The following is a 57671-nucleotide window of genomic DNA, read 5'->3' as shown; positions in this document are numbered from 1 at the left end:
CCTTTTGTGCTTCAATTTCTTTTGGACCTATATACAATTTATCCCATGCAAAATAACCTGCAATGATCAATAAAATACCACCGCCAATCACCGCAAGGCTTTTTTTGTTATCTTCAATATAACGTTCTGTTTTACTGTAAACTTCCTGAACGTCAACTAATACATCGTCTTTTTCTTGTGCCATTGTTTTTTAAAAATTGAGGTGCAAAATTAATTTTTTTTATCATCTAAGCACTATAATAGTTATACTTTTGCAAAAATTTTTATTTATGCATAACCGTTTTTGGCTAATTATTGTGCTAATGCTAGCAATTGATTTGTATTTTTTTCAATCAATTTCTACTTTACTTCGTAATTCTACACCTTCTCGAAAGGCTACTGTAACCTACATTTACTGGGGATTTACCATTTTTTCGGTATCCTTATTACTAATAAATTTTATTTATCCCTTTCGGGAATGGAACCAATACATTCGCATTTATGTTGTTGCCTTTGTTGTTGGAGCGCTCATTTGCAAGTTTGTGGGCAGTATTTTTCTGTTAACAGACGATGTTATTCGCTTATTTCGATGGTTGGGTACCTATATTTTGCCTTCCACCGCACCTGATCCGGCACATCCGCATTCCATTAGCCGCCTAAAGTTTATGAGTCAAGTTGCAGTTGTTATGGCCGGACTTCCCTATATCAGTTTAATTTATGGAATGATAAAAAGTGGCTACGACATTCGCATAAAAAACATAAAGCTCAATTTAGCCAATTTACCGGATGCTTTTAACGGCTTAAAAATTGCTCAAATTTCAGACATTCATTGCGGAAGTTTTACCACAACGCAGCACTTCGAAAATGCAGTGAAAATAATTAATGCACAAAATCCGGATGTGATATTCTTTACAGGCGATTTAGTGAATGATGTGGCAGAAGAAACCGATAAATTTCTTGAAGTATTTAGTAGCATTAAAGCCCCAATGGGCGTTTATTCAACCTTAGGAAATCACGATTATGGCGATTATGTTCAATGGGACAGTGCCGAAGAAAAAGCAAATAATTTAAACACGCTTAAAGAGAAGCACAAAAAGTTCGGTTGGCGATTGCTTCTAAACGAGCATGTACCGCTTCAAAAAGGCGAAGATAAAATTGCGCTTATTGGTATCGAAAACTGGGGAGCACGCGGTTTTACGAAGTATGGTGATTTGAAAAAGGCACATGCCGGCACTGAAAATTATCCTGTAAAATTATTGCTTTCACACGATCCGTCTCATTGGGAAGCCCAGGTATTAAAGGAGTATCCCGATATTGATGCAGCTTTTGCAGGGCATACTCATGGGATGCAGTTTGGGGTAGAAATACCAGGATTTAAATGGAGTCCGGTGCAGTATTTTTACAAACAATGGGCAGGCTTGTATCAACAAGGAAATCAATATTTATATGTAAATCGCGGACTGGGATTTATTGGATATCCCGGTAGAGTGGGTATTTTGCCTGAGATTACGGTGTTTGAGTTAACGAATAAGGGCTAGTTATAAGATTCAGGTTGAAGCGGAGTGATTTTTTTTAGCTCATAATTAATTTAGGGGGAATAGATTAAATATTGGAGTATGTTCAATAATAGTTCAAATTAATGACACTTTTAATTTTTGCTTTTTTATTTTTAAGTGCAGTTTTAAGCGGTATGGCGGCATTTCTGTTCGACCGTCAAAACAAAACCTTTTTGAAACTGCTTTTGGCGTTTAGCGGAGCTTATCTCTTTGCAATTTGCGTGTTGCACCTCATTCCTGAGATTTATATTTCTGCTAAAAGTTCCATCGGTGTGTTTATTTTGATTGGATTTTTTCTTCAAATTTTATTAGAGTTTTTTAGCGAAGGAATTGAGCACGGGCATGTGCATCTGCACAAATCCAACGAGCATAATTTTCCAATCGCAATTATGCTAAGCCTTTGTGTGCATTCATTTTTAGAAGGAATGCCTTTGGCTAAAATGGATAGTGGAAGCTACAATTCTTTGTTGGTTGGGATTATCCTACACAATATTCCGGTTGCCTTAGCGCTGGCAACAATGATGATTGACTCACATGTAAAAAGAAACAATGTAGTGTTTATGCTCATCCTATTTGCTGCTATGGCACCCATGGGCGCATTCACCAGTTATTTAATAAGCGATAGCCTCTTGGGCGATATTTCTATTTATTTTGATAAAATTATTGCGGTAGTGATTGGTATCTTTCTGCATATTTCTACAACTATCCTATTCGAATCCAGTGAAAACCATCGATTTAATCTGCTCAAGTTCGCCACCATAATTTTAGGAGCTTTTGCAGCGTGGATGTTTAGCTTTTAATACACCCTTTACTTCTTATTTTTTATGAGTTCACAAAATTCCACTTTATCAATCGCCACTTTTTGGAAAGCGATTAAGTTGTCGTTAAACGGTGAAGAGCAAGATTACACCCAAGGAAGCATGCGTAAAGCTGTGTTTTTGCTTGCCATTCCCATGATTTTAGAATTAAGTTTGGAAAGTGTATTTGCCTTGGTAGATATGTTTTTTGTTGGCAAATTGGGCGAAAATGCCATTGCAACGGTTGGTTTAACCGAGGCAGTTATCACTTTAGTTTATTCCATAGCAATAGGTTTAAGCACTGCCGCCACAGCAATTGTGGCAAGGCGCATTGGCGAAAAAAATCCTGAAGCGGCAGCTCATGCCGGGGCTCAAAGTTTAATTGTGGCCATGCTGGTTACCATTTTTACCAGCTTGAGCGGAATCCTCTATGCTGAAGAAATTCTAGGCCTTATGGGGGCCAGTGATGCCGTAATTCGCGAGGGTGCAATTTTTACGCGCATTATGTTCGGCGGCTGTTTATCCATTATTTTGTTGTTTTTAATAAACGGCATTTTCAGAGGAGCCGGCAATGCAGCCATGGCCATGAAAAGTTTGTGGATTGCAAGTCTTATTAATATAATTCTTTGTCCCATATTAATCCATTTTTTTGGATTAAAAGGTGCTGCAATTGCAACGGTAATAGGAAGAACATCGGGCGTTATTTATCAATGTTTTCATTTGTTTAAAGGCAGCGGTGCATTGGTGCTTAAACGAATTCATTTCAATTTTGACACAAAACTAATTCAGTCCATAATCAAAATTGGTTGGCCGGCTACTTTTCAGTTTATCATTGCCAGTGGAAGCTGGATAATAATTGCCCGTTTAGTTGCTGAAACCGGCGGAACGCAAGCTTCGGCGGGGTATCAAATTGCCATTCGCAACGTGGTGTTTTTTATTTTACCTGCTTGGGGATTAAGCAATGCAGCAGCCACTTTGGTGGGACAAAACTTGGGTGCAAATCTTTTGCAAAGAGCCGAACAAAGCGTTATGCTTACAGCAAAATACAATGTAATTTTTATGGCTTTTGTAATGCTTTTGTTTACGTTTTTCTCTTACCCCATAATTCACTTCTTTACAAATGATGAAGTTGTTGCGGGTTACGGAGTTAGGGCATTACAAATTATTGGTTCCGGCTATATTTTTTATGGTATTGGAATGGTGATGACGCAAGCACTAAATGGGGCTGGAGATACAAAAACGCCCACCCTTATTAATTTAGTTTGCTTTTGGTTGGTTCAAATTCCGTTGGCATATTTGCTGGCAAAGGGATTTGATTTAAAATCAACAGGGGCCGTAATCGCCATCCCGGCTGCCGAAATCCTTATTGCAACACTTTCCTGGTATTATTTTAAGAAGGGTAAGTGGAAAAAAATTAAAGTGTAATTCCTTCTGGAATTAATCAAGTCGATAATATATAAAAGCACTTGTGCCCGAGATTGTTTGTTTTGAACTCGCTCTGCTTAAGCCTTTTTCTTTCACACTGTTTCCATCCGATGCCAGTATCCACGTGCCTTCCGGCAATTGAACTTCCTTGTCATTGGAATTACCATTTAAGATCACCAAAATATTTTTCCATGAATCGCCATTGGCATGATTCATTATTTGGTACATCACTAGGGAAGGATCATTGCTTTCAATAAGCTTTAAATTTTTCTGAATCATTTTTGTAGAAGTCATCCGGAAAGCAGGATGCGCTTTTCGTAGTGCAATCATTCCCCGATAATAGTTAAACACATCTTCATGTCTGGATTTTAAGGTCCAATCCAAAGCATTAATCGAATCGGGTAAATTGTATGAATTCGCAATTCCTTGCTTGCTCCTCAAAAACTCAGCACCGGAGTGAATAAACGGAACACCTTGTGAAGTAAGCACTATGGCCTGACTCAGCTTATCCATTTTTATTAATGCTTCCTCTGATGCAGCAGGATTCCCAATCTTAAGTCGGTCGAATAAGGTGTTGTCGTCATGACAGGAAACATAATTTATACACTGATACGGTTCTGCAGCCCAAGGTGCTTTTGAGTAATTAACTGCACTGTAATTAACTTGTGGATGTTGCGTACTTGCTGCAATTCCAAACTTCACACTTTCAGCATAAGTTGTTGCGCCACTCACAAACCCTTTTTCGGTTACCTTATTATAAGGCCCATGCAAAGCATCTCTTAAATCATCGCTGAACGCAGCTATTTTACTCAATTTAAATGTATTTTTTTTAACCGCTCGTTGCTCTTCCGCCAATGGGCTTGCCCCCGCTGTCCAGCCTTCACCATAGATAAAAATACTAGGGTTAATTTTATGCAAAGAATCACTAATGGCATTCATGGTTTCGATGTCGTGTACGCCCATTAAATCAAACCTAAAACCATCCACATGATATTCAGTGGCCCAATAAGCAGCAGACGCTATCATAAACTTACGCATCATAGGTCTTTCAGAAGCGGTTTCGTTACCACATCCGCTTGCATCCGAATAATTTCCATCCGCCTTTTGGCGATAAAAATAATTAGGTGCAAATTGATTAAAAGGACTTTCTCGATTGGCAGTATGGTTATACACCATATCTAAAATAACCCTTATTCCATTGGCATGCAGTGCTTGTACCATTTTTTTAAATTCGAGTATACGCACATTTCCATCCGCAGGATTGCTGGAATAACTTCCTTCGGGAACATTGTAATTCACCGGATCATAGCCCCAATTAAAGGTGTTTAATTCAAGTTTACTTTCATCCACCGAATTAAAATCATAGGTGGGTAACAGGTGAATATGTGTAATTCCTAACTCTTTTAAGTGATCTATCCCGGTGAGTTGTCCTTGTTCATTGCGGGAGCCAGTTTCAGTAAAAGCAAGGTATTTCCCTTTTTGCTTCATTCCCGAATTGGCATGCATCGAAAAATCACGGACGTGCGATTCATAAATTACGATATCAGTAGCGTTCTTTAATTCAGGTTTTACATCCTTTATCCATCCTTCGGGATTTGTTTCGATAAGATTTACCACCATACCTCTTTTCCCATTAACACCAACCGCTTTGGCATATATATCCGGACTTTCCTCCAACCATTTACCATCTTGCATCACCTGAAAGGTGTAATAATTATTTTTTATATCGCCTTTAATTTCGATTTCCCAGGTTCCCTGCATTCCTTTATTTAAAGAATACTCAGCTAATACTTCCCCATCGTAACCGGCCGGATAAAGACGCATTTTTACTGCACTTGCTTTTGGGGCCCAAACTTTACATGTTGTTTTTTCGGGTGCGTATACAACACCTAAATCCTTTCCGCTATAAACGGGGAATTCGCTCACATTTATTTGAGCAAAACAAAAAGTAGGTATAAAAAACAAGCTTATTAATTTCATAGTTACCGATTTAAAAGTGGCGCAAATTAGAAAATATCTTTCGCTTGTTCCGCATACTAATTTTCGATTTAATCCGTTTCCAATTTCTGTCTTCTTTTGTAGCTATAAAAATCAGCATATTTGTTCACCCTAATCTCGTTGATATGAAAATTCCTTCTTTGCAAACCTTGTTTGGAAAAACCCTACATACTTTTTTACGCTTTCCTTTTGCGCTTCTTTTTAGTGTTTGTGCTGCCTCTATAATTATTTATTTCATTCAGGGTAATATTAATCCTGAGGGCAAGTATCATTATCTTTTTAATTTGCTACTCACTTGTTATTTGGGCATGTTGGCGTTTATAGCTTTGCCGGTTTTTGCTGAACGAATGAATTGGAATAAAAGCACAAGAGTGGGATTGTCTTTATTGACGCTTGCTATTTTGGCGCTTTTCTATTTTTATCTTCCCAATTATTTTGCAGCACAAAGTACCTTGCGTTTTGCCTTATACTCAATTGCGCTGCACTTGCTTATTTCGGTGCTGCCTTTTCTAAGAAAAAATGAGATTAACGGATTTTGGCAATACAACAAAAGTATTTTCTTACGCATTTGTTTATCTGTGCTGTATTCAGGTGTGTTGTTTGTTGGATTGTCCTTGGCTATAGTGGCAATTGACCAATTATTTAAAGTTAAAATTGATGGTAAAGCTTATGGATATTTATGGGTTTGTATTGCCTCCATTTTTAATACTTGGTTTTTTCTGAGCGGTTTCCCGGAAGAGGTTGCTAACCTTGAATCAAAACGTGATTATCCCAAAGGCTTAAAAATATTTACCCAATATATTTTATTGCCGCTTATTACGGTTTACCTGATTATTCTTTATTCCTATATGGCTAAAATTTTGGTGCAAAAGCAATGGCCGGATGGTTGGGTTTCTTATTTGGTTTTGTGCTTTTCTATTGCAGGAATTTTATCGCTTTTACTTATTCATCCGGTAAGGGAAGACGAAAAAAACAAATGGATTCCGGTGTATTCACGCTTTTTTTACGTTGCAATTTTTCCCTTAATTCTTTTGCTATTCTTTGCAATTAAGCGTAGAATTAGCGATTATGGCATTACTGAACCCCGCTATTTTGTTTTGCTGCTTGCGCTTTGGCTGCTTTTTATTGCCAGTTATTTTCTTTTTTCAAAAAGTAAAAGCATCAAATTAGTTCCCTTAACTCTCTGCATCATTGCAGTGCTTAGTTCGTTTGGACCTTGGGGCGCCTTTTCGGTTTCTGAAAAAAGTCAGCAGAGACATTTGAAAGAATTGTTGCAAAAAAATCATCGACTAAGGGGCGACAAAGCCATTCGTTCTGAGCAAAAAATCGGGCATGAGGATGCCAAGGAAATTTCATCCGTTGTAAGCTATATGGTTGAAACGCACGGCTATCAATCTATGCAAGACTATACAACTATTTCGCTCGATTCTTTAATGAAAGCTGATTCCTTGCAAGCTTCAAAAAATCATTATGAGCAAACCAAAAAAATTATGGATGTATTGGGGCTTTCTTATGTTTCAAAATACGAGGACATACAGTATGAGCATTTTAACTACTTCGGCGAAAGCGACACTATTATGGATGTTAATGGATATGAATTATTTATTCCCAATTTGGAATACAATGGTGAAGAAGTTTCACGCCAACACGTTCTTCAGAGCGATACCTATACTTTTATTGCATCAAGTGAAAATCTTCGAATTAAATTAAATGCAGCTGTACTTGAATTTAAATTAAAAAGTTTGCTGAAGGATTTAAATACTACTGAAAATAGTAATTCAACTTCTGTACCTGCTGCGAAAATGACCTTGGATAAAACATGCACCGAATTTTCAGCACGAGTGTTTGTAAAGCAATTGAACGGCATCAAAGAAGATTCAAAACTAAAATTGAACAATTATTCGGTATCTATTTTTGTTAAGAAAAATTGAACCGGACAATTTTCAAGACAGGCATTCTTTTCTTCCTTTTAAAAGGGCCTATGACCAAATTCTTTGAATAAAGTCAAGCACATTTTTGTTGCTTATTTTATGCACTTGTTCGGGCGAATACCGCTGAGTTAACTTTTCTAAAATTGACGGATAACAGGCTGCGTCGGCTTGTTCAGGATTAAAAAAGGGTTTTCTACTTTGATCTGGATGACTATCCGTGTAAAAATAATCGGCGCCAAAGCAAATTGTGTGCTCACCGCCTAATTCTAGCCCATGTTGAATGTGATCGTATAGTGCTTGCGGATCCTTGTCATTTAAAAATGCCCTCAAAAAATTCATTCCAATTAAACCTTTTCGTTTAATTATTTCTCTAGCCAAATCATCCGTTAAATTTCGTGCATGTGGAAAAACTTTTCTGAAATTGGAATGGCTTGCTAAGAGGGGGATATCCAAATTATATTTAGAAATATGATTCAACATGTCATCCGCCAGCTTATCGCAAGTATGCGAAAAATCAAGCGCTATTTTTTTATCGTGTAAATAGTCGAGCAACTTTCTGCCATCGTCTTTTAACCCAATATGTGTAGTATTTCCACCGCCAAACCGGTTTTCACCGTGATGGGTAAGTCCAATATAAAGTATCCTTTGCGTAATTTCTATTAATTTTTCCAACTTCTTAAATCCAGCATCCAAGTGCTCTGATTCTTCACAAAAGCCTGAGGCATTTTCGATGGCTGCCACACAAGTTAATTTGTGCGTTTTGGGTAGTTGACGTATTGCTTCCGCTGCTGTTGCCCTGTTTAGTAAAGCAGGATATTTTTCGAATAAATTTTGAAACATCTTTGCTTGCCCCAATGCCAATTGAGTGCTACCCGTTTGAGTTGCAGTGTAAATGGCCATCACCTGAAGTTTTACATTTCCTTCTGCCAAAGCCGGAAAATTACTCCCAATCCCTTCCTTTTTGGTTGGATCCGGATGAGGTGCTTCTTGCAAATAGCTGAGTAAATCACAATGCAAATCGCAACTAAAGGGCAGAGGCTCGTTCATTTTTTTAGCTTTTCTAAAAGTGAATTATTGACAGGATGCGTATAATTTGAATTAAGGTAATGGCTCTAAATTAAGCAAAATTGAGAATTGTTTTGTCTTGTAAATTTTGATGAAATTATCCATTCTTAATCTAAAACTCTAATTTAGCAGCTCAAAACAAAATAATGAGCAATACACATTTATCTCCACATACAAGCTGGATTCCATATTCGGCGGATTGTGATTTTACCATTCATAATATTCCGTTTGGAATTAGCAAATCAAGTACCGGTGCGTATCACGCAAGTTCAATAATTGGGAATTATGTGATCGATTTAGCGGCATTAAATTCACTGGGCTATTTTAGTGAATTAAGAATTGAGCAATCGGTTTTTGTAAATCGTTATTTAAACGATTTTATTTCACTCGGAAAAGAGAAAACAAATCGTATAAGAGCTATTCTAATTGAACTTTTCAGTGATGCTTCATCTAAATTAAAAGCAAATGAAGCGCACCAAATGCAGGTGCTTAAAGACAGTACCCTGGCTGATATGCAACTCCCGATAAAAGTATCCAACTACACCGATTTTTATTCAAGTATTGAGCATGCAACCAATGTGGGGACTATGTTTCGAGATCCAAAGAATGCACTTTTGCCCAATTGGCGACACATTCCTATTGGTTACCATGGAAGGGCTTCCAGCATTTGTGTTTCAGGAACAAATTTTCATCGCCCTAATGGCCAAACCAAAGCAGCTGATGCGGAATTGCCAACTTTTGGTCCAACAAAAATGCTCGATTTTGAGCTCGAAATGGCTTTTGTTGTTGGGAAGGAAACGGCACTCGGAGAAACCATTCCAATGGATAAAACAAATGAGTATATTTTTGGAATGTTGCTTTTTAACGATTGGAGCGCGCGCGATATGCAAACTTGGGAATATGTTCCCTTAGGACCTTTTTTGGCGAAGAACTTTGCAAGTACTGTATCTCCTTGGATTGTTACCATGGAAGCTTTAGAGCCTTTTAGAGTTGCTCAACCTACACAGGAACCGTCTGTATTGCCCTATTTGCAAGGAACAGGTAACAATAATATCGACATTCATTTACAAGTAATTCTTCAACCCGAAAAAGGGGATGAAATGGTAGTAAGTACTTCCAATTTTAAATACATGTATTGGAGTATGAACCAGCAATTGGCGCATCATGCAAGTAACGGATGCAACATGCAAATTGGCGACCTGTATGCCTCCGGAACCATAAGTGGCGCTACGCCCGATTCCTATGGTTCCATGTTGGAACTTACCTGGCGCGGCACTAAGCCAATTACAATGCCCGATGGAACTGAACGCAAATTTATTTTGGACCAGGATACGGTGATCATTAAAGGTTATTGCGAAAAAGATGGAATACGAGTTGGTTTTGGTGAAGCAAAAGCAAAGGTATTAGCGGCTACAAGTTAAACAATACTCGCTTCGGTAATACAACACATAATAATGGCAAGTATGTGAACAACCATCATGCGGTAGTAAAATCCATTTCGATTATATACGGAGATAAGTCCAAAAAATGCAAAGAATAAAGCAATTATGGATTGGATTGTCGAAAAACGAAGTGAATAATGCATAAAGCGCGTCAAATTACTTACTTCATAGGAAGCATTTTTTACATATAATTTACGTTTTAATTCGGCTTGATATTTTGGTTTCCCATAGGTTTTATTTATTACAACTTCCCCGGGAAGCTTTGTTCGATCGCTTTTATCGTTTGCGAGATGATAAACAACGGCTCCTAAAAATGCAACGAACAAAAAAATAAATACACCGGATGGATATATGCCATACTTACGCTTTCGTTTACTAAAACGCAGCATTAGTAAATTAATCAATACCAAAGCCAAAAAAATAAGAAGGTTTTGTATGTTAAATATATCTTCTAACATTTTTATTCGCTAGTAAAAACTTGTTTTTTAGTATGCTGTCAAGTTATTCCTTGAATCACACAATATTTAGTTCCATGCCCAAACAAAAAAGCATGCCAAGGCTATGCAATGCAAGCATTTTAAGATAAAATTCATTTCGTTTAAATACAGCTATCAAACCATAAAGCGAAAGCAGGGTGGCAATTATAGATTGTATCATTGTAATACGAATTATGTATCGAAGATAAAAAATAGAACGAATACTGCTCGTTTTTAATCCCTTTCCAACATATCCATAATTATTCGCTCCTGAATTGTAATTTTTAAAATTACTCAAAACTTGTATTTCACTAAAACGCACATCCTGTACTTTTTTATCGACATAAAAATAGACTACAACTTTGCCTATCCACAGTAATACAAAAAGAAACAAAAACAATTTTGCAGGAAAAAGTCCGTATCGCCTTTTTCTATTGCTAAGCAGTATAACACTCAGATTAATAAGTAGTAAACAAATAAATATGGTAATATTCGCGGTGTTAAAAAGCACTTCGGAGATTGTTAAATCGATAAGGTAGATAGCGCAAATAACTATTTTTTAAACAAAAAAAGCAAATCCGGAGCAATAAAGTACTTATTTTGCCCTCCAATAAATTTGATTTTAGGAATGAAAGTTGGGACTTCTTACGAACTAAATGCTGTGGTGTTAACTAGAGCTAAAGCTGCAGGTGTAAGCGATTTGGTTTTTCACATGATGGATGCACAGCTTGACGAAACAAGCCTCATGGGTTTTAAATTGCATGATACCAGTAAGCTTACTTCGGAGGGAAAAAATTATGCTTGGAATAAAGTAAAAATGCAATTAGATGGCCTCGAACAGCGCAATCCTAAGCTTTTTCAATTTCAATCTTATGATTTAAAGCAAGCCATTTTAAAGGATGTTTATTGGTCTTTAATCATGGATAATTTAATTGAACAAAAATGCCTTGAGATTAGCAATAAATCAACAACCATAATTAAATTGGATGCCAAAAATAATCCGCTGATGGATTATTTTAAATTTTTACTGCATTTGTTTCAACCTGTAAAATGGTGTAAAGGCATTTTGAATGGGGAAGGGCTTAAGGGTAAACTCGCCGTGCGTGTAAATTCAGTTGTGAGTATTGCTTATTTTGGGAAACTCTTTGACGTGCTAGGAACTAGGGCAGTAATCTACCAGTCGGCACTTGCACAGCAGCCGTCAAAAATTTTAGCAAACGAGCAACTGCAAAAAATTAAATGTTCCACATTAAGCTATGAGAATGCCTTTTTTATGGGTGATTCATTCAAGTTTTTGAAAAGTATATTCAACTGTCAGATTCGGTTTTTAAATCTGTTGCTTTTTACCAAGCGCAAACAAATTACCGCAATGAGTGAATTTAAAGCATTAGCACAAAATGGTGTACGTGGATTTTTACTTTGCGCCAGCGAAAATGAAGGTGAGGGTATTGTATCCGGATTAGTAGCGAAAATGCACAAAGTGAAGAGTTATAACTTTATGAATGGTACTAAAACCAAAGATTTGATTAACAGTTTTACCAATTTTGAATATTGGTTTATGCACGATGTTCGTATGCAAAAAATGCTCGCATCCATTTCAAATCAATCTGAACAAAATTTTCCCATAACCGGGCATTTAATGGAGGATATTGCAAGGGAACATGTGTATTCTGGTACTTTAGAGCAATGGAAGGGATTATTAGCGGGAAAAAAAGTAATTGCACTTTTTAGTTCCCCGACCTACTATATGGAGCAAATTGATGTTGAAAATCTTTTGTTGGATTGTTTAACCAAGGATGCTAATTTAATCGTATTGGTGCGGCTTCATCCGGGCGAAAAACATAGCATTCCGTTTAGCCATGAACGCATGATTTTGCTTCCCAATTTTAAGGAAAAATCAGCCCCGGCCTTATTCGATTTGCTGCTTCATTCTAATTTGGCTATTTCTTTTGCCTCAACCGTTTCACTTCAAGCGAGTTGGTTTGGGATACCCTCTGTAACCTTCGAATTTAGTGAAAAATCGTTGCTGGTATATGCTGATCAGGAAAAAATTCATCACATCAATTCCATAAAAAGCTTAGAAAGTTTTATGCTTACTTCGCTTCAAACTACACCCACTCCAATTGTGCATAACAACATGGAAAAATCAGTAGCTCAAAAGATGGCAGAGAAGCTATTTGAATAGGCAACTGTATGCGCATTTTTGTGCATTCAACGAGTGCAGCTTTAAACACTAGTTGTGCGGTTTTCATCACTTGTTTTGGCGATTAATTTTGTTACATTTGCAGCCGCTTAAAAAGAAGGGTAATTCACCCGCTTTTGTGCTATTAAAATTTATGTCGCAACAAACAAACGATACGGAGGAATGGACACTGGTTGTAAAGCCGGATGTGAGTCTATTGGATATACGATTACGTGAATTGTGGCGTTACCGCGATTTAATAGTGCTGTTTGTACGCAGAGATTTTGTGAGTGTTTACAAACAAACAATTCTTGGACCCTTATGGTTTCTCATTCAACCGATATTAACTACCATTACTTTTACGATTATTTTTGGAAGCATCGCAAAAATTTCAACCGACGGTGTACCTCCAATGCTGTTTTACCTTTCGGGACTGGTAGGCTGGAATTATTTTGCCGATTGTTTAAATAAAACATCCAACACATTTATTGGAAATGCCCAGTTATTTGGCAAGGTATACTTTCCGCGATTGGCTGTACCTATATCCATTGTAATATCCTCATTAGTTACTTACCTAATTCAATTTTTACTCTTCCTTGCATTTTACTTTTATTTCAATTTGGATGGGGCTAACTTACACATCAACAATGCAATTTTGTTGTTGCCGGTATTGGTGTTTTTTATGGCTTGTTTAGGATTGGGTTCAGGAATTATTATCTCCTCAATGACCACCAAATACCGTGATTTGCGCTTCTTGGTAGCTTTTGGGGTGCAATTGCTGATGTATGCCACGCCGGTAATTTATCCTATGTCGATATTATCTCCAAAAAAACAATTCGTGTTATCCTTAAATCCAATGAGCTCCATTATCGAAACTTTTCGTTATGCCTTTATGGGAACCGGATCATTAAATTATACCCATTTGGCATATAGTGGAATAGTATCAATCGTTATTCTGATTGTTGGAATAATTTATTTCAATAAAGTGGAAAAGTCATTCATGGATAACGTTTAAATTAAGTATGAGCGCAGTTATAAAGGTCGAAAATTTAGGAAAGCTCTATCGTTTGGGAGGTGTGGGTACCGGCACTATTTCACACGATTTAAATCGTTGGTGGGCAAAAATGCGCGGCAAAGAAGATCCTTTTTTAAAACTCGGACAAGCCAATGACCGCACTACTAAGGGCAGTTCAGAATTTGTTTGGGCATTAAAGGACATCAATTTTGAAGTGCAGCAAGGCGATTTATTGGGTGTTATCGGAAAAAATGGTGCAGGAAAATCAACCTTATTGAAAATCCTGTCACGTACCACCACACCTTCAGTAGGAACATACAAAGCTAAAGGTAGAATAGCCTCATTATTGGAAGTTGGAACCGGTTTTCATCCGGAGTTATCAGGTCGAGAAAACATCTTTTTAAACGGTGCCATTCTCGGAATGACCAAAGCCGAAATCCGTTCCAAGTTTGATGAGATAGTTGATTTTAGTGGAGTTGAACGTTATATCGATACTCCTGTAAAGCGCTATAGCAGCGGAATGTATGTGCGCTTGGCATTTGCTGTAGCAGCGCATTTGGAAAGTGAAATTCTAATTGTGGATGAAGTTCTTGCGGTGGGAGATGCAGAATTTCAAAAAAAGTGCATGGGCAAAATGAGTGATATCAGCAAAGGGCAAGGAAGAACCGTGCTTTTTGTGAGCCACAATATGGCCGCAGTAAAATCGCTTTGTAAAAATGGGATAGTTTTGGAGCACGGTACAACAAAATTCATTGGTAACGCTACTTCTGCTGTTAGTTATTATTTGAAGGGTGATTCCGAAACACAAAATAAAAGAACATTCGGGTTAGATTATCATAAAACTGAATTTACATTAAATGAGATTAGCCTGCGTAACAGTCATCAGACAAACGAAGATCCATTAACAGAAAATTCAGAAATTGAATTATTGACAGACATTAAGATACATGTTAAAAACCCTGATCGATATCATATTACATATCATTTGTTTAACGATATGGGTGAAGCATTATTCTCTTTTTCAAATGCTATGGTTAGCGGATTAAAACCTGGTGATAATAGAATGAAATGTATCTTCCCAAAATCCTTTTTTCAATCAGGGACCTATTACCTCTCAATCTTTATTATTGAAGATAAACGAAGCGCTATTTTTGTTGAAAAGGATATTATGAGTTTTACGGTTGTCGATTCAGGCAGAGCGCTAGGCCAATACATGGGACGTGAACCAGGCAACATTCGACCCTCTTTTAAATGGGAAAATAATACATGATATGATTCCGGTAACTAAAACATTTTTACCTCCCTTAGAGGAGTACACAGCCATTCTGAAAAGAGCTTGGGACAAAAGTTGGCTTACCAACAGAGGGGACTTGTCGCTCGAATTGGAAACAAAGCTCAAGCAATATTTAGGTATATCAAATATTACCTTGACTACAAATGGTACTTTGCCCATTCAGATTGCAATTAAAGCGCTGAATTTAACAGGCGAAATTATTACAACACCCTTTAGTTATGTTGCCACCACGGCTTCTATTGTTTGGGAAAATTGCAAACCGGTTTTTGTAGATATTCATCCCGATTACCTTACGGTGGATGAAACCCTTATTGAGTCAGCAATTACTCCGGCAACTTCCGCTATTTTGGTTACCCATGTATTTGGAAATCCTTGCCATGTAGAAGCGATTGAAAGCATTGCAAAAAAACACAACCTGAAAGTAATTTATGATGCTGCCCACGCTTTTGGTGTAAGCTATCAAGGTAAGTCAGTACTGGATTTTGGCAATGTGAGTACCTGTAGTTTTCATGCCACAAAACTATTTCACTGTGGTGAAGGAGGAGCATTTATATGTAAAGATGCTGAATTGCATGCAAAGTTATTTTACCACCATAATTTTGGCCACAAAAACAACCTCGAATTTTATGGCTTAGGCATCAATGCTAAAATATCAGAATTGCAAGCAGCAATGGGTTTAGCAGTATTTAATCATTTTGATTTTATTTTGGCCGAACGTAAAAAAGTGGTTGATTATTACGAACAAAATTTGCAATTACCCGCGTTAAAGAAATTGAAAATTAGAACCGGTACTGAATGGAATTACAGTTACTATCCGGTGATTTTTGAAAGTGAAGCACAGTTGCTAAAGGTGGAAGCAATACTCATAGAAAATAAAATTGTTCCAAGAAGGTATTTCAATCCATCTCTCAATACAGTTTCATTTAGCTTGGGTAAACAGATGCCGATTTCTGAAAGCATTGCTTCACGGGTAATGTGCTTGCCCTTGTATGTGGGATTAGCAGAGGCTGACTTAGAGAAGATTTGTATCCTCATTAAAACAACTATTTGATGACAAAATTAGCAGTCATGCAACCTTATTTGTTTCCCTACATTGGCTATTTTCAACTCATTGGGGCAGTTGATAAATTTGTGGTGTATGACGATGTTAATTTCATTAAGAAAGGCTGGATTAACAGAAATAATATCCTGATTAACAATCAAGCTAATCTTTTTTCGATTCCTCTAAAGGAAGCCAGCCAGAATAAACTGATTAATGAAATTTATATATCTGAAGATGAAAAATGGCGCAGTACTTTTTTAAAAACTATTGCACAAGCTTATAAAAAGGCGCCCTATTTTGAACCAGTATATGCACTAATTGAAGAGATTATTACGGCAGAGGTAAGTAAAATTTCAGACTTAATTGTTGCGAGCTTAAGCAGGCTGAATACATATATGGGCATTACGACTATACTCGTTGAATCGGCTGTTATATATGAAGCAGCGCACTTAAAAGGGCAAGAAAGAATTCTGGAAATTTGTAAGAAAGAAAAAGCAGCACAATACATAAATCCAATTGGTGGGCAAGAACTCTACTCCAAGGACTTGTTTAAAGAAAATGGTATAGCATTAAATTTCATAAAAACACAACCCATTCAATATGCACAGTTTGGTAAAGAATTTATACCTTGGCTTTCCATTATTGATGTGCTGATGTTTAATAATAAAGAGCAAATTAAAGTAATGTTGAATCAATACGAATTGATTTGATAAATAATCCGCGTTAATCCGCTCAAACAGTGTTTACCGCGTTCAATAAAAACAAAAAATGAAACTGAATACAATTTTAAAAGAGTCTTTCAATGCAAAGGAATCTGAAATGATGGACGAAACACGCTTGATGAGTTTTTCGGAGTGGGACTCCATGGCACACATGTTTTTTATTACCCGTTTGGAAGAGGACTATGCCATAGAACTAACAGGTGATGAAATAGCCGCCATGCAAACGGTTGGGGACATAAAAAAAGTAATTATTTCAAAAGGGAAAGAAGTATAATGAATTTGTCGGATGCACGTATTATCGTTACAGGCGGAGCGCGAGGGATTGGAAATTTTTTAGCCACTCATCTGGCAACACAGGTTGCACATGTTTTCATAATAGATAACAATAAAGAATTGTTGGATGCTTTGTCTCCTGTGCCAAACATCACTGCCCTACATTGTGATATCACCAATCCGGAAACAGTGCAAGTCACCCTGCAAAAAATTTTTAAAGAGCAAGGTGGTGCAAATGTATGCATCAACAATGCCGGCATTATACACAGTGAACCCTTGATTAATTTATTATCGAGGCCTGATAAAAAGCACAATTTAGTTAACTGGCAAAGAGTTATCGATGTAAATTTAAATGCGGTGTTTTACATGGGCGTAAATTTTGCCGATCAATTAATTTCTTCTAAAGGAAAAGGCCTTATTATCAATATTAGTTCAATTGCAGCTCAAGGAAATGTGGGACAATCCGCTTACTCCGCTTCGAAAGCAGCGGTTGAGGCTTTAACCAAAACATGGAGCAAAGAGTTGGGTATGTTCAAAATCCGCTGTGCATGTATTGCTCCCGGATTTTTTGATACTCCATCAACCCGCGAAAGTGTGAATGAACACATGTTGGATAAATGGAAAAAAAATGTGCCTTTAGCAAAGTTGGGTGACTTGACTGAATTGTTATCGGCGGCAAAATTTATTATTGAAAATGAGTATTTTAATGGTAAAATTTTAGCCTTGGATGGTGGATTAACGATTTAAGTTATGGATACGCTGGCATATAAATATAACCTGGGTTTGCAGTTTTATGCAGTTGCCGAAAAAAATGCTGAACGAACAGCATTGCGATTTCCGGACGGGAAGGAGCTGAGTTATTCCGAATTAAATTCCCTTTCAAATCAGCTGGCTCGATTACTTTTGAGCTATGGAGTAAAGCAAGGAGATGTACTGGCCATTTTTAATGATAAATCGGAATACGGTTATGCCTTGATTTTAGCCTGTTTGAAAACCGGAATTATTTATACCAACCTTGATTATACCAGCCCTTGGGCAAGAATTGATAAAATACTTACAACTTGTCAACCAAGTTTTATTTGTTTTGATGACTGCGGATTGCATTTTGAAGCGGAACTAAAAAAGGCACATCCTGCTGTAAAATCGCTAAACATCAGAGAAGAGAAAACTCGCAAAGACATCAGCAATTTTTCGAAGGAAAATTTAAACGAGTCCTTCTCGGTGCATGGCGCCAATCCTGCTTACTTAATGTTTACCTCCGGTTCCACCGGTTTCCCTAAGGGAGCAGTTATGAGCCATAGCAATGTGTTAAATTTTATTCAATGGGGCAAGCAAACTTTTGAAGTAACTGAAGCTGACGTTTTCACGAATGTAAATCCAATTTATTTCGATAATTCGGTTTTTGATTTTTATACATCTATTTACAATGGAGCAGCATTGGTTCCGATTAGTCACACTGTTGCAAAAGATGCGCGGGCATTGGTAAAGGCAATTAATGATTCGAGGTGTACGATATGGTTTTCGGTTCCTAGCTTGTTGGTTTATTTACTAACTAACCGAGCTTTAACAGCAGCAGATTTTTCTTCGGTGAAGCGCATTTCCTTTGGCGGTGAGGGTTTTCCTAAAAATAAATTGAAGCAATTGTTTACTTTATTCGGTGAACGAATTACCTTATTCAATGTTTACGGACCTACTGAATGTACTTGCATTTGTTCATCCTATATTATTTCGGAAAGTGATTTTGAAAATATGAACGAACTGGCTCCATTGGGTTTTATGGCGCCAAATTTTGGATATGAGATTTTACCTTTACAGGATTCCAATCCTAATTTAGGCGAGCTTGCACTTACCGGACCATGTGTGGGATTAGGCTACTACAATGATGAGGAACGTTCCCAAAAATCATTTGTTCAAAATCCTACAAAAAAGTATGCACAACGCATGTATAAAACGGGCGATGTAGTGGAGCGGTCAGAAAATGGTTACCTTCACTTTAAGGGAAGGGTGGACAACCAAATAAAACACATGGGTTATCGCATCGAACTGGAAGAAGTGGAAGCAGCTTTTAGTTCCTTACCATACATTAACGAAGTGGGTGTAGTATACGAAAGGTTGTCACCGGAATTGGGTTTTATTAAAGCCTATGTGAGCATCAATACCGCCATTGAAACAGCTGTAATTATGCAAGATGTGAAAATGATTTTGCCGCTTTATATGCTCCCCAAAACCATCACCATATTAGATGTTTTACCCAAAAACAGCAACGGTAAAATCGATAGAAACAAAATTAAAGAACTTGTAAAGTAAATGTGCGAAACAAATCACGAGCACGTTTTTATAATCTGAAAGAATATGAGTAAAAAGGAAATAGTGATTTTTGGCACCGGCAAAATAGCCGAAGTAATATACTACTATGCCGTGGAAGAGTGTGGATATAAAGTTGCTGCATTTACTACCGATTCAAAATACATAAGCCAAACTAATTTTTTGGGATTACCGGTCGTACCCTTCGAAACAATTGAAAAATCCCATGCTCCGGCATCTTATGATATGTTTGTAGCCATTGGGTATCACGATATGAATCGCCTGCGTGAAACCAAATGCAATGAAGCATTGGCAAAAGGATATCAACTTGTTTCAATTATTAGTCCGATGGCAAATGTTCCAAAAAATACAAAATACGGGTACAATTGTTTTATTATGTCACCTGCCATCATTCACCCTTGTGTGGAACTTGGTAACGATGTGTTTGTTTGGTCAGGTGCGATGATTGGACATCATTCACAAGTTGCAGATCACATTTGGTTTACATCCTGTGCAAGCATTGGAGGAAATGTTAATATCGAAAACAATTGCTTTTTTGCTATGAATGCAACAGTGGGTCATAGCGTAAAGATTGGTAAAGAATGTTTTTTAGGAGCAAATACTTTGGTAACCAAAGATCTTTTAGATGGACAAGTAGTTATTTCGGAGTCTTCTAAAGCAATAAAGTTAACTAGTAAGCAATTCTTACGCATCTCAAGTTTTTCATCCTTATAGCAGCGAAATGTTGAATTTTACGCTCCATTCAGATCGCCTTACATTGCGGACGCCCTCCAAGGCTGATGCTTCGGCATTATTTGATTTGATGTCGGATGAACGATTAACTACTTTTTTAACATGGGAGGCTCACACAAGAATTGAAACAACTGAAACCTTAATAGAGAATTTACTTTCCGCTCAACAAAACGATAAAGGATATCATTGGTGTGTATGTGTGGATACACAAATTATTGGATTTGTTTCTTTAATAGATATTAAAAGAACCATTCGTACTTGGATACTAAATAGAGCTGAGCTTTCATATTGGATTAGCCCTGCCTATCAAGGAAAAGGATACGCGACAGAAGCGAGTAAGTTGGTTCTGAATTTTGGTTTTACACAGTTGAATTTGCACAAGATAATTATTGCACATGCTTCCAATAATTTGGAATCAAGTAGCATTTGCAAGAAATTGGGTTTTAAAAAATATGGAGAAGAGCACGATGCTTTTCAAAAAAATAATAAATGGCACGATTTATTTTGGTACGAATTAATTAAAGAGAAAATATGAAAATAGAAAATATAGTTAACTATAGATGTCCGGCAACCTATCAGAAGCTTCGCCTTTCTGGGGAATCTGAGATCATAGACGGTATGGTAAAAGAAGGTTTTCTCTTATCAGAGTCAGCATCAACTAAATATGAAATTAAGGACGGAATACCCGACTTTACAATTTATAGCGAAAGTGAAAAAAACATTTATGCAGTAAATCTTTTTAAAAATAAAGCTAAAGAATACGATAAATTTCAACACCTTTCATTTGAAACATTTTATCAAGATGAGACCATAGTGCGAAATTCCATGATTGATAAGTTGAATTTGAAGCAGGATTCAAATGTGCTTGAAGTCAATGCAGGAACCGGTCGCGACTCAATTTTGATTGCAAAAAGATTATCAAAAAAAGGAATGTTGCAGGTTCAAGATATTTCACGTGATATGCTTTTGGTGTGTCAAGAAAAATTATCAGAGATTAATTTGCCAATTGAAGTGCATCAAGGCAATGCAAGCAAGCTGCCTTATTCAGATAATACTTTTGATGCTGTTTATAGTTTTGGTGGAGTAGGTATGAACACTTATTCTAATAACAAAGAAGCGATTGCTGAGATGGTAAGGGTTACAAAAACCGGCGGTAAAATTGTTTTTGGTGGATTGAGTTTATCCCCTTGGCTCCGAAATACAAATTTTGCAAAAATTCTTATCAATCATAATTCTCATTACGCAAACGAAATTTTGCTTAATGATTTACCAGTGCAAGCAAGAAATTTAAATTTAAATTGGATTTTGGAAGGTGCAGGGTTTGTATGTGACTTTACTGTCGGTGAAGGCGAACCTCGAGCTAATTTTGATTATGAAATTCCTGGCCCACGTGGTGGAACTTTGCGAACACGTTATTTAGGGAATCTGGAAGGAGTAAGTGTTGAAACGAAAGAGCTTGCAATAAAAGCACGCGAAATTTTGGGCATTTCGATGCATAAATGGCTTGATACCATGATAAAACAAGAGGCAGAAAAAATTATAACCAATCACAAATCTTAATCATTCATTATGATAACAAAAAAAATATGGAATAAAAAGGGGCAAATCTTTAGTCTAAAGGATTATTCTGAATGGGGAAATACGCATGGGCAAGTGCCTTATTTTATTGAGATTGGGGATAAAAAGAAAATATTTTTCACTTCAAGACCCAAAAAAAATGAGGATGGTACTTATGTGAGTCACATTCATTCAATGGATGTGGAATACAATAGTAAAGGCTTTGAAATATTAAAGATTCAAAAGCAGCCATTACTAAAACTTGGAGAAATTGGCCATTTTGATGAATTTGGAACAATGCCTTGCAGTGTTGTTAATCACCCCGAAAAAAATGAAGTATGGATGTATTATGTTGGATGGTCTCGAAAGTTTTCAACGCCATATGAATGTGCTATCGGCTTAGCAATTAGCAGAGATGGAGGGGAAACATTTTCTAAAAGCACCGTTGGTCCAATCGTTTCGGCGAATCAATTCGACCCTTTTGTATTAGGCTGCCCTCGTGTGGTAATCCTGAACAATAATTGGTTCATGTTTTACCTTACTGGAATAAAATGGCTCGATTTTAATGGCAGGAAAGAGTGTTTTTATAAGCTTAAAATGGCCACCTCAATAGATGGGATTGAATGGCAAAGGGATGATAAATTTATTGTTCCGGAGCGCTATCAGGATGAATGTCAAACATGTGCATCTGTTTATTTTGCTGATGGTATGTATCAAATGTATTTCACCTATCGACATTCAATTGACTTTAGGAATCCTGAACGGGGTTATAGAATTGGTTATGCTTACTCAAAGGATTTAATTACATGGGAGAGAAATGATGAAGCAGGCAATTTTACGGTATCAGAAAGCGGTTGGGACAGTGAAATGGTATGTTATCCAAATGTAAATCTTATAAACGGGAAGCAAATAATGTTATATTGCGGAAATAGTTTCGGCCTTGACGGATTTGGCTTCGCAGAATTAGAATAATTATGGAAAATGTTAAAAATAAATACACTGAATTTCACCTAAAGAAGGCTTCGCATCATCTATATCCAACTGAATGGGTAATACGAACGATGTTGGGAACTTATCCCAATTTGAAACTGGATAAAACGCATTACAATGGTGGCAAAATTCTTGACTTGGGATTTGGTGACGGGCGTAATTTGCAATTGCTAAGAAATTGTGGATTGAAAGTATACGGTGTTGAAATAACACCTGAAACAATAGCGCTTGGCAAACAAAATATTGAATATTTGAATGTGGAAGCGGAGTTAAGAGTTGGCTCCAATTCAAATATCCCTTTTGAGGATAGTTTTTTTGACTATATACTTGCTTCCAGCTCCTGTTATTATTTGGATAATAATTCTTCATTTGATGATAATTTAAATGAAATTTCAAGAGTGATGAAAAAGGGTGCAACCTTGATTGCCAATTTTCCTGCTTTTATTGATATTCAAGAGGTTCCTGTTAGTTTTATTTTAAAAGATTCCATTGCATTAGCGGATGACCATGTTATTATTAAAGGTGATATATATGGCTTAAGAAATGGATATAAATTTAAAACCTTCAGCTCTGAACAAAGTATTCATAATTATTTTAGTAGGGCATTTGAAAACATCAGTGTAGGGGTTTGTATGGATAATTACTATGGAGTTCAAATAAATCATTTTATAGTGACAGCGCAAAAAAAGTAATGAATTATTTGGTTGATATATTAATGCCGGTTTATAACCATGAACAATTTTTGGAACAAGCCTTGCAAAGTATTGTTTCCCAAAAAACAAATTTCAATTTTAGACTAGTTGTTGGCGAGGATTGTTCAACTGATAAGAGTAGGCAAATTATTGAAAAATTTCAAAAGAATTATCCAAATATTTTAGTTCCATTTTTTCGTAAAAAAAATATAGGCGCACATCAGAACAGTAAATTGCTGTTTGCTGAAATGGCGGCTAAATATGTTGCAATCTGCGAAGGTGATGATTATTGGACCGACCCGGATAAATTACAAAAACAAGTTGATTTTTTAGAATCCAACACTGAATTTGCAATGTGCTTTACAAAACATATTACCATTAATCAGTTGGGAGAAGTTATCGATAATAAATCAAATCTTGTTCGACTAAATAGAAATTTAAATCACGAAGATATATTAGCGAATAATTACTTTATCGGAACTGCTTCAGTTTTAATAAAACGCGAAACTTTACCCCAGCCTTTTCCAACTATTTATTTTAATGCTCCTAATGGAGACTATTTACTATATAGCTTGGCCACAAAATTTGGCGATGTAGCATTTCTTGATTTTAATTCAGCGGCTTATAGAATACACGATAATGGCATCTGGACAAGCAGAAACAGCGCTCAAAAATATTGGGCGATGTACAAAACATTTCTAATTTCTGTAAATCTATTTAAAGAAAAAAAGGAGCAATTGGCGCTAAAGCAAAATCTCTCAAAAATCCTTCAACACCTTACTTGGGCGTATTTTGAGCTACCTAAAAGCGAGCATTTTAAATTTATTATTAAATCTTTTTTTATTAGCCTTCGATTCGGAGTTTTAAAAACCTGGCTTTCCATTAATTCTGATTTAATCAACTTATTTTTTAAAAATAAATTGAGGGCTAAATCAACATAAATAAATTAAACACCCTATTTCAATTCGAATTTAGCTCATGTGCGGCATCTCCGGAATCTTTTCTACTTACAAAATAGAACCTTCTGTAATAGAAGCATTCAATCGTTCATTAGCTCATCGTGGGCCTGATGGCGAAGGCTACGCTTTTTTTGAAAACGATACATTGGCTTTGGCGCAGCGTAGATTAAGCATTCTTGACCTTTCAGAAGGAGGGAAGCAGCCCATGTATTCGCACAATCAACGTTATTGCATTTCGTACAATGGAGAAGTCTTTAATTTTATTGAATTGCGGCGTGAACTGGAAGTATTGGGCTTAAAATTTAACAGCGATTCGGATACCGAAATAATTTTGGCAGCCTACGAACAATGGGGAATTGAAGCATTTCATAAGTTTAATGGCATGTGGGCAATAGCGCTTTGGGATAACCAAGAAAAAAAGTTGCTCTTGATTCGCGATCGCTTTGGAATTAAACCCCTGTACTATGCTTATTTGCCTGGAAAACTGGTGGCCTTTGCTTCCGAAACAAATGCCTTTAAACAGCTTGAGCCTTTGTTTTCAAGAGAAATTGATGAGCAAAAATTAAGTATTGCCCTAACGGATGCTTATGCATTGTGTGGCAAAGGACACAGTATTTTTAAAAATATTTTCCAACTTCTTCCAGGTCATTGGGCAATTGTGGATGCTAAGCTGAAAGTGGAACAAAAGCGATGGTTTCATATTGATGAGCATACCACCAACTTAAATCTCACTTATGAAGAACAAGTGAAAAAGTTTAAGGAGTTATTTTTTGATGCCTGTGCATTACGTTTGAGAAGCGATGTTAAGGTAGCTACAGCTTTAAGTGGTGGCCTCGATTCCAGCTCAGTATATTGTACCTTAGGTAAATTGGAAGCGCAATTGTCGCATTCGGAACGAGTTCCAAAAGACTGGCAGCAAGCGGTGGTGGGAGTTTTTCCGAATACTGAGCAAGATGAAAAGGAGTATGCCGATGAGGTTTTGCATTTTTTGAAGAAGAAAGCCATTTATGTGGATGTGGTAGCGTCAGATTTTTTACCCGAATTGATAAAAACAACACAACATTTTGACGACATTACCGAAACCCCATTTTTATCTCTTACCGGTATTTATAAAGGAATGAAGGAGGCAGGTATTACAGTATCCTTAGATGGGCATGGTGCCGATGAAATGCTGTATGGCTATCGAAATCAAGTTTTCGATTTATTCGAACATGCGAAATGGAATGGAACACGCGCTGAAGCCGAAAGGTATTTGGAAGTGTTGAAGGGACTTTACGGCGATGATAAAGAATCTGCGCAAAGCAAGCGTTTTAAGAGCGATTTAGCTGAAGCATTTGCTATACGAAATTCAATATCCTTTAAGTTAAAGAAAAATGTAAAGTCTGTTCTTGGTCAAGGTAAAATCAAAAAAGGACAGCCATTTCAATTGGATGAATTATCGGACAAGCCCTACGATTTTTCGAGCAAGCCATACAACGAGCAACTGTTGTACAATCATTTTTTTATTGGCACTTTACCTACTCTACTTCGTAATTTCGATAAGGCTGCAATGTACAGTAGTATTGAGATAAGAATGCCTTTTATGGATTGGAGATTGGTATGTTTCCTGTTTTCATTGCATTTGGAAAGTAAAATAGGTAGAGGATTTACTAAATTAATTTTGCGTGATGCGATGAATGGAGTGCTTCCTGAAAAAATTAAGAATAGAAAATTGAAGATAGGCCTCGCAGCGCCTAAAAAGGAATGGGAAAAAAGAACTGACCTTAGTGCATTTATGAAAGATAATAAATGCACAAGTTGGAAGGAATTAAATCGTTTTCTTGTGAGTAAACAGGTAAATGGTGCGGTATAAATTGGGATGATTTAAGTATGGAAGTAATTTACATAGTGATTGGTTTGGGTAAAAAAAGATGGAGCATTTCTGAAAAGGTGCACTCCCAAATTGATGAATTAAATGCGCTTGGCGTTTCAACAACCGGCTATTTCTTTAGCAATGAAGTAAGTCAAAAGGAACAATTGCAGGATAATATATTTTGCTTCCCACTCAAAAAAAATAAAACGCGCAAATACTTTAATTCCTTTTTTCAGGAGCAAGATAACATGCTACAAGCCTGTGAAATATTAAAAAAGGAACTTCCACCTAACGCTGTAATTTATTTACGCTACTTGAGTGCAGGTTATGGCTTTTTTTCTTTATTGAAGCACTTCGGAAATAAAATAATACTGTTTATACCTTCCAATACGATTCGTGAAAATTTCATTGAGCGAAAATTTACAGAAAGCTTATCGCTAGGGAATAAAATATTTCGCTGGCTGGAGTATTTTTTGTTTTTGTATATGCAAGAGCAATTATTCTATTGGTTTCACGCCAAGCGGATTAAAGTAATCACCACTTTTACACCTGAATTTTCAGAAATTATGAGAAAGAAAATTTGGGGTAAAGTTCGCTTTGTGTACAATGGAGATGGAACCAATACCCAAAAAGTGAGGCTTCGTGTGCCGGTAAATCGAGGCGATAAAGTAAAGCTCCTCTTTATGAAAGGATCATCTACGATGCAATATTGGAGCGGACTTTCAAGGTTAATAGATTCTATAAATAAGGGATATCAAAATAAATTTGAACTGTATGTTACTGGAGTAACTCATGGCGAAAAAATGTATCAGCAACCCTTTGTGAAATTAGTGGGAAAACTGAGTGAGCAAGCATTGGATGAATTGTGCAATGAGGTGGATTTAGGCGTTAGCAATTTGGCAAATTACCTGATCCATTTTAACGAAACCACCAATATGAAATCGCGCGAATATTATGCACGCGGTTTGCCTTTTATTCAATCCAACACGATGCCCGATATTACAGGTAAAAAGGAGGCGGAGTATTTCTTATGTTTACCCAATGATGCATCTCATATCGACATGCAAAAAGTGCATGATTTTGCACTCAAAATGAGAGCTGATTCTAATCATCCAAAAGAAATGCGCATTTTTGCAAAATCAACATTGGATTGGAGTGTTAAGATGAAAGAATTAAAGGGAATTCTAGAAAGTGAATTCCCGCAAAACTGAAATAAATTAAAAGCATGAAAATTGGAATTTTTGGATTAGGCTATGTTGGTACGGTGAATGCTGTTTGCCTCTCGGATATGGGACACACCATATTTTGTACAGATGTTAAACAAGAAAAGGTGGAGCTTTTTCGCAATGGAAAATGCCCGGTAAAAGAACCTTTGGTGGAACAGTTGCTAAATGAAGGTTTAAAAAAGAATACCATTCAATTTAGAGACAGTATTGCGGAAATACTTGCCGAAATTGAAGTTGCAATTGTTTGTGTGGGTACTCCTTCCGGTGAAGACGGAAAAGTTAATTTGAGCTATGCAAAAAATGTAACACTTGATATTGCCTTGGCCTATTCTTCTAAAATGCCCTTAAAGTATTTGGTTTACAGAAGCACAGTTCCGCCCGGCACCACAGCGAGTTTATATTCTATTTTCACAGAAAAGGTGGGGGCAAATAGCGTATGTCCGGTATTCATGCCTGAGTTTCTGCGAGAAGGTACTGCAGTTGATGATTTTCATGAGGCTCCACGTGTGGTGCTTGGCTTAAATGAAAAGAGAGAAGTTAGTGACCTAGGAAATCTGGTTTCTGACAATGGTCGACTTCCTTTATTCATAACCGATATGAATACTGCTGAGTATATAAAATATGTTGATAATTGCTTTCATGCACTTAAAGTGACCTTTGCGAATGAGGTTTATCGCTTAGGAAAGCAGTATGATATTGATATCAAAAGGGCAAATGAAATTTTCCTTTCGGATTCGGTTTTGAATATTTCTAAAACCTATTTACGTCCCGGATTACCTTTTGGTGGATCTTGTTTACCTAAAGATTTACGAGAGATTGAAGCCTTAGTAAAAGAAAACCAATTGGATTTACCGCTGATGAGCAGCATGCTGAAAAGCAATATGAATCAAAAGCAAGAAATGCTTACAATGGTAAACCAATTCAACAAAACTAAAATTGGAATTGTTGGAATAACCTTCAAAAACGATACGGATGATTTGCGCGAAAGCCCAATGCTGGAATTGACAATGAATTTGATGAAAAATCAAAATAACGAATTGGCGGTTTGGGATGAGGATATAGATGAAAATAACTTGCGTAGAACTTTCCCTCAGTTATTTATTTTACTCGCCGATTTGGAGCAACTTGTGAAAAAAAGTGAATTAATAATTGTGAGTAAAAGATATATGGAAATGGTTTGTAAGATGGCAACGAAAGACCAGTTTATCCTTAACTTTTCCAACCTGAATGCTTATGAAAGTAAAGCAAAAGTAATTAACTGGTTTTAGTAAACTGAAAGTGAGAGGCACCACCCCGAGAATTTTACTTTCCCTTTTATCGGGTATTTTATTAACAGCTGCCTGGCCTGTTGCAGGTTTTCCATTTCTAATTTTTATCGCGTTTATTCCGCTACTGCTTATTGAACAAAATATGGTTCAAGGGCAAAAGGAAAACACCGGATTAAAGATGTTCGGCTTAAGCTATCTTACATTTTTTATTTGGAACATCCTCACCACTTGGTGGATTTACAATGCATCGGCAGGTGGCGCAGCGATGGCTATTCTGGCCAATGCACTTTTAATGGCCATTGTTTTTGCCGCTTTTCATCTCGTTAAGAAAAAGACAAATAGCGGTTATTTATCTTTGATTTGTTTTTGGATAGCATTTGAATATCTACACCTCAATTGGGATTTAAGCTGGCCTTGGCTTACACTTGGCAATGTTTTTTCCACACAATACAAATGGGTGCAATGGTATGAATATACCGGCGCTCTTGGTGGAAGTATTTGGGTGCTTTTGGTAAATGTTTCACTGTTAAAAATAGCGGAGCAGGTTAAATCCAAGGGAATACGATCTGCTAAAAAGCAAATTTCACAAGCACTTTTTTTACTGCTCTTGCCGATGCTGGTATCCGGTTTACTTTATAATTTTAATGCTCCGATGCACAAAGGAAAGGGGACATCGGTAGTTATTGTTCAGCCCAACATTGATCCCTACAATGAGAAATTTAATGGAATGAGTGATAGCGAACAACTTGCAAAATTGCTTCGCCTCGCTTCAACTAAAATAGATGCTACTACCGATTACCTAATCGCTCCTGAAACAGCATTGGCAAGTAATATTTGGGAAAATCAATTGGATTCGGCACCTCCAATTTTGATGCTGAAATCCTTTCTTAATAAATATCCGAATTTAAAAATTGTGATAGGAGCAAGCACAGCGAAGGTTTATGAAAAAGGTGAACTGCCATCTGCAACCGCAAGAAAGTTTACCCAGGAAGATGCCTCTTACGATTCCTATAATACCGCATTGCAGCTCGATTCCGGTAAACTTATTCAGCACTATCACAAATCAAAATTAGTTCCGGGTGTGGAGAAAATTCCATTTCCGGCGCTTTTTAAACCTTTCGAAAAATTGGCCATCGATTTGGGGGGCACTTCAGGAAGCTTGGGCGTTCAAGCTGATCGAACGGTTTTTTACTCCATCACTAAAGCACAAAGCATTGCACCTGTTATTTGTTATGAAAGTATTTACGGTGAATTTGTTGGGGAGTATATTAAAAATGGAGCACAGTTAATTTTTATCATCACCAACGATGGCTGGTGGGGCGATACTCCGGGATATAAACAGCATTTAAGTTATGCAAGCTTAAGAGCCATTGAAACACGTCGAGAAATAGCGCGCTCTGCAAATACCGGCACATCCGCCATTGCGAATGCACGCGGCGATATTTCAATGCAAACACCTTATTGGAAGGAAGCTGTATTTAGTGCCAATATATTTCCATCCAGCTACCTTACTTTTTATGTTCGTTTTGGAGATTATTTGGGAACTATTGCAGCTGGTTTGTCGCTCTGCATAGTGTTATACTATCTCTATTTTAAGTTTAATGTTAAGGGCAAAAAATGAATAATGGAGAGTGTACTACTCTAAAAGATAAATTTCCATTATGTTTTTTAGAATAGAAGGAAAATCAATTTTAAGATCAATTAATTCGCCGGTCCGCACGTCAAATACCCATCCATGCACCATTAAACCTCGCTCTTTATGAGCTTGTTGTACTGCTGCAGTTTTAATTAAATTCACACATTGCTCCTGCACATTAAGTTCTATAAGTCTATTATAACGCTGGGTTTCATCGGCAATTGAATTGAGCTCGTTTTTATGCAATCGATACACATCTCTGATATTACGCAACCAAGGATTTAGAATTCCTAAGTCTTTAGGTTGCATGGCTGCCTTCACGCCACCACAATTGTAATGTCCGCAAATAACTATATGGTTTACTTTTAAATGCCGCACCGCATAATTAATTACCGACATCACATTCAAATCAACATTGTTTACCAAATTGGCAACGTTGCGGTGAATAAAAACTTCACCGGGTTGCACCCCCATCAAATCTTCGGCGGTAACTCTGCTGTCGGAGCATCCAATATACAAAAATTCAGGTGTTTGCCCTTTGGCTAAATTGTTAAAATAGTCCTTATCAATCGCTAACTTTTCTTCAATCCACTTTTTATTGTTTTTAAAAACATCTTCAATTTTCATATGGCTATAATTTAGGTTTTTAAACTAATATGTTGTTCTGCGGCTTCTTGGGAAAAGGGATGTTTTTTTCATTAAACATTTCTTTTAAATCAATTTCAATGCCTGTGCTGATGGCGGTAATGGGCACATCATTGGCGCTGCCTTCGAAAGGACTTTCGGTAGATTCTCCAATTTTTTCCATGGTAGTAAATACCCAGGTAGAAAGTGCACTAAAGGGTATAGAAAGCCAAACCATGTTTCCTCCCAATTTATTAAACTCTTGCAGCATCCCAAGCGGAACCAGCGCCACAAAAATATTTATAAAATATAAATTTAAAGTTGCGTATTGTCTGGGATAGGGGAAATTTTTAATCCGTTCTGATGCGCCTTGTTGATTCAAAAATTCGACAAGTATTTTTTCGAGTTCCATGTGTCTGAAATCTTCTATATACCCATCTTCCATCAACTGCTTTAGTTGTTGCGATTGTAAGGCAATAAGTTGAGCGGCATGATTCGATTTTGATAGAATATATTTTAATTCGCTTTCGCTTAAATAGTTTGCTAGTTCCGTTTCTTTTGAACCGTTATGTTCTTCCACTTTAAACCATTTTTCTTTGTATTCGGCATTGTGCTTTTTGTAAATGGCTTCCCATGCCCGCGGTTCCCTCAACTGAAACCGCAGTGCTGTTAACCATGCAAAATGACGATTTATTAATTGCAGTTTTAATTCATGCAACTCCTCAGTGCTTAGTTTTTTTAATGCTTTATCATTTGTTATATAATCGTGGATCATTATCCCCCAGCTTCTGCTGCCATTTACTATTGCACCCCAAGCTTTGCGGGCTTCCCACATGCGATCATAGGAAGCATTATTTTTAAAACCAACAATGAATGCTACTGCAGTTCCAAGCAAAGCGATTGGTAACCAAGGCAATGCGAGCCATTTCCAATCGAGTAGCACATAACAGGTGGTAGGAATACCGGATACAAGTAGAAGAAAAAAGATGTCTCTTCTTGTCCAAAAGGCAACTTCAATAACAGAAAAATTTTTTCCAGCGTGCATAGTGTATACAGAATAGTGAGATTATTGGGTTTACAAATAAAAGAAAATTTATTTTTTAAAGGCAAGCTTTTTACAAAATCGCATTGTTGCGACAACAAAATGAAATTCACGTATTATAATTAAGAAGGTTTGGTTTCAATGCTTACTTTTGCAGCGCTAAAAAATATGTCACTATGGAAAAATTTGATGTAGTCGTGATTGGTTCGGGCCCCGGAGGTTATGTTGCAGCTATTCGTTGTGCTCAATTGGGTATGAAAACCGCAATCATTGAGCGTTATGCAACTTTGGGCGGAACCTGCTTAAATGTAGGTTGTATTCCTTCAAAAGCACTACTTGATTCAAGTGAGCATTTTTACAATGCTCATCATACGTTCAAAACACACGGTATCGATATAGGTTCTTTACGTTTGAACTTGGCACAAATGATTAAGAGAAAGGCAGAAGTGGTAAAGCAAACCTGCGACGGCATTAATTTTTTGATGAAAAAGAATAAGATTAACGTATTTACAGGTCATGGCTCTTTTTTGGAAAAAAATAAAATTGAAATCGCTCAGGCGGATGGAACAAAAATTCAGATTGAAACTACAAAAACGATAATTGCTACCGGGTCTAAACCCATGTCATTACCGGGCATCGATATCGATATAAAACGTATCATAACCAGCACGGAAGCCTTGGAATTGAAAGAAGTTCCCAAACACTTAATAATAGTTGGCGGTGGAGTAATTGGTTTAGAGTTGGGTTCGGTGTATGCTCGATTAGGAGCTAAAGTATCGGTTGTGGAATATGCAGATGCAATTATTCCAACAATGGACCGCACACTCAGCAAGGAGTTGCAAAAATCGTTGAGTAAATTAGGGTTTGAGTTTTATTTAAATCATAAAGTTAGCAAAGCGGTAAATGAAGGTAAAGCAGTAACTGTTTTTGCTGAAGATGCCAGCGGTAAAATAGCTGATTTTAAAGGCGATTATTGTTTAGTGGCCCTAGGGCGAAAAGCATATACAGACAAGCTAGGCTTAGATAAAATTGGAGTGGTAGTGGATGCAAAAGGTAAAATTGAAGTGGATGCGCATTTGCAAACCAATGTGAAAGGAATTTATGCCATTGGAGATGTAATTAAAGGAGCAATGCTGGCGCACAAAGCCGAAGAAGAAGGCATTTTTGTTGCTGAAGTAATGGCCGGACAAAAACCACACATTAATTACAATTTAATTCCGGGAGTAGTCTACACCTGGCCCGAAGTTGCAGCAGTAGGTTTTACCGAGGAACAATTAAAAGCTGAAGGAAGAAAATACAAAGTTGGTGCATTCCCTTTTAAAGCAAGCGGCAGGGCACGTGCCAGTATGGATACCGATGGTTTAGTAAAAGTATTGGCTGATGCCGAAACGGATGAAATTTTGGGAGTGCACATGATTGGACCGCGCACGGCAGATATGATTGCTGAAGCAGTGGTAGCAATGGAATTCAGAGCCTCTGCCGAAGACATTGCCCGCATGAGTCACGCTCATCCAACCTATACTGAATCTTTTAAAGAAGCTTGTTTAGATGCCACCGAAAAACGTGCTTTGCATATTTGATTTGTTGATTTGATGATTAGCTGATTAGCCGATTAGCCGATTAGCTGATTGATAAATTCTCTAGTTTTAGAATTGCTTAATTTTTTATTTACACAATAAACAATAACTCAATAGCTCACCCTTCGACAACGCTCAGGATGACATAAGAATTCAACAACTCTCCTTCGACTACGCTCAGGATGACATGGTACAAATTAATTACAGAATTTTAAACTCAATAACCAAATAACTAAATAACTCAATAACCCAATAACTAAATAACTCACCCTTCGACAACGCTCAGGATGACATAAGAATTCAACAACTCTCCTTCGACTACGCTCAGGATGACATGGTACAAATTAATTTCAGAATTTTAAACTCAATAACCCAATAACTAAATAACTCACTCTTCGACAACGCTCAGGATGACATAAGAATTCAACAACTCTCCTTCGACTACGCTCAGGATGACATGGTACAAATTAATTTCAGAATTTTAAACTCAATAACCAAATAACTAAATAACTCAATAACCCAATAACTAAATAACTCACCCTTCGACAACGCTCAGGATGACATAAGAATTCAATAACCCAATAACCCAATAACCCAATAATCAATAACTCAACAACTCAATAACTCAACAACTCAATAACTCAAAAATGAAAACTGGTGTACTGCTTGTAAATCTTGGAACTCCCGATAGTCCTTCAACGGCCGATGTTCGTAAATACCTTACTGAATTTTTAAACGATCCACGAGTTATTGATATTCCTTGGTTGGCGCGCAAAGTATTGGTAAATGCGATAATTGTACCTTTTCGTTCTTCTAAATCTGCAAAAATTTATCAAAAATTATGGACAAAGGATGGTTCTCCTTTGCTCATTCATGGCAATGCAGTTAAAGAAAAATTGCAACAAAGTTTAAGTTCCGACTACGATGTTTACTTGGGTATGCGGTATCAAAATCCTAGTCTGGATTCGGTGTTGGGTGTGATGCGTAGAAAAAATTACGATAAAATTATTGTGATTCCATTATTTGCACAGTATGCTTCAAGCAGCACGGGCAGTGCTTTGGAGCGTGTAATGCAAATAATTAGCAAATGGTATGTCATTCCGGAGCTAAAATTCATTAGTCAGTATTACGATAATCCGGGTTACATCAATTCATTTGTAGAAAGAGGAAAGCAATATAATTGGGAAAATTACGACCATGTGCTGTTTAGTTACCATGGTTTGCCGGTGCGTCAAGTTGATAAAGTTTACGAAGACTCACTCTGCAGTGATCATCATTGCGAAGACAAAATTGATGCGGACAATAAATTTTGTTACAAAGCTACTTGTTATGAAACTACCAGACTAATAGCCGCTAAATTAAATATTCCGGAAAGTAAATACACGGTAGCTTTTCAAAGTCGCTTGGATAAAAAGTGGTTGGAACCTTTTAGCGATAAAGTGGTGGCCCAAAAAGCAAAGGAAGGTGCAAAAAAGCTATTGGTCTTTAGTCCTGCATTTGTTGCGGATTGTCTTGAAACTACCATTGAAATAGGAGAGGAGTACAATGATATTTTTAAGGAACATGGTGGAGAAAAGGTGCAATTAGTAGAAAGTTTAAATGCACTTCCGCTTTGGATAAATACCTTAAAGGAATTGGTTGAAAAAAACTAGACATTTGTGTTGGTGAATGAAAAAGTAATTTAATTTTCAAGCCAATTACTTCTCCCAAAATAGCGTGCTTCTCACAACGTATTTTGGGTTCTCAAAAATATTAAGTATCGCTGCCGAAAGCCTATTTAAACTAGTTTTTAGGATATAATCATCCGCACCGGCACGAATACTTTCCACAATAAAATTCTCAGCAACTGCACCCGTAATATTTACAAATGGGATAGCAATTTTATTTTTCTTGAGTATCTCAAGCGCTTCAAGCGAATTAAACTGAGGAAGGGTAAAATCAGATAAAATTAAATCGGGCGTAAAGCTTTCGAGAGCAAACAAGAAATCGCTTCTAGTTTCAACAATGTAACTGCTATATTCAATAGATGCTCTGCTCAGCTCCCGCTGAATTAATTCAACATCGTGTTTAGAGTCTTCAATGAAGAGAATTTTTAATCGTTTGTCCATCGGCTTGGGTTAAGGCAAAAGTTCAAACTTAATTATTTCGAAATTTCAACTTATTTTTGTGTTTGATTGATATTCATCCAATAGGTGCCCATTTCGGCCACTACTTTCGTAAACTTATCTGATTCCACTGGTTTTACTACGTAACTGTTCACACCAAGTTTGTTGCACTTGTTAATGTCGTCCAATTCTTTTGATGAAGTATACACTACCACCGGTATCATAAGTGTACGGTTATCTCCTTTAATAATTTTAAGCACGTCGAATCCATTTACCTTAGGCATTTTTAAATCCAACATAATTACCCTTGGCTTATTTTCAATTTTGCGATTGGAATAGGCCCCAGTTGCAAACAAAAAATCCAATGCTTCAACACCATCTTTAACATGGTAGATTAACTGGGTTAATGCTGTTTTCTTTAAGGCTCTTAAAGTTAATTCTGCATCCGTTGGATTATCCTCCACAACTAAAATTTCTACATCACTCATGTTGTTTTTGTGTTTATCTAATGGAATTCCAGAATTTTAAACGAAGTAAGTAAGTTACTTTGAAACTATCAAGTTTTTACTCAATTAAATTCTGCCCATCAGGGTTTTGTTGGTAATACGGCAGAATTCAAATTAACTATCCCTCTAATCGGTAAATGGCAATAAATCAACGATACTTGGTAAAATGGGTAGATGCGCTTGCTAATCGCTATGCGGCAAAGAAAAATAAAATGTTGCACCCTTGTTCACCTCGGCCTCTGCCCAAACCCGTCCACCATTTTTTTGGATAATGCGCTGAACTATTGCCAAGCCTACACCGGTTCCTTCAAAATCACCACTATGCAAACGCTGAAAAACACCAAATAATTTATCGTAATAGCGCATGTTAAATCCAACGCCATTGTCTTTTATAAAGTAAATGGTTTCATTTTCTGCCTCCAAGTATCCAATTTCAATTTTGGCAACTTCTTTCGTCTTAGAATATTTAATGGCATTAGAAATTAAGTTTACCCAAACCTGTTTAATTGCGCTATGATCCGCATGTGCATTGGGCAGTTCATCAATAGAAATGGCAGTAGATGAATCACTCATATTGTTCCTAAGTTCAGCCACTACCAGCGCAACCATAGCACCCATATTTACATTCGTTTTTATTACCTCTTGTTTGCTTAAGCGACTAAAATGCAATAAATCATCAATCAGCTGCCCCATCTTTTTTGCATTACTCATTACCACATCCATTAAACGCTTGGCTTCATCATCCAAACGATCAATATAATCTTCTTTTAAGATTTGGGTAAAACCGTCTATAGCTCTAAGCGGGGCGCGCAAATCATGCGAGATGGTGTAACTAAAGGATTCCAATTCTCTATTTGTGATTTCCAGTTGAATAAGATTTTGCTCTAGTTCCACATTCAACTTACTGATAATTTCTTCCCGTTTTTTTCGTTCTGATATATCTCTGTTTACTGCAATAAATCCTATGGCATTTCCTTCATTGTCACGGTTAATCGAAAGTGACGAAAGTATAGGAATCATTGCGCCATCTTTTCTTTTCTGCAGCACTTCTCCATTCCACGAACCGTTGTGTTTTAGGGCCAGTAAAAATTCACGCTTTGTGCCATTCATAAATTCGGTAACAAAAACATCTTCGGCAATTTTTCCAAGTACTTCCTCAGGTTCAAATCCATATATCTTTTGTGCAGCATTATTGTAACTGTTAACACTCCAATTTAAATCCGAAGCAATAATTGCATCCGTAGCATTATTTATCATGTAAGTGGATTGAATAATCTTTTCCTCCGCTTTTTTCATTTGGGTAAGGTCATCAACCGTACCAACAAAACCAATAATTTTTGCATTATCCAACATTTCTGCAGCCTTTACACTCGTCCAAACAACGCCACCATCGGGCTTTATAAAGCGGTGAATACTTTCAAATTTTTGATTGTTTTTTGTGGCATTAGCCCATTTTTCAATTACGTTTTCACGATCATCCGGATGTATAGCGTTAAGCCATCCATCACCCAACAAGGCATCGGGAGAAGAACCACTAATTTTTTGGTACGCTAAATTGGTGTATATGCAATCTCCGTTGGGTTTCGTTACGAATACTCCCAAAGGGGATGCATCATTCATGGCTCTGAATTTGGCTTCACTGCTGCGTAAGGCTTCTTCTTGGAATTTTCGTTCCATGATGTCGGTATGTGAACCGGCAAAACGATATGCTTTTCCTTTAGCATCGCGCAATACCGCCCCCCTTGCTAAAACCCAATGGTAGTAACCTTTTTTGTGCAGTAGTTGCAACTCCAGCTCATACGTTTTCGTATTGCCAGCGATATAATTATTTACCACCTCAAATACCGACTTAACCGAATCCGGATGTAGTAATTTTGTAAACGTTTCGAGATTGTTTTTTAATTCATGTTCTTGGTAGCCTAACATGCTTTTCCAGCGGGGTGAAAAATAGGCATCGTTGGTAATTAAATTCCAATCCCACAATCCATCATTTGCACCTTGCACAGCAATTTCGTAGCGATCCTGACTTTGTTTGAGCTCAAATTCTGTGGCTTTTTGCTCAGATATATCCATCATTACCCCATTCCAAATAATCCCTCCATCCTCACTTTTTTCGGGTTTTGCATTGGATTTAATCCAACGTTTTTTTCCGGAAGGTAAATTAATTGCGGTTTCGTAAGAAAAGGCTTGCATCGTTTTTGCAGAGTTTTGCATGCCAATAAAAAATGTCTCTACATCGGCAGGTGATATTAAGCTCCACAATATTTTTGAATCGTTGAGTAAGGCTTCGGGCTCCATTTCAAAAATATCGCGAATTCCGCTACTTACATATAAAAACTCCCGTTCACCATTGGTTTTTAAATGATACTGAAAAATTACGCCAGGAACATTGCTCGACATATTTTGAAATAGCAATTGGCTTTCTCGAAGTTGTACTTCTGCAATTTTTTGTTCACTTATGTCCCTTGCAATACCAAGGTATCCAGTAATTTCGTTTTGGTCGTTTCTAAGTGCTGAAATAGATAGTAATACCGGTATTAAATCTCCTTTTTTGGAAAGATAAGTACTCTCCATTACAATAGGTTTTTCGAGCTTGTTAGATGGCACTAACACTCTATTCGAATGATTTTCTTCAACAATTCCAATTTCCTCTAGCAAGCCATTTGCGAAAAATAATTCAGGAGTTCTGCGATTAATAATTTCGCTGGCTTTATAGCCCAACATTTCCTCCGACCCTTTATTGTATTCTATTATTTTTCCATTGGCATCAGTAGCAATGATAGAATAATCGGTTCCATTTAAAATGGCATTCTGTAAAATGTATGCTTTTTGTAATTTTTCTTCTGCTTTCCTTCTTTCAGTTATATCAGTAGATACCGCACAAACGCCATAAATTTTATTGTCACTATTATAAAGTGGAAACTTTGAAGTAATCGCTGAATGTATCTCATCATCCACCGGAAAATCAATTTCATATTCTTTTAATTGTTTTGATTTAATTACTTCTGAATCGTGTCTGAAAATTTCATCCGCTGTTTCTTTTGGAAAAAAGTCGAAGAGCGATTTACCCAACAATTCTCCTTTATTCATGTGAAATAATTTCTCGTATTCTCTATTCACAAATAAAAATTCTCCTTCAGTGCTTCTAATCGCAACTAAGGAATTGGTATTGTCTAAGATGGCTTGTAACTGGTCTTTGGTTGCTTTTAAATTCTCTTCTATCTCTTTGCGCTTTGTGATATCTGTGGTAATACCGCAAATTCCATACATCACATTTTTATTATTGTATAATGGAAATTTTAAAGTATGATAATAGGTAGGTCCCTCATGCTCCATAATCATTCCGTCGAATTCAATTGCTTCCTTTCTTAGAATGGTTTCATTGTCACTTTCCCAAAATTTATCGGCGGCTTCTTTTGGATAAAAATCGTAATCCGTATGTCCTAAAATAAACTGACTGGTAAGTTTTACCTTTCGCTCAAATGGTCGATTTACAAATATGAACTTACCTTCCAAATCCTTAATAAAAACAAGCGAATTGGTATTATCCAATATGGATTGAAGCTGGTCTTTTGCCTCTTGTATTTTTAAATCAATTAGCCTTTTTGCTTTTTGATCACTTATAAAATAATACAAAACCAGTCCTAAAATGGAAATAATTACCAAGCATAAAATGGCAAATATTAAAATCGTAAAATTGGCACTCTTAATTTGTAAATCGTTCGATTTGAAGAGATATATCCGCTCCTGTTCTTCAATGGTTCGTATGCTTGCTCGTATTTGACTTGTTAAAATCTTACCCCGTTCTGAGCGAATCATATTTAAGGATTCCTCCATGCCATATTCATTTCTAATGGCAATTATGCGGTTACAATTGTCAATTTTTTCGTGAATAGTAAACTTTAAAGCCGTTAATTGGGATTTGTCGATGCGCTTATTCGTGGCAAGCGAATTCAAGCTTCTTAATTTAGTTTGTATTTGATTTAAGTGGATATCATACATTTCTAAAAAACTCTTCTTTCCGGTAATCGCATAGCCTCTTTCATTGGATTCGATTTCCAAAATCGAAATGTATAAATCCTCTATTTCCTTCAAAATAATATACGATTCAAACTGCTTTTTACTGTCGACTTTCAATTTGTTCATATTGATAAACGTCACAATTGTAAAAAACAATAGAAATGCCACCGCCATGGCAAAACCAATAAAGAGCTTATTATTTATAGAAGTTTTCAAATTTTATCAGGGTAGAAGTTTTGTTCGGTTTTTCACAAATGCAAATTTTTCCTTCAGTTTCAAAAAAGGTAATTCGTAAAATCGATAAGATAGTTTACTAATTCCAATTGTTATCAGAAGAGCTAGCGCAGTATCAAGCAGCAAAACCTGCCACATCTGCGTATTTAAAGCGAATTTTTTTGTAAGCGTTGTTGCTATTAAAATGCCTATAAAGTGCAAACAGTATAAGCCATAAGTAATTATACCGAGTCGTGAAATCATTTTTAAGCTGGATACTTTAAACAATGAATGTAAACAAAAACATTGTTCTAAAATTATAAAGAGTATGTTTCCTGCAATTAAAATTCGCTCTATCACGCGGAGTGGATAAAGGTTAAAAAAAAGTTCCTTGCGAAAGAAAAATATCAAAATAAAACTACCATAAATAAGCAGGAGGTAAGGCCTTTTTAGATTTTGAATGGCATTAAGAAAGGAATCATATTCCAAAATAAGCCATGCTCCAAACGCCCCAACAGCCATATCGCCGATACAAGAAAGAGAATGCAGTTCAAATAGTGTATCGTCGTCATGCATTGCCCTAAAAATAAGACTACTTACAATTATAGCTGCAAACGGAATCCAGTATTTTTTTAACGGAAAAAGAAAAAGCACCACCGGCCACAACAAATAAAATTGCTCCTCTATTGCAACACTCCACAAAACTGCCAGTACTGATGAATCGGGTGATCCGGTGGAAATAAAATCGAAATTATTTGTAAAGGTCAAGTAATTAATAAGGTGGGCAGTTTCGTTAGGCGTTTGACCAAAAGCCGATTTTAAGAATGGAAATACAACAAAACCAAAAAACACGCAAAAGTAATAGAGGGGCCAAATACGCAAGATTCTACGCATCCAAAAATGTGCAATATGAATTTTGCCCGTACTTTTCTTTTCTTGAATCAATAAATAAGTAATCAAGAATCCGCTCAGCACAAAAAAGAAATTAACCCCTAAATTTCCATTTCCAAAAACCGAACGTTTAATAAAATGATACACCGGATTTAATTTAAGCGCATCATATTCGGTATGGAAACTATGAAATAAAAAAACCGATAAGAAGCAGAGAAACCGCAATCCATCAAGGTTTTCGAAGTATATACTTTTCTTTTCAGATTCCATATTAGTGCTTTACCGTATCACGCACATTGGCTTGGGCAGTGGGTGTAATTTCAATGTCGTTTATATTCACATGTGCTTTGCGCGATACGGCATACCAAACTGTGTCAGCAATATCATCTGCGGTTAGCGGTTGCAACCCCATGTAAGGTTTTTTGGCTCGTTCTTCGTCTCCTTTAAATCGAACCAAACTAAATTCAGTTTCTACCATACCGGGTGAAATAGATGTAACCCTTATTCCATAAGGTAATAAATCAATGCGCATACTTTTACTTAAGCCTACCACAGCATGCTTGGTTGCGCAATATACATTCCCATTCGGATAGGTTTGAGTACCGGCTATTGAACTAATATTTACAATATGCCCCTTTTTATTGGCAACTAACCAAGGTGAAATATGTCGAGTAACATAAAGCAAACCTTTAATGTTAGTATCAATCATTTGTTCCCAATCGTTTAATTCACCTTCTTGAATTGGTCCTAAACCCATCGCCAAACCTGCATTATTAACAAGTATATCAATCGCCCGCCATGCTTCGGGAATCGAATTGAGAGCAGTTTTTACTGCTGCTGAATTTTGTACATCAAAACAAAGCGTTAAAACATCAATTCCATAGGTCATTTTTAATTCGCTTTCCAGCGCTTGCAAGCGATCAATCCGCCGGCCGGTGAGTATTAAATTAATTTTATTAGCGGCAAAAAGTTGCGCAGTGGCTTTGCCAATTCCTGCTGTAGCGCCTGTAATTAAAGCTATTTTCATAAATTAGGTTATGTTTTTATAAAAGATGAAGCGTTTCTTTTGAAATAAATGGATAAGAATTTGAATTATGCAGTATCGAAGGTATACCTCAAACTGACTCTTCAAAAAAACTAAAAAAATAGGAGATTCACTAGGAATAAATAGCAATTGCTCTATGAAAGTACTTTTTTTAATGTATGCCTTTAAAAAGCAAACTGAAATTAAGATGCAGGTTGAGTTCTAACCAAGTACCGTTTTTATACTTGTTATTATTATTTCACAAGCTTCAACAAGCTCCCTTTCAGTAATGGTAAGAGGAGGGGCAATTCGCATGGCATTGTCACAAAATAAAAACCAGTCGGTTATAACCCCGTTTTGAATGCAGGTATCAATTATTTTTTTGGTTATTTCAAAGCTTTCAAATTGAACAGCAAGCAAAAGTCCTATTCCCCTGATTTCTTTTATGCCGGGGTGTTTCAAGCTTTCGCGGATAATTTTTTCCTTTGTGGGAATTTTTTCCATCAGCTTTTCATAAAAGATTACTTCAAAAGTTGCTTTGCTGGCTGCGCAACTCACCGGATGTCCGCCAAATGTGGTAATATGTCCTAGCATCGGCTGATGTGTAAAAGCATGCATCATTTTGGTGGAAGCTATAAATGCCCCAATAGGCATTCCGCCACCCATGCCTTTGGCAATGCAAAGTATGTCGGGAACAATTCCATAATGTTCAAAGGCAAATAATTTTCCGCTTCGCCCACAGCCACTTTGAATTTCATCAAAAATCAACAGACAACAATTTTCATCACAGGCTTTTCTAAGCGCTACCATAAAGGCTTTATCTGCAACGCGAATTCCTGCTTCGCCTTGTATTGGTTCCACTACCACACAAGCAGTTTTTTGCAAGGAAATATGTTTTAACTCTTCAATCGAATTAAATTCCAATACCCGCACATCCGGAATCAATGGGCGATAGGCATTTTTAAAGCCCTCATTTCCACCAATGCTCAGCACTCCTTGTGTGCTTCCGTGGTAGGCATTTTTAAAGGAAATAACCTCCGTTTTACCGCTAATGCGCTTAGCCAGTTTAACTGCACCATCTACCGCTTCGCTACCAGAATTCACAAAATAACTGCAATTTAATTGCTCGGGTAAATTATCCGCCAACAGTTTAGCCAGTTGCACCTGTGGAGCTTGAATGTATTCGCCATACACCATCAAATGCAGGTATTTATCCACTTGGTTTTTTATTGCTTCCACCACCTTTGGATGACGATGTCCCACATTGCTTACCGAAATACCGGAAATAAAATCCATGTATTTCTTCCCGTTCACATCAATCAAATTAAGGCCTTCCGCTTTCTCAATTTCAAGAGATAGCGGAAAATCAGTAGTTTGCGCCATGTGCTGCAAAAAAATTTGTCGGGATGTCAGCATTTTAAAAATTACTTGCGTGAGATTTTTGCGAAGATAGCGCAGTTATTTAACCAAGGCAAAACTGCTATCGGTTAAGCTAATCAAAAATGCTTCAATGTCTTGTTTTTCTTGCTCTGTTAAATGAAAACCGGCAGCTGTAATGGGATCTGTATTTATACCGCCCTTCACAAATTTTTCAGGCTCCGAATAGTAATCAATAACTTCACGTAAGGTAGTAAACATGCCATTGTGCATATACGGAGCTGTAACCGCTACATTGCGTAAGCCGGGGACTTTAAATTTTCCTTTATCAATTCCGTTTTTTGTAATACTAAATCGCCCGGCATCGTTCAATTCCTTCTCATTATACAATCCGATATTTTTAAATTCATCACCTGTAAAATCAGGGCCAAAATGGCAATCAAAGCAATGCCCTTTTTGGTTAAAAATAAGTTGCCCGCGCTTAGCCGATTCAGATATGGCGCTGCTATCACCTTTGGCAAATTTATCAAAAGGAGTTGCTGATGTTTCTAATGTACGTTCAAAGGATGCTAGCGCGAGTGCAAGGTTTTTCTTATTTGGCTTTTCATTATAGAGCAGTTTAAAATAGCTAACATAACTTGGCGAAGCATTTAAACGTTTTATTGCTTCACCAATTTTTAAATTCATTTCTACCGGATTTTCTATTGGGAAAATAGCTTGCTCTTCTAAGGTATTTGCTCTTCCATCCCAAAAATAAATATCGCGATACATCATGTTCATCGCAGAAGGTACATTGCGTGTAGTTTTGTTACCCGCTACACCATTGCTAAAAGCAACAGTATCCGCATAGGCAAATTCGGGCTTATGACAAGAAGCACAGCTTATCGATTTATCTTGTGAAAGTATTGGGTCAAAAAAAAGTAATTTTCCAAGCGCTGCAGTGCTTTCAGGAGTCATTAATGCAGCATCAGAAGGTTTACTTAAGAGGCTGCTAAGTGTTAGCATACTACAAATAAGTATGCCAATAAAAAATATTCTTTTCATAAATCAAATGCAAATTTAGCAATAACATCAAGCCTTTCAAACTTTAACGACTGATTATAATCAGTATATTGTTTCTGCGGTAAATCCGCTTATGCTCAGTTTGTCGTATTCTGAAATTCCATCTTGAATACATTATTAACACATTTCCTATATTTGAAATAAAAAAGGATATGGCAATTTGGTTTAGAGAATATACGATTGAGTCCATAAAAGAACTGGGCAAGAATAATATGATGGATCATTTGGGTATCGAGTTAATTGAGTTGGGTGATAATTACATAAAAGGTCGTATGCCCGTTGATGCGCGCACCAAACAACCTACCGGTGTGCTACATGGGGGTGCCATGGCGGCTTTGGCAGAAACGTTAGGTAGCATCGGCGGAAATTTGGTGGTAGATATGAATACTTATACCTGTGTTGGCTTGGACATAAATGCGAATCATTTGCGCCCGGTTAGCTCAGGCTTTGTGTATGGAATTGCCTTTCCTTTTCACATCGGTAAAAAAACACAAGTTTGGAGCATCGAAATTCACAACGAAGAAGGAAAATTGGTATGCATCAGCCGACTTACTCTAGCAATTATCGAGAATCAAAATTCATAATTTTATTGCTACTTTAACTAACCGAAAGGGTTATCAATTAACTAATAACTGCGAATTTACTAAGGTTACGGATTAACGAATCGTTATTGTTTGTTGATATTAAAAAAGGTAACAAATATCAAATAATTACCGCATAAATCTTTGTTCAATGTACTCAATTCTCAATACTCAATACAAACTATTCCTTTAATCCTATAATTACTAGGCTATTTTTATAGTCATTGAGGCTGTCAATGTCGGCAACTATTAAATTATCCCAATATTTTTGAATACGGTAATCGTCAACAGCGCTTTCATACATATTTTGATTTAATCGATTAGATTCACTTGCTTCCTCCAGCAACTTAGTCATTACGTCATTAATGTTTTGGGCAGTGAGTTCTCCTTTATAGTTAGCAATATTTTTTCTGAACATTCTGGCGCTTCTCTCGCAAATATTAAAATGCCCTTGTTCGTGGTTAAGCACTTCAGAGTTTTTTTCTTTAATCCACGATTTTTTTCGATTGAGTACAGCAACAACCCTAATAAAAGCACTGTCATTTTCTACGTACATTTCATACTGTATACCACATTCGGTAACCGCATCGAAAGTGCTTTTTTTGTCGGCAGTAGCTTTAAAGTCTTCGAAATCAATATCATACCTAGTCCACTCACGAATCGGACTTTTGTCTTTTTTGAAGCTACTAAACAGTAAGATGCTGAGGATACAAATTAGCGTTTTCATTTTTTTGGGAGTTAATTACAGTCTTTTACGCAACTGAAAGCAACAGGTTTCAATTTTTTTAAAAAATTACCTAAGGATGAAAACAAAATTTTGTCAAACCCTTATCTGAACTAATACCTAACGCATGACTAACTCTTTTTATTTTTAAATAAGCGGACATTTAAGCAAGCTTTGGGAAATGGATGACAATTAAAACGCATAAATTTGTGGGTGACCGATGTCGGTATTTCAGGATGTGTCGTCGAACATCCGGGAATCATAATAATAATCGATGCTTTGAATTTGTTCTTTTTAAGTTGGAGGGTAGGTAAAAATTAGGATTCGCAGATAGGAGGTACAAAATAAAATAATTCAATAAGCCTTTTGGTAACTAATTTGTTTAATTTTAGTGCAGTTATTATAAATGTAAATGATTAGCTGATTAGCCAATTAGCCAATTAGCCGATTGGAGGATGAATAGATTCACTAATTTTAGAATAGCTTAATTTTTCATTAACGCATTAACGAAATAACTCAATAAATCACCCTTCGACTTCGCTCAGGATGACATTGTAAATTCAATAACCCAATAACCCAGTAACCCAATAACCCAATAACTCACTCTTCGACTACGCTCAGGATGACATTGTAAATTCAACAACTCTATAACTAAAAAAGCCATGTGGAAAGAAAATAAAAACTCCCTAAATAAAACCTTTACTTTTAAGGATTTCAGCGAAGCTTTTGCTTTTATGACACGTGTAGCATTAATTGCTGAAAAAATGAACCATCACCCCAACTGGAAAAATGTGTACAATAAGGTGGAAATTAACTTGAATACGCACGATGCCGGAGATGTTGTTACCGATAAGGATAGAAAATTGGCGAAAGCTATTGATAAACTACTTGTCTAATAATTACTTAAAAGGGTGAAAATGAAAAAACTAATGTGTTTGTTTTTTGTGCTTTTGCTTTCGACTGAAACATTTTCACAAAATTTTTGGGTCCCGGATTCTGTTTTTAGGCATGATTTAAAGCAACATTATCCTTCCTGTTTTACAGTCAATGATTCTTTGATAACAACTTGTATTCCAATTAAAACGGAAATAGTTTTGTTTGAGAGATTTCAAAATATTACGAGTTTAGAGGGGGTAGAGTTTTTTACGTCGCTAAAAGTTTTGGATTGTCAAGAGGATAATTTAACACAACTGCCTAAGTTGCCAGCTACTCTTACATTCTTGGGAATAAACGGCAACCATATTTCCAATCTTCCGGATTCATTACCGCCTTTTTTGGAGGTATTTTATTGTCATGATAATGTGATTGGAACCTTACCACTAATGCCCAATACCCTAAATACATTGCTTTGTAGAAATAATCTCTTAACTATCCTCCCGCCATTGCCAAATGGAATAACTAATTTACAGTGTAACAAAAATCATTTAACAAGTCTTCCCTTATTGCCGGATTCTCTTAAATACCTGCTCTGTGATTCAAATCAGTTAGGCAGTTTACCAGCTTTACCTGCCAAACTGAATATACTTCATTGTAATAATAATCCATTATTTTGCTTACCCAGTTTGCCTTCCGGTCTTTTTGAGTTAGAATTTAGAAACACTTTTATAAATTGTATACCTAATGTCCCTTCAAGTCTTAATTCTTTACCTGCTAATCCGATTATTTGCTCGCCCCAAACTCGATATTGTAGATATTTGAATTTGGATGGTTTTGTTTTTAATGATATGAATGGAAATGGTCATATTGACTCTTTAGAAAATGGTTTAATTACAAAAATTAACTACTCAGGTAATAATGCAATTTATTCTGACTCGAGTGGGTATTTTATCGCGGTTTGTGACACAGGTGTCTTTATCTTTGATGTTTTTGTTCCGAAATATTATTCGTGCACAAATAACCCACAACAAACAATAAATATGTCGGGTAGTAATATTCAATCAATTTATTTTGGCTTGCAAGCTATTCCCAATGTTGCTGATTTAGAGCTTAAAATGGAATTGAATGGTTTTGCCCGACCAGGATTTAGAGCAACATATAATATTGATTATGAAAATGTGGGCACGATGCCAATTTTAAATGCTCAAGTAAAGTTCTTAAAACCGATACAAGTAGCAAACATTTCCGCTAATAGACCATTTAATTCAAATGGTGATACACTTATTTGGTCAATAGGTAACCTTTCCCCAAATCAAATGGGAACAATAATTATTACTGATTCAGTATTTGCAAATTCCAGTATTGGAACTCCTATTACTGCTCAATCTTGGATTACTTCTGTTTACAATGATACAACGCCAAATAATAATTTTTGTTCCAACCATTCCATAATTATTGGTTCTTTTGATCCAAATCAAAAAACAGTTAATCCTGAATTTGTTTCACCGGAAATGCAAGATTATTTAGAATATATCATTCGTTTTCAAAATACAGGCACAGATACCGCATTTTCTGTATTAATTACAGATTCGCTATCTCATTATTTAGATGTAGTTTCATTGGAAAATATTTCAGCATCACATCAAAATTCTTGCACTGTTGATAAGGGTATTGCAAAATGGAATTTTTCGAACATTTTACTTCTCGATTCAAATCATAATGAGAAAGAATCTCATGGTTTTATAAAATTTAGGATAAAGCAAAAAGCTAACCTTACGTTAGGTACTCATATTCCAAATTATGCAAACATCTACTTCGATTATAATACCCCTGTAGTCACCAATACTACAAATGTAACAGTCACTGCTGTTATGATAAAAGAAAATGGAAATGACTTTATAAACTTATTTCCCATTCCTGTGCAACAAATAGTTCACCTGATCAGAAAGGATAAGGATTTGGGAACGGTTAGTTTAATTGATGGTAGAGGTATTTTAATTGAAAAAAAAACCATAAACTCGTCTACATTTGAATGGAATATTGAACAATTGAATTCAGGCATTTTTATTTTTAGTGGGGACGATTGGAAGCAAAAGATAATAAAAAAATAATCATATTGTCTTTCATTCAGAATTTCGTGATAAGGAATATTGCACAAAAAATGAAATTTCAATTTTTGGAAAAAACAATACGAATAGCCACATTTGGTGTGTTTTTATTCTACATATATAATGTAAATGCATCTGATTCCTTAGCGTTAAAAAAAAGCGAACTGCATTACGAACTCGCCGAAAACCTTGGCAAAGCCGTGGTAAACCATCCCGCTTTCCCCAAAGTAGGCATTTCACAACTCACTGAATTTTCGCTACTGCGCCAATGCAACGGTGCCGAAAGCTGGCATCAATATTATCATTTTCCCGAAACAGGTGTGAGTTTTTTGTTTGGGACACTCGGAAATAAAAAAGTATTGGGAAATGTATTCGCATCTTTCGCATTCATCAATTTCGAAAATAAAACCGAAAAAAAACTGGTCGTTCAAAGAAAAATTGGATTTGGCTTTGCCTATTTTAACCAACCTTATAACATTCAAAACAATACTGAAAATATTGTCATTGGCTCACATGTTACTGCTGTGGCTTCCTTTGTTTTAGGGCTTAAATACCGATTAACAGAACGCTTCTCGCTTAGCGCAGGTGCTTCTTATTTTCATTTTAGCAATGCACATTATCAATTGCCAAATCTCGGTTTGAATTCAGTAAATTTTCGAGCAGCTATCAGTTATTATCCATACCTCCGGCAAAATAAATATACTGCACAAGCGTCTCCCGAAAGGAATAAAAAATTTCACCTCAATGTAAAAGTTGGATTAGGAATAAATGAACGCGGCGGAACCTTGGGACCAAGCAACGGACCTAAATACCCCATTTATCTCGCTTCCATTTTTTTTACAAAAAGATATTCCTACAAAGGGATTTTTCAAGTGGGAGTGGAAGCAAATTACAATACCGGTGCACATGATTTTATTGTATCTAACGAAGTATTTGCATCACAAGAGAAATTAAAAAGCAGCACTTCCATCTTTTTTTTAGGACATGAATTTATGTGGAAACACCTCAGCTTTGTGCTACAGGGAGGCGTATTTATATACAATCCGCTTTACCGCGAAATAATAAATAGTCAACGCACTATTTCCTCTAAAGAACATCTAAAATCCTGGTTTACCAGCAAGTTTGGCTTTCAGTATTATTTGTTTGATACTTACAAAAGGTATAAGAACCAGGTATATATTGGCTCCTATGTGAAAGCAAATTTAGGTCAAGCGGATTATTGGGAAACTAGCATTGGATATACGTTTTGAGGCATTAAAAGCTGTTTGAATAAACTCGGACCAAACGCATTTTTTTTGATGTTTGAACAAATATCAAAAACTTAAAATCAATACTTGTATTTATCCTGCCACAGCCTCTTTAACCGCTCCCTCATTTCGTTTTCGCGGGCATTGTTACCGGGAGTAAAAAGTTTGGTTCCGCTTAGGGCATCCGGCAAGTATTCTTGATTTATAAAATTCTGTTCGTGACTATGTGCATAATCATATTCCTTTCCATAACCCAAATCCTTCATAAGTTTGGTAGGAGCATTTCGTAAATGCAGGGGTACCGGCAAATCACCACTCGATTTTACCAATTGCTGCGCCTCACCAATTGCCATGTAGGCTGCATTACTCTTGGCTGAGCAGGCTAAATAGGTCGCTGCTTGCGATAAAATAATTCGACTTTCAGGCATGCCAATTACATTCACCGCCTGAAAACAATTGTTTGCTATTACCAAGGCAGTAGGATTTGCATTGCCAATGTCTTCGCTTGCTAAAATTAACATGCGGCGTGCAATAAACAGCGGATCCTCGCCGCCTTCAAGCATACGCGCCAACCAATACACAGCCGCATTTGGGTCGCTTCCGCGCATCGATTTAATAAATGCTGAAATAATGTCGTAATGTTGTTCCCCATTCTTATCATACAAAGCCAAGTTTTGTTGCACACTCTGCATTACAAGTTCATTGTTAATTGTGATGCTACTTCCTGAAATGGAATTTACAACTAACTCAAAGGTATTCAACAATTTTCGAGCATCACCTCCCGAAAGGCGCAGCAAGGCTTCGTATTCTTCAATTTTGATTTTTTTCTTCTTTAGCACTTCATCTTGTTCCATTGCCTGATTAAGGAGCAAAATCAAATCGGCTTTCTCTAAATTTTTTAAGACATAAATCTGACAGCGCGAAAGGAGCGGAGAGATTACTTCAAAGGATGGATTTTCAGTAGTGGCTCCAATGAGCGTTACAATTCCCTTTTCAACAGCACCCAGCAAAGAATCTTGTTGCGATTTGCTAAAACGATGAATTTCATCAATAAATAAAATGGGGTTATTGGTGCCAAAAAATGCCTGACTCTTCGCTTTGTCAATTACTTCCCGTATATCTTTCACACCCGAATTTATTGCACTAAGTGCATAAAAAGGTCGCTTTAATTTTTGAGAAATAATATTCGCCAAGGTGGTCTTACCAACACCCGGAGGGCCCCATAAAATCAAAGAGGGAAGCACTTCACTCTCAATCGCTTTTCGCAAAACAGCTCCCTCACCAATCAAATGTTTTTGACCAATGTAACTATCAAAATTATTAGGACGAAGCCGCTCCGCTAGTGGTGTTGACATGTATTAATCTCAAATAAAAATTCCAAAACCTAATTCCTAATTCCTAATTCCTAATTCCAAAATCCTCAATCCACAATCCTCTTATGCTTCCAACGCCGATGCGTCCACAACCAATACTCCGGTGCGGCCTTAATTAATTTTTCGTTGATGCGTGTATGTCTTTCAGTAATTTCATTAGGAGCCAATGCATTCGGTTCATCTGTTACCAATTCATATTCTACTTGATAATGACCACGTTTTACTTTTGTGATTTTTCCATAAAGCACTACCATATTGTATTGTCGTGCATACTTTTCAGAGCCAAAGGAAACAGGAGTATCTTGATTTAAAAACTGCATCCAATGCGCATTTTGAACTTTTCCCGGGCTTTGATCCGCTATAAATCCGGTCATTGTTAATTCATTTTTATAGCGTTCAAAAAATTCGGAAACTTCTTTGGTCGACATTAAAATGGTGCCAAATCGATTGCGCGTTTGTTGCATTTTATCGTCAAAAAATTTGTTTGAAATGCGCTGGTAGATACCAAGTGGTTTGTGCGGACCATACAATCCGATCGAAACAGCTGCCCATTCCCAATTGGCATAATGGCCGGTAACTAAAATCAGACTGCGCTTTTCATCGTAGTACTTTTTCATTAAATCGGGACCGGTAACAGTTAGTCGGCTCATTAGGGATGCTTTCGAAATCGTAAATACTTTTATACTTTCAACCGCTAAATCACAAAAGTGGCGATAGAATTTTTTAGCGATACGATTTATTTCTACTTCTGATTTTTCAGGAAAAGATTTCCGTAAATTCTCTAAAACGATTTTTTTTCGGTAAGGAAATACATAATAAAGTAGGTAAAATGCCCCATTCGAAATCCCATAAAGCACCGGAAAGGGTAGGAGAGAGAGCGGTATTAAAATAAAATAGTACAAAAAATAACTGAATACTATCATCTTGTATGAATAAAAATTTGCATGCGAAGGTAAGCTATCTAAACAGCATAAAAAGGATACCCTACAAAAAAATAATTGCCCTGTTCTTCATTTTTCATTTTGCCCTTTCCGCGCAGGCTGGAGAAATTGATGCGGCGTATATCGCTCGGTTTAAGACAAAGCTTAACTTCAAATTGCTGCTCAATCAAAATGATTTCAGGTATTCAACGGCTCCAATTAGTTCAGTAGTTTATACAAAATCGGATTTGAAGAATGCACAGCTCAATTATGGAAGTTACATTCCCTTTTCAGCTGGCTTTGCATTTAATTTTATGTTTGGTGGTTTTGGCTATGATTTCAGGTTCACTAAAAAATACTTCAATCCTTCTAATAAGGAAGTTACCGACTTTAAGGATTTTAAATTAAACATCCTTGGTCGCAAAGTAAGCTTTGAAGGCTTTTACGATAGCTATAAACATAATTATTATTCCCGAAATACACATTTCTTTCAAGCCATTCCGAATTACGATAGGGATTTAAATTCAAGACATTGGGGACTTAGTATGCGCATTGTTACCAATGATACGCGTTTTAGTTATAAAGCTGCTTTTGCACAAACAGAGTTTCAAAAAAAATCGGCTGCTACGTTTATTATTTGGTATGGATTTGATCAAAATAAATTGAGCCGAAGTGGTGGATTGCTGCTGGATACTGCAGTTACAAAATATTACGATAAACTGCGTTTCTTAAGCGAATTGCGACAAAATTTGTGGTTTGTGATGCCCGGTTTTGCTTCTAATTTGGTGTATCAAAAATTTTATTTCGCCAGCTCTTTTTATGTCGGAACCGGCGCGCAATTCAACAGGCAGTATGCAGATACCATTATATCTAAAAAAGTAAACCTGCCCTTTCTTTCTCGAGCACGCGCCAGCCTTGGATTTAATGGAAAAACGGTTTACACCGGATTATACGCAAATGTGGAGTATGCTCGGAGTTCCTTTCAATCCTTAAAAACATCCTATTTTAATTATAAGGTAGGCATCTTTTTAGGAGTGCGCATCATAAAGCAAACAAAATCGAGAGAAGAAAAGATGGAAGAGAAAAGACGCTTGAAGGAGGATAAGAATAGACGCGCTTAGGCGCAAGATTTGAAATTTAATTTGATGATGAAATTAATTTTACATTCAAAAAAAAAGAGCGAATCAATCGCTCTTTTTTAATTTTAGAATTTAGCTCTTACCCTACGTTTCTTGTATTTACTTCTTGAAACATAGCTAGACTTATTGCGGTAAAATTTGCTCTTGCCTGTTAAAACATAACCTGCTTTAATTTGTAAAAACATATAGGAGTCGTTGTGTTTATCGTCACCTCTTTTTTGCTCTACTCCTCGAGCAAAGTCATATCCGTAATTTTCTCCGGCTGCTGCAACTTCGCTGCGGTCTGGGTCAGTTAAAGGGCGCTTATCGCTTTTGTCGTAGAAATAAACCTTTTGTTTGTAGGATTCTGAGTTAACTCCTGAACTGGGAGTTGTAAATCGTGTTGGGTCAACATACACTGTACTCACATCATCCAAATAATCGGTAAAGGTTGTTCTCCAGCCTAATTCTAAGCCAATACGGTAATTTCTGTTTAAAGTATAATTAAATCCTGCTCCGAGGGGAATTGCTATTCCAGAAAGTTTGTACTTAGCGGCTTTGCCTTGAGTGCCTTGCCCTTCGGTTCCCAATGGTTGTAAATCTACCCAGTTTCCGTTTGCATCCGTTCCTTGTGGATTATGATGAAACCAAGCCACTCCTCCGGTTATATAAGCTCTGAAATCTTTTTTAGACCCTCCTCTGCGTGCACCCCCACTTCGCCCCTTAATCCCATTGCTTTGATAAAGTACATACTCGCCCAAAAGTCCAATTTCGAATATATTATTTCTAAAATTTAATCTTCTACCATTTCTACCCGGATTTAACGATAAGGTATCAGCACCTTTAAGGCGACCATAGTTAAATGTACCGGTAACAAATACCTTTGGTTTAACTTTTTGACGGTAATACATCCCAAAGTTTGTGCGTGATTGAGCGAGTTTTAAATCGAGCACAAAATCTCTTCTGGACTTTTCTTTTCCGCCTATTTCACCTAGGTAATTGGCTGATCCCACAATAATCCCTACTTCCTTTTTATATTGCCCAAAGACAAGTGAAGGAAGCGAAATTGTTAGTGCAAAAGTAATAATTTACGCATTTTCGAAATAATTAATATTAATTTGCTTTTTCTTAGATAGTCGAATTGTGACAAAAATAAAAAATTTATCCTTAAAAAAAAGCTTTTAAAAATAATAATCAACAAAACTTTCCACATATTTTATGAACACAAACCCAATATGCGAACTATTTAAAATTCAATATCCTATCATTCAGGCCGGCATGATTTGGTGTAGCGGTTGGCGACTCGCAGCTGCGGTAAGTAATGCAGGTGGTTTAGGTATTATTGGTGCCGGATCCATGTATCCCCATGTACTTAAGGAACACATCGAAAAATGCCGAAAAGCTACCGATAATCCATTTGCAGTTAATATCCCGCTGCTTTACCCAAATATTCAAGAACACATGGATATTATTATGGAAATGGGAGTGAAAATAGTTTTTACTTCTGCCGGTAATCCACAAATATGGACGAGCAAATTAAAAGCAAAAGGAATTACCGTAGTGCATGTTGTGTCCAATACCAAGTTTGCAAAAAAGGCTCAGGATGCTGGAGCAGATGCAGTAGTAGCCGAAGGTTTTGAAGCCGGAGGGCACAACGGTCGCGAAGAAACAACAACACTTTGTTTGATACCTCTTGTACGCGAAGCGGTAAGCATACCGCTTATTGCTGCCGGAGGAATTGCTTCAGGTTCGGCAATGTTAGCCGTCATGGCGCTTGGCGCAGATGCAGTGCAGGTAGGAAGTAGATTCGTAGCCTGCGAAGAATCATCAGCTCACCCTGATTTTAAAAACAGGGTAATCTCAGCTGTTGAAGGCGACACCGTGCTCACTTTAAAGGAAATTACACCGGTTAGACTCTTGAAGAATGAATTTTATTTGGATATTCAAAAGGCTTATGAACGCTGCGCTTCCGCAGATGAGTTGAAGGAAATTTTAGGAAGAGCGCGTGCCAAAAAAGGGATGTTCGAAGGCGATATGATTCAAGGTGAATTAGAAATTGGCCAAGTTTCGAGTGCTATAAAAGACATTCAGCCGGCTGCTGAAATTATGCATCAGATGATTACAGAATTCAAACAGGCTAAGGAACGTTTAGCCAAAATTAATTTTTAAAAAATTGATTTTTATTTATAATGCCGTAAACTTTTCCCTTTAATTCCTTCCCAATAAAAGGGGTGTTTTTTGATTTGGATTGTATGTTATTCGCCGAGAATTTCCAGCTTGTGTTTGGTGCAAACAAAGTAAGGTTTGCGGCCGATCCTTCTTCAATAGCAGGAACCTCAAGCGCAACAATATTGCGCGGAGCACGCGAAATTTTATCGAGCAAATGATGCAATTCCATCCTTTGATTAGCCAGTTGAATCAAGCCAAAACAGGTTTCCAATCCTATCATGCCAAAAGCAGCATGATCAAATTCACGTTCCTTGCTTTCAATGTCTTGCGGACTGTGATCGCTACATATCACGTCAATAGTATTATCGAGCAAACCTGCCCATAAAGCTTCTACATCCTCAAGTGTTCGCAAAGGTGGCTTTACCTTATAGTTCGAATCAAAATCATTCAACGCAGTTTCATCTGCAACCAGGTTGTGAACGGCAACTCCACAACTCACCTTAATCCCTTTTTCCTTTGCTTCCCGAACCATTTCCACCGATTTTGCAGTTGATATGTTGGATAAATGTATGCTGTAGGAATTATATTCACACAAAGCAATGTCACGGGCCACCATTAATTCTTCAGCTAGTGCAGGAATGCCTTTAATGCCTAAATGGGTACTCATTTTACCTTCGCTTATTTTCCCGCCAAGGGCAAGTTGGGCTTCTTCAGGATAATGTATAATCTTTGCCTCAAACCCTTTTGCATAAAGCAAAGCACGCGAGAGCAGCCCGGCATCCGAAATAGGTTTTTTATTGTCTGAAAAGGCAATTGCCCCGGCACTATGCATATCAAATAGCTCTGTCATTTCCTTGCCTTCCATATTTTTTGAAAGCGCACCAATTGGAAATACATCCACTGCTTGATTTCTGGTTTTTGTTAAAATGTACTCAACTTCCGATTTGCTTTGAGTAGGTGTATGATTCGATGGCATACAGGCTACTCCTGTAAATCCGCCAAAGGCAGCTGCTTTGCAACCACTTTGTAAATCTTCTTTATGCTCCAATCCTGGATCGTTAAAATTTACCTGAAGATCAAACCAACCAATGGAAACATGTAAATCAGCAGCTTCAAATACAGGGAACGATTTTTCAACTTTAAGGTCGGTACCAATTTTTTTTATATACCCATTTTCAATTAAGATGTCCGATTTTTTTCCATTCCACGCGGAGGTTGAATCCACTATTTTTGCTGACTTAATCAGTAAATCCATAGGTATGTTTTTTTAACTATTATGCCTTGTAAATCATTCATCCGAAAAAAAATAAAAAAATGCATTGCGTTTGAAACGGAGAAACTAACACAAAGAACGAATTTTTGTTTTTTGTTATTTCCAAAATCGAATTAAAGCACCTTCCACAGCTAAAAAAAGTAAGGCAAGCACAATGCACCATTTCCAATAGCGCTTCCCTTGGTTCATTTCACGCAATGAATTGCTAAACGCTTTCACCGTCCCCGAAAGTAACGAAAAATTTGAAAATTCAGCTTTCGAAAGTTGGGTTTCTAATTCTTCTGTACTTAAGCATTCGAGATTGGATTCCTTTCGATCGTAATTAAATCCAAGTCCCATTACCGAATCTTTGCCGGCTAGTACCAAATAATTATCGGCCACAGCCACTTGATTGTGCAAAAGGATAG

51 protein-coding genes (2 of these 51 only partly in view) are annotated in these 57671 nt (G+C 36.8%); 31 read left to right on the top strand and 20 right to left on the bottom strand.

Features of this window, described 5'->3' with window-relative positions:
* Positions 1-184: the beginning of a tetratricopeptide repeat protein gene (locus IPP32_15295; GenBank protein ID MBL0049451.1), read on the bottom strand. It extends 497 nt beyond the left edge of the window; the window shows 184 of its 681 coding nt (coding positions 1-184); the start codon lies at positions 182-184; its stop codon lies beyond the left edge, outside the window.
* Positions 185-269: 85 nt separating this feature from the next.
* Here IPP32_15295 and IPP32_15290 point away from each other — a divergent pair, with 85 nt between their 5' ends.
* The 3 genes from IPP32_15290 to IPP32_15280 all read left to right on the top strand — a co-directional run bounded on the left by IPP32_15290 (position 270) and on the right by IPP32_15280 (position 3757).
* Positions 270-1517 carry a metallophosphoesterase gene (locus tag IPP32_15290; protein ID MBL0049450.1) on the top strand — a complete coding sequence of 416 codons (1248 nt, stop codon included), beginning with the start codon at positions 270-272 and terminating at the stop codon, positions 1515-1517.
* Between the two features lie 101 nt (positions 1518-1618).
* Complete coding sequence (locus tag IPP32_15285) at positions 1619-2335, top strand: ZIP family metal transporter (protein MBL0049449.1); 717 nt, start codon at positions 1619-1621, stop codon at positions 2333-2335.
* 24 nt (positions 2336-2359) lie between these two features.
* Positions 2360-3757, top strand: a complete 1398-nt coding sequence (locus tag IPP32_15280) for an MATE family efflux transporter (GenBank protein ID MBL0049448.1) — start codon at positions 2360-2362, stop codon at positions 3755-3757.
* A 12-nt stretch (positions 3758-3769) separates the two neighbouring features.
* Here the strand turns inward: IPP32_15280 and pulA are convergent, their stop codons facing one another.
* Positions 3770-5737: a type I pullulanase gene (gene pulA / locus IPP32_15275; protein ID MBL0049447.1), complete on the bottom strand. Its 1968-nt coding sequence runs from the start codon at positions 5735-5737 to the stop codon at positions 3770-3772.
* A 143-nt stretch (positions 5738-5880) separates the two neighbouring features.
* Here pulA and IPP32_15270 point away from each other — a divergent pair, with 143 nt between their 5' ends.
* Positions 5881-7686 carry a DUF4153 domain-containing protein gene (locus tag IPP32_15270; GenBank protein MBL0049446.1) on the top strand — a complete coding sequence of 602 codons (1806 nt, stop codon included), beginning with the start codon at positions 5881-5883 and terminating at the stop codon, positions 7684-7686.
* A 48-nt stretch (positions 7687-7734) separates the two neighbouring features.
* Here IPP32_15270 and IPP32_15265 read toward each other — a convergent pair whose 3' ends face one another.
* Positions 7735-8733 (bottom strand): membrane dipeptidase, encoded by a 999-nt coding sequence (locus tag IPP32_15265; GenBank protein MBL0049445.1) that lies wholly within the window; start codon positions 8731-8733, stop codon positions 7735-7737.
* Between the two features lie 164 nt (positions 8734-8897).
* On the opposite strand from IPP32_15265, the gene fahA reads away from it, so the two are divergent.
* Entirely contained in the window at positions 8898-10172 is a 1275-nt protein-coding gene (gene fahA / locus IPP32_15260; protein ID MBL0049444.1) for a fumarylacetoacetase, read from the top strand.
* On the opposite strand, the gene IPP32_15255 is transcribed toward fahA, so the two are convergent.
* Positions 10169-10651 carry a hypothetical protein gene (locus tag IPP32_15255; GenBank protein MBL0049443.1) on the bottom strand — a complete coding sequence of 161 codons (483 nt, stop codon included), beginning with the start codon at positions 10649-10651 and terminating at the stop codon, positions 10169-10171. The two genes, fahA and IPP32_15255, sit on opposite strands and share 4 nt — an antisense overlap.
* Positions 10652-10706: 55 nt before the next feature.
* Positions 10707-11180: a hypothetical protein gene (locus tag IPP32_15250; protein MBL0049442.1), complete on the bottom strand. Its 474-nt coding sequence runs from the start codon at positions 11178-11180 to the stop codon at positions 10707-10709.
* Positions 11181-11297: 117 nt separating this feature from the next.
* Between IPP32_15250 and IPP32_15245 the strand changes: the two genes are divergently transcribed.
* The 18 genes from IPP32_15245 to lnt all read left to right on the top strand — a co-directional run bounded on the left by IPP32_15245 (position 11298) and on the right by lnt (position 30419).
* Positions 11298-12854 carry a hypothetical protein gene (locus tag IPP32_15245; protein MBL0049441.1) on the top strand — a complete coding sequence of 519 codons (1557 nt, stop codon included), beginning with the start codon at positions 11298-11300 and terminating at the stop codon, positions 12852-12854.
* A 151-nt stretch (positions 12855-13005) separates the two neighbouring features.
* Positions 13006-13866, top strand: a complete 861-nt coding sequence (locus IPP32_15240) for an ABC transporter permease (GenBank protein MBL0049440.1) — start codon at positions 13006-13008, stop codon at positions 13864-13866.
* A gap of 7 nt (positions 13867-13873) precedes the next feature.
* Positions 13874-15136 carry an ATP-binding cassette domain-containing protein gene (locus tag IPP32_15235; GenBank protein MBL0049439.1) on the top strand — a complete coding sequence of 421 codons (1263 nt, stop codon included), beginning with the start codon at positions 13874-13876 and terminating at the stop codon, positions 15134-15136.
* Between the two features lies 1 nt (position 15137).
* Positions 15138-16211 carry a DegT/DnrJ/EryC1/StrS family aminotransferase gene (locus IPP32_15230; protein MBL0049438.1) on the top strand — a complete coding sequence of 358 codons (1074 nt, stop codon included), beginning with the start codon at positions 15138-15140 and terminating at the stop codon, positions 16209-16211.
* Positions 16211-16912 carry a WbqC family protein gene (locus IPP32_15225; GenBank protein MBL0049437.1) on the top strand — a complete coding sequence of 234 codons (702 nt, stop codon included), beginning with the start codon at positions 16211-16213 and terminating at the stop codon, positions 16910-16912. The genes IPP32_15230 and IPP32_15225 overlap by 1 nt, the downstream gene beginning before the upstream one ends.
* Positions 16913-16970: 58 nt before the next feature.
* Positions 16971-17198 (top strand): acyl carrier protein, encoded by a 228-nt coding sequence (locus tag IPP32_15220; protein MBL0049436.1) that lies wholly within the window; start codon positions 16971-16973, stop codon positions 17196-17198.
* Positions 17198-17944 (top strand): SDR family NAD(P)-dependent oxidoreductase, encoded by a 747-nt coding sequence (locus IPP32_15215; protein MBL0049435.1) that lies wholly within the window; start codon positions 17198-17200, stop codon positions 17942-17944. Before IPP32_15220 ends, IPP32_15215 begins: the two co-directional genes overlap by 1 nt.
* A gap of 3 nt (positions 17945-17947) precedes the next feature.
* Complete coding sequence (locus IPP32_15210; protein MBL0049434.1) at positions 17948-19504, top strand: amino acid adenylation domain-containing protein; 1557 nt, start codon at positions 17948-17950, stop codon at positions 19502-19504.
* A 45-nt stretch (positions 19505-19549) separates the two neighbouring features.
* Positions 19550-20236, top strand: a complete 687-nt coding sequence (locus IPP32_15205) for an acetyltransferase (GenBank protein MBL0049433.1) — start codon at positions 19550-19552, stop codon at positions 20234-20236.
* Positions 20237-20243: 7 nt separating this feature from the next.
* Entirely contained in the window at positions 20244-20789 is a 546-nt protein-coding gene (locus tag IPP32_15200) for a GNAT family N-acetyltransferase (protein MBL0049432.1), read from the top strand.
* Entirely contained in the window at positions 20786-21814 is a 1029-nt protein-coding gene (locus tag IPP32_15195; protein MBL0049431.1) for a class I SAM-dependent methyltransferase, read from the top strand. The genes IPP32_15200 and IPP32_15195 overlap by 4 nt, the downstream gene beginning before the upstream one ends.
* A gap of 9 nt (positions 21815-21823) precedes the next feature.
* Positions 21824-22783 carry a hypothetical protein gene (locus IPP32_15190; GenBank protein ID MBL0049430.1) on the top strand — a complete coding sequence of 320 codons (960 nt, stop codon included), beginning with the start codon at positions 21824-21826 and terminating at the stop codon, positions 22781-22783.
* 2 nt (positions 22784-22785) lie between these two features.
* On the top strand, positions 22786-23493 hold the full coding sequence (locus tag IPP32_15185; GenBank protein MBL0049429.1) for a class I SAM-dependent methyltransferase: 708 nt from the start codon (positions 22786-22788) through the stop codon (positions 23491-23493).
* Entirely contained in the window at positions 23493-24434 is a 942-nt protein-coding gene (locus IPP32_15180; protein ID MBL0049428.1) for a glycosyltransferase, read from the top strand. The genes IPP32_15185 and IPP32_15180 overlap by 1 nt, the downstream gene beginning before the upstream one ends.
* Before the next feature lie 37 nt (positions 24435-24471).
* Complete coding sequence (asnB, locus tag IPP32_15175; protein MBL0049427.1) at positions 24472-26304, top strand: asparagine synthase (glutamine-hydrolyzing); 1833 nt, start codon at positions 24472-24474, stop codon at positions 26302-26304.
* Positions 26305-26321: 17 nt separating this feature from the next.
* Positions 26322-27515 carry a glycosyltransferase gene (locus tag IPP32_15170; GenBank protein MBL0049426.1) on the top strand — a complete coding sequence of 398 codons (1194 nt, stop codon included), beginning with the start codon at positions 26322-26324 and terminating at the stop codon, positions 27513-27515.
* Positions 27516-27529: 14 nt separating this feature from the next.
* Positions 27530-28798 carry a nucleotide sugar dehydrogenase gene (locus IPP32_15165; protein MBL0049425.1) on the top strand — a complete coding sequence of 423 codons (1269 nt, stop codon included), beginning with the start codon at positions 27530-27532 and terminating at the stop codon, positions 28796-28798.
* Between the two features lie 10 nt (positions 28799-28808).
* On the top strand, positions 28809-30419 hold the full coding sequence (lnt, locus tag IPP32_15160; protein MBL0049424.1) for an apolipoprotein N-acyltransferase: 1611 nt from the start codon (positions 28809-28811) through the stop codon (positions 30417-30419).
* Positions 30420-30434: 15 nt separating this feature from the next.
* Here the strand turns inward: lnt and IPP32_15155 are convergent, their stop codons facing one another.
* Together IPP32_15155 and IPP32_15150 are read right to left on the bottom strand one after the other, a co-directional pair.
* Positions 30435-31061: a carbonic anhydrase gene (locus IPP32_15155; protein MBL0049423.1), complete on the bottom strand. Its 627-nt coding sequence runs from the start codon at positions 31059-31061 to the stop codon at positions 30435-30437.
* Positions 31062-31080: 19 nt separating this feature from the next.
* A complete protein-coding gene (locus tag IPP32_15150) occupies positions 31081-32103 on the bottom strand; it encodes a multidrug transporter (protein ID MBL0049422.1) in 1023 nt (340 codons plus the stop codon).
* Positions 32104-32276: 173 nt separating this feature from the next.
* Here IPP32_15150 and lpdA point away from each other — a divergent pair, with 173 nt between their 5' ends.
* Entirely contained in the window at positions 32277-33680 is a 1404-nt protein-coding gene (gene lpdA / locus IPP32_15145; protein ID MBL0049421.1) for a dihydrolipoyl dehydrogenase, read from the top strand.
* A 644-nt stretch (positions 33681-34324) separates the two neighbouring features.
* Positions 34325-35329 (top strand): ferrochelatase, encoded by a 1005-nt coding sequence (gene hemH, locus IPP32_15140; protein ID MBL0049420.1) that lies wholly within the window; start codon positions 34325-34327, stop codon positions 35327-35329.
* A gap of 45 nt (positions 35330-35374) precedes the next feature.
* On the opposite strand, the gene IPP32_15135 is transcribed toward hemH, so the two are convergent.
* The 7 genes from IPP32_15135 to IPP32_15105 form a co-directional block, all read right to left on the bottom strand.
* Positions 35375-35785: a response regulator gene (locus IPP32_15135; GenBank protein MBL0049419.1), complete on the bottom strand. Its 411-nt coding sequence runs from the start codon at positions 35783-35785 to the stop codon at positions 35375-35377.
* A 50-nt stretch (positions 35786-35835) separates the two neighbouring features.
* Positions 35836-36270: a response regulator gene (locus tag IPP32_15130; GenBank protein ID MBL0049418.1), complete on the bottom strand. Its 435-nt coding sequence runs from the start codon at positions 36268-36270 to the stop codon at positions 35836-35838.
* Between the two features lie 201 nt (positions 36271-36471).
* Entirely contained in the window at positions 36472-40524 is a 4053-nt protein-coding gene (locus tag IPP32_15125) for a PAS domain S-box protein (GenBank protein MBL0049417.1), read from the bottom strand.
* A 6-nt stretch (positions 40525-40530) separates the two neighbouring features.
* Positions 40531-41682, bottom strand: coding sequence for an acyltransferase (locus IPP32_15120; protein ID MBL0049416.1), 1152 nt, complete (start codon positions 41680-41682; stop codon positions 40531-40533).
* A 1-nt stretch (position 41683) separates the two neighbouring features.
* The gene (locus tag IPP32_15115) at positions 41684-42439 is read right to left on the bottom strand and encodes an SDR family oxidoreductase (GenBank protein MBL0049415.1); all 756 of its coding nucleotides are present in this window, start codon (positions 42437-42439) and stop codon (positions 41684-41686) included.
* A gap of 219 nt (positions 42440-42658) precedes the next feature.
* Positions 42659-43849 carry an aspartate aminotransferase family protein gene (locus tag IPP32_15110; GenBank protein ID MBL0049414.1) on the bottom strand — a complete coding sequence of 397 codons (1191 nt, stop codon included), beginning with the start codon at positions 43847-43849 and terminating at the stop codon, positions 42659-42661.
* A gap of 45 nt (positions 43850-43894) precedes the next feature.
* Positions 43895-44857, bottom strand: a complete 963-nt coding sequence (locus tag IPP32_15105) for a c-type cytochrome (GenBank protein MBL0049413.1) — start codon at positions 44855-44857, stop codon at positions 43895-43897.
* Between the two features lie 170 nt (positions 44858-45027).
* Between IPP32_15105 and IPP32_15100 the strand changes: the two genes are divergently transcribed.
* The gene (locus IPP32_15100) at positions 45028-45459 is read left to right on the top strand and encodes a hotdog fold thioesterase (GenBank protein ID MBL0049412.1); all 432 of its coding nucleotides are present in this window, start codon (positions 45028-45030) and stop codon (positions 45457-45459) included.
* Between the two features lie 178 nt (positions 45460-45637).
* On the opposite strand, the gene IPP32_15095 is transcribed toward IPP32_15100, so the two are convergent.
* Entirely contained in the window at positions 45638-46183 is a 546-nt protein-coding gene (locus tag IPP32_15095; protein ID MBL0049411.1) for a DUF922 domain-containing protein, read from the bottom strand.
* Positions 46184-46842: 659 nt separating this feature from the next.
* Between IPP32_15095 and IPP32_15090 the strand changes: the two genes are divergently transcribed.
* Genes IPP32_15090 through IPP32_15080 form a run of 3 tightly spaced genes read left to right on the top strand, consistent with a single transcriptional unit; the run spans position 46843 to position 50414 of the window.
* The gene (locus IPP32_15090; GenBank protein MBL0049410.1) at positions 46843-47076 is read left to right on the top strand and encodes a 4a-hydroxytetrahydrobiopterin dehydratase; all 234 of its coding nucleotides are present in this window, start codon (positions 46843-46845) and stop codon (positions 47074-47076) included.
* A 21-nt stretch (positions 47077-47097) separates the two neighbouring features.
* Positions 47098-49167, top strand: a complete 2070-nt coding sequence (locus IPP32_15085) for a hypothetical protein (protein MBL0049409.1) — start codon at positions 47098-47100, stop codon at positions 49165-49167.
* 50 nt (positions 49168-49217) lie between these two features.
* Complete coding sequence (locus IPP32_15080) at positions 49218-50414, top strand: acyloxyacyl hydrolase (protein ID MBL0049408.1); 1197 nt, start codon at positions 49218-49220, stop codon at positions 50412-50414.
* 77 nt (positions 50415-50491) lie between these two features.
* Here IPP32_15080 and IPP32_15075 read toward each other — a convergent pair whose 3' ends face one another.
* Both IPP32_15075 and IPP32_15070 read right to left on the bottom strand, forming a co-directional pair.
* Positions 50492-51766 carry a replication-associated recombination protein A gene (locus IPP32_15075; protein MBL0049407.1) on the bottom strand — a complete coding sequence of 425 codons (1275 nt, stop codon included), beginning with the start codon at positions 51764-51766 and terminating at the stop codon, positions 50492-50494.
* A gap of 65 nt (positions 51767-51831) precedes the next feature.
* Positions 51832-52707: a lipid A biosynthesis acyltransferase gene (locus IPP32_15070; GenBank protein MBL0049406.1), complete on the bottom strand. Its 876-nt coding sequence runs from the start codon at positions 52705-52707 to the stop codon at positions 51832-51834.
* A 5-nt stretch (positions 52708-52712) separates the two neighbouring features.
* Between IPP32_15070 and IPP32_15065 the strand changes: the two genes are divergently transcribed.
* A complete protein-coding gene (locus tag IPP32_15065; GenBank protein MBL0049405.1) occupies positions 52713-53825 on the top strand; it encodes a DUF4421 family protein in 1113 nt (370 codons plus the stop codon).
* A gap of 83 nt (positions 53826-53908) precedes the next feature.
* Here IPP32_15065 and IPP32_15060 read toward each other — a convergent pair whose 3' ends face one another.
* Positions 53909-54835, bottom strand: coding sequence for a hypothetical protein (locus tag IPP32_15060; GenBank protein MBL0049404.1), 927 nt, complete (start codon positions 54833-54835; stop codon positions 53909-53911).
* A 205-nt stretch (positions 54836-55040) separates the two neighbouring features.
* On the opposite strand from IPP32_15060, the gene IPP32_15055 reads away from it, so the two are divergent.
* Positions 55041-55991 (top strand): nitronate monooxygenase, encoded by a 951-nt coding sequence (locus IPP32_15055; GenBank protein ID MBL0049403.1) that lies wholly within the window; start codon positions 55041-55043, stop codon positions 55989-55991.
* Here IPP32_15055 and IPP32_15050 read toward each other — a convergent pair.
* Positions 55981-57246, bottom strand: a complete 1266-nt coding sequence (locus IPP32_15050; GenBank protein MBL0049402.1) for a dihydroorotase — start codon at positions 57244-57246, stop codon at positions 55981-55983. The two genes, IPP32_15055 and IPP32_15050, sit on opposite strands and share 11 nt — an antisense overlap.
* Positions 57247-57360: 114 nt before the next feature.
* A protein-coding gene (locus tag IPP32_15045) for a BatA and WFA domain-containing protein (GenBank protein MBL0049401.1) crosses the window boundary here: on the bottom strand, positions 57361-57671 show its 3' portion. 1741 nt of this gene lie beyond the right edge of the window; only the last 311 of its 2052 coding nucleotides appear in the window; its start codon lies off the right edge, out of view — the gene reads right to left on this strand; the stop codon is at positions 57361-57363.

It is taken from the genome of Bacteroidota bacterium (assembly GCA_016721765.1).
Taxonomy (GTDB): domain Bacteria; phylum Bacteroidota; class Bacteroidia; order UBA4408; family UBA4408; genus UBA4408.
The sequence above is the reverse complement of the archived record's forward strand: the minus strand, read 5'-3'. Positions and strand labels throughout refer to the sequence as shown.

Excerpts from the sequence above, each read along its gene's own strand:
- IPP32_15290 (MBL0049450.1), top strand. The coding sequence starts at position 270 with ATGCATAACCGTTTTTGGCTAATTATTGTGCTAATGCTAGCAATTGAT.
- IPP32_15285 (MBL0049449.1), top strand. The coding sequence starts at position 1,619 with ATGACACTTTTAATTTTTGCTTTTTTATTTTTAAGTGCAGTTTTAAGC.
- IPP32_15280 (MBL0049448.1), top strand. The coding sequence starts at position 2,360 with ATGAGTTCACAAAATTCCACTTTATCAATCGCCACTTTTTGGAAAGCG.
- pulA (MBL0049447.1), bottom strand. The coding sequence starts at position 5,737 with ATGAAATTAATAAGCTTGTTTTTTATACCTACTTTTTGTTTTGCTCAA.
- IPP32_15270 (MBL0049446.1), top strand. The coding sequence starts at position 5,881 with ATGAAAATTCCTTCTTTGCAAACCTTGTTTGGAAAAACCCTACATACT.
- IPP32_15265 (MBL0049445.1), bottom strand. The coding sequence starts at position 8,733 with ATGAACGAGCCTCTGCCCTTTAGTTGCGATTTGCATTGTGATTTACTC.
- fahA (MBL0049444.1), top strand. The coding sequence starts at position 8,898 with ATGAGCAATACACATTTATCTCCACATACAAGCTGGATTCCATATTCG.
- IPP32_15255 (MBL0049443.1), bottom strand. The coding sequence starts at position 10,651 with ATGTTAGAAGATATATTTAACATACAAAACCTTCTTATTTTTTTGGCT.
- IPP32_15245 (MBL0049441.1), top strand. The coding sequence starts at position 11,298 with ATGAAAGTTGGGACTTCTTACGAACTAAATGCTGTGGTGTTAACTAGA.
- IPP32_15240 (MBL0049440.1), top strand. The coding sequence starts at position 13,006 with ATGTCGCAACAAACAAACGATACGGAGGAATGGACACTGGTTGTAAAG.
- IPP32_15235 (MBL0049439.1), top strand. The coding sequence starts at position 13,874 with ATGAGCGCAGTTATAAAGGTCGAAAATTTAGGAAAGCTCTATCGTTTG.
- IPP32_15230 (MBL0049438.1), top strand. The coding sequence starts at position 15,138 with ATGATTCCGGTAACTAAAACATTTTTACCTCCCTTAGAGGAGTACACA.
- IPP32_15225 (MBL0049437.1), top strand. The coding sequence starts at position 16,211 with ATGACAAAATTAGCAGTCATGCAACCTTATTTGTTTCCCTACATTGGC.
- IPP32_15220 (MBL0049436.1), top strand. The coding sequence starts at position 16,971 with ATGAAACTGAATACAATTTTAAAAGAGTCTTTCAATGCAAAGGAATCT.
- IPP32_15215 (MBL0049435.1), top strand. The coding sequence starts at position 17,198 with ATGAATTTGTCGGATGCACGTATTATCGTTACAGGCGGAGCGCGAGGG.
- IPP32_15210 (MBL0049434.1), top strand. The coding sequence starts at position 17,948 with ATGGATACGCTGGCATATAAATATAACCTGGGTTTGCAGTTTTATGCA.
- IPP32_15205 (MBL0049433.1), top strand. The coding sequence starts at position 19,550 with ATGAGTAAAAAGGAAATAGTGATTTTTGGCACCGGCAAAATAGCCGAA.
- IPP32_15200 (MBL0049432.1), top strand. The coding sequence starts at position 20,244 with ATGTTGAATTTTACGCTCCATTCAGATCGCCTTACATTGCGGACGCCC.
- IPP32_15195 (MBL0049431.1), top strand. The coding sequence starts at position 20,786 with ATGAAAATAGAAAATATAGTTAACTATAGATGTCCGGCAACCTATCAG.
- IPP32_15190 (MBL0049430.1), top strand. The coding sequence starts at position 21,824 with ATGATAACAAAAAAAATATGGAATAAAAAGGGGCAAATCTTTAGTCTA.
- IPP32_15185 (MBL0049429.1), top strand. The coding sequence starts at position 22,786 with ATGGAAAATGTTAAAAATAAATACACTGAATTTCACCTAAAGAAGGCT.
- IPP32_15180 (MBL0049428.1), top strand. The coding sequence starts at position 23,493 with ATGAATTATTTGGTTGATATATTAATGCCGGTTTATAACCATGAACAA.
- asnB (MBL0049427.1), top strand. The coding sequence starts at position 24,472 with ATGTGCGGCATCTCCGGAATCTTTTCTACTTACAAAATAGAACCTTCT.
- IPP32_15170 (MBL0049426.1), top strand. The coding sequence starts at position 26,322 with ATGGAAGTAATTTACATAGTGATTGGTTTGGGTAAAAAAAGATGGAGC.
- IPP32_15165 (MBL0049425.1), top strand. The coding sequence starts at position 27,530 with ATGAAAATTGGAATTTTTGGATTAGGCTATGTTGGTACGGTGAATGCT.
- IPP32_15155 (MBL0049423.1), bottom strand. The coding sequence starts at position 31,061 with ATGAAAATTGAAGATGTTTTTAAAAACAATAAAAAGTGGATTGAAGAA.
- IPP32_15150 (MBL0049422.1), bottom strand. The coding sequence starts at position 32,103 with ATGCACGCTGGAAAAAATTTTTCTGTTATTGAAGTTGCCTTTTGGACA.
- lpdA (MBL0049421.1), top strand. The coding sequence starts at position 32,277 with ATGGAAAAATTTGATGTAGTCGTGATTGGTTCGGGCCCCGGAGGTTAT.
- hemH (MBL0049420.1), top strand. The coding sequence starts at position 34,325 with ATGAAAACTGGTGTACTGCTTGTAAATCTTGGAACTCCCGATAGTCCT.
- IPP32_15135 (MBL0049419.1), bottom strand. The coding sequence starts at position 35,785 with ATGGACAAACGATTAAAAATTCTCTTCATTGAAGACTCTAAACACGAT.
- IPP32_15130 (MBL0049418.1), bottom strand. The coding sequence starts at position 36,270 with ATGAGTGATGTAGAAATTTTAGTTGTGGAGGATAATCCAACGGATGCA.
- IPP32_15120 (MBL0049416.1), bottom strand. The coding sequence starts at position 41,682 with ATGGAATCTGAAAAGAAAAGTATATACTTCGAAAACCTTGATGGATTG.
- IPP32_15115 (MBL0049415.1), bottom strand. The coding sequence starts at position 42,439 with ATGAAAATAGCTTTAATTACAGGCGCTACAGCAGGAATTGGCAAAGCC.
- IPP32_15105 (MBL0049413.1), bottom strand. The coding sequence starts at position 44,857 with ATGAAAAGAATATTTTTTATTGGCATACTTATTTGTAGTATGCTAACA.
- IPP32_15100 (MBL0049412.1), top strand. The coding sequence starts at position 45,028 with ATGGCAATTTGGTTTAGAGAATATACGATTGAGTCCATAAAAGAACTG.
- IPP32_15095 (MBL0049411.1), bottom strand. The coding sequence starts at position 46,183 with ATGAAAACGCTAATTTGTATCCTCAGCATCTTACTGTTTAGTAGCTTC.
- IPP32_15090 (MBL0049410.1), top strand. The coding sequence starts at position 46,843 with ATGTGGAAAGAAAATAAAAACTCCCTAAATAAAACCTTTACTTTTAAG.
- IPP32_15085 (MBL0049409.1), top strand. The coding sequence starts at position 47,098 with ATGAAAAAACTAATGTGTTTGTTTTTTGTGCTTTTGCTTTCGACTGAA.
- IPP32_15080 (MBL0049408.1), top strand. The coding sequence starts at position 49,218 with ATGAAATTTCAATTTTTGGAAAAAACAATACGAATAGCCACATTTGGT.
- IPP32_15075 (MBL0049407.1), bottom strand. The coding sequence starts at position 51,766 with ATGTCAACACCACTAGCGGAGCGGCTTCGTCCTAATAATTTTGATAGT.
- IPP32_15070 (MBL0049406.1), bottom strand. The coding sequence starts at position 52,707 with ATGATAGTATTCAGTTATTTTTTGTACTATTTTATTTTAATACCGCTC.
- IPP32_15065 (MBL0049405.1), top strand. The coding sequence starts at position 52,713 with ATGAATAAAAATTTGCATGCGAAGGTAAGCTATCTAAACAGCATAAAA.
- IPP32_15055 (MBL0049403.1), top strand. The coding sequence starts at position 55,041 with ATGAACACAAACCCAATATGCGAACTATTTAAAATTCAATATCCTATC.
- IPP32_15050 (MBL0049402.1), bottom strand. The coding sequence starts at position 57,246 with ATGGATTTACTGATTAAGTCAGCAAAAATAGTGGATTCAACCTCCGCG.